This window comes from Kitasatospora sp. NPDC127035 (genome assembly GCF_042726075.1).
Lineage (GTDB): Bacteria > Actinomycetota > Actinomycetes > Streptomycetales > Streptomycetaceae > Kitasatospora.
This window is the reverse complement of record NZ_JBHXDN010000024.1, coordinates 1-56,697: the sequence shown is the minus strand read 5'-3', so window position 1 is coordinate 56,697 and position 56,697 is coordinate 1. Positions and strand designations below refer to the sequence as shown.

General features: G+C 73.2%; 47 protein-coding genes and 3 tRNA genes. 22 read left to right on the top strand and 28 right to left on the bottom strand.

Features of this window, described 5'->3' with window-relative positions; all coding sequences use genetic code 11:
• Window positions 1-109: 109 nt before the first annotated feature.
• Window positions 110-835: a GNAT family protein gene (locus ACFWIC_RS18600; protein WP_329879004.1), complete on the bottom strand. Its 726-nt coding sequence runs from the start codon at window positions 833-835 to the stop codon at window positions 110-112.
• Between the two features lie 860 nt (window positions 836-1,695).
• Here ACFWIC_RS18600 and ACFWIC_RS18595 point away from each other — a divergent pair.
• From ACFWIC_RS18595 to ACFWIC_RS18575, 5 genes are all read left to right on the top strand, one after another.
• Window positions 1,696-2,640, top strand: a complete 945-nt coding sequence (locus ACFWIC_RS18595; RefSeq protein WP_329879003.1) for a PAC2 family protein — start codon at window positions 1,696-1,698, stop codon at window positions 2,638-2,640.
• A 250-nt stretch (window positions 2,641-2,890) separates the two neighbouring features.
• Entirely contained in the window at window positions 2,891-3,982 is a 1,092-nt protein-coding gene (locus ACFWIC_RS18590) for an SGNH/GDSL hydrolase family protein (protein ID WP_329951526.1), read from the top strand.
• A gap of 203 nt (window positions 3,983-4,185) precedes the next feature.
• Window positions 4,186-5,496 carry a deoxyguanosinetriphosphate triphosphohydrolase gene (locus ACFWIC_RS18585; RefSeq protein ID WP_380360536.1) on the top strand — a complete coding sequence of 437 codons (1,311 nt, stop codon included), beginning with the start codon at window positions 4,186-4,188 and terminating at the stop codon, window positions 5,494-5,496.
• 75 nt (window positions 5,497-5,571) lie between these two features.
• A complete protein-coding gene (dnaG, locus tag ACFWIC_RS18580; RefSeq protein ID WP_329951527.1) occupies window positions 5,572-7,479 on the top strand; it encodes a DNA primase in 1,908 nt (635 codons plus the stop codon).
• Window positions 7,480-7,640: 161 nt separating this feature from the next.
• Window positions 7,641-8,840: an RNA polymerase sigma factor gene (locus ACFWIC_RS18575; protein WP_380519433.1), complete on the top strand. Its 1,200-nt coding sequence runs from the start codon at window positions 7,641-7,643 to the stop codon at window positions 8,838-8,840.
• 79 nt (window positions 8,841-8,919) lie between these two features.
• On the opposite strand, the gene ACFWIC_RS18570 is transcribed toward ACFWIC_RS18575, so the two are convergent.
• The 4 genes from ACFWIC_RS18570 to ACFWIC_RS18555 form a co-directional block, all read right to left on the bottom strand.
• Window positions 8,920-10,155: a DUF2690 domain-containing protein gene (locus tag ACFWIC_RS18570; RefSeq protein ID WP_380519431.1), complete on the bottom strand. Its 1,236-nt coding sequence runs from the start codon at window positions 10,153-10,155 to the stop codon at window positions 8,920-8,922.
• Window positions 10,156-10,679: 524 nt separating this feature from the next.
• Complete coding sequence (locus ACFWIC_RS18565; RefSeq protein WP_380519429.1) at window positions 10,680-12,083, bottom strand: glutamate decarboxylase; 1,404 nt, start codon at window positions 12,081-12,083, stop codon at window positions 10,680-10,682.
• 107 nt (window positions 12,084-12,190) lie between these two features.
• Window positions 12,191-13,624, bottom strand: coding sequence for an FGGY family carbohydrate kinase (locus ACFWIC_RS18560; protein ID WP_380360530.1), 1,434 nt, complete (start codon window positions 13,622-13,624; stop codon window positions 12,191-12,193).
• A gap of 156 nt (window positions 13,625-13,780) precedes the next feature.
• A complete protein-coding gene (locus ACFWIC_RS18555) occupies window positions 13,781-14,074 on the bottom strand; it encodes a hypothetical protein (protein ID WP_380360528.1) in 294 nt (97 codons plus the stop codon).
• A gap of 248 nt (window positions 14,075-14,322) precedes the next feature.
• Here ACFWIC_RS18555 and ACFWIC_RS18550 point away from each other — a divergent pair.
• A tRNA-Asn gene (locus tag ACFWIC_RS18550) sits at window positions 14,323-14,395 on the top strand.
• 56 nt (window positions 14,396-14,451) lie between these two features.
• Window positions 14,452-14,524 (top strand) — tRNA-Asn (locus tag ACFWIC_RS18545).
• Between the two features lie 119 nt (window positions 14,525-14,643).
• On the opposite strand, the gene ACFWIC_RS18540 is transcribed toward ACFWIC_RS18545, so the two are convergent.
• The gene (locus tag ACFWIC_RS18540; protein WP_380519427.1) at window positions 14,644-15,390 is read right to left on the bottom strand and encodes a trypsin-like serine peptidase; all 747 of its coding nucleotides are present in this window, start codon (window positions 15,388-15,390) and stop codon (window positions 14,644-14,646) included.
• 333 nt (window positions 15,391-15,723) lie between these two features.
• Between ACFWIC_RS18540 and ACFWIC_RS18535 the strand changes: the two genes are divergently transcribed.
• Window positions 15,724-15,797, top strand: a tRNA-Ile gene (locus ACFWIC_RS18535).
• 342 nt (window positions 15,798-16,139) lie between these two features.
• On the opposite strand, the gene ACFWIC_RS18530 is transcribed toward ACFWIC_RS18535, so the two are convergent.
• Entirely contained in the window at window positions 16,140-18,101 is a 1,962-nt protein-coding gene (locus ACFWIC_RS18530) for a hypothetical protein (protein ID WP_380519425.1), read from the bottom strand.
• A 320-nt stretch (window positions 18,102-18,421) separates the two neighbouring features.
• Between ACFWIC_RS18530 and ACFWIC_RS18525 the strand changes: the two genes are divergently transcribed.
• On the top strand, window positions 18,422-19,345 hold the full coding sequence (locus ACFWIC_RS18525) for a pyridoxal-phosphate dependent enzyme (RefSeq protein WP_329951533.1): 924 nt from the start codon (window positions 18,422-18,424) through the stop codon (window positions 19,343-19,345).
• 12 nt (window positions 19,346-19,357) lie between these two features.
• On the opposite strand, the gene ACFWIC_RS18520 is transcribed toward ACFWIC_RS18525, so the two are convergent.
• Together ACFWIC_RS18520 and ACFWIC_RS18515 are read right to left on the bottom strand one after the other, a co-directional pair.
• Window positions 19,358-20,908: an LCP family protein gene (locus tag ACFWIC_RS18520; protein WP_355402904.1), complete on the bottom strand. Its 1,551-nt coding sequence runs from the start codon at window positions 20,906-20,908 to the stop codon at window positions 19,358-19,360.
• A gap of 159 nt (window positions 20,909-21,067) precedes the next feature.
• Window positions 21,068-21,532: a MarR family transcriptional regulator gene (locus tag ACFWIC_RS18515; RefSeq protein ID WP_329951535.1), complete on the bottom strand. Its 465-nt coding sequence runs from the start codon at window positions 21,530-21,532 to the stop codon at window positions 21,068-21,070.
• 90 nt (window positions 21,533-21,622) lie between these two features.
• Between ACFWIC_RS18515 and ACFWIC_RS18510 the strand changes: the two genes are divergently transcribed.
• Both ACFWIC_RS18510 and ACFWIC_RS18505 read left to right on the top strand, forming a co-directional pair.
• Window positions 21,623-22,651, top strand: coding sequence for an NADP-dependent oxidoreductase (locus ACFWIC_RS18510; RefSeq protein WP_380519422.1), 1,029 nt, complete (start codon window positions 21,623-21,625; stop codon window positions 22,649-22,651).
• 393 nt (window positions 22,652-23,044) lie between these two features.
• Window positions 23,045-23,539: a DUF3145 domain-containing protein gene (locus ACFWIC_RS18505; RefSeq protein ID WP_329878989.1), complete on the top strand. Its 495-nt coding sequence runs from the start codon at window positions 23,045-23,047 to the stop codon at window positions 23,537-23,539.
• 98 nt (window positions 23,540-23,637) lie between these two features.
• Here ACFWIC_RS18505 and fabF read toward each other — a convergent pair whose 3' ends face one another.
• From fabF to ACFWIC_RS18480, 5 genes are all read right to left on the bottom strand, one after another.
• The gene (gene fabF, locus ACFWIC_RS18500) at window positions 23,638-24,900 is read right to left on the bottom strand and encodes a beta-ketoacyl-ACP synthase II (protein ID WP_329878988.1); all 1,263 of its coding nucleotides are present in this window, start codon (window positions 24,898-24,900) and stop codon (window positions 23,638-23,640) included.
• Between the two features lie 147 nt (window positions 24,901-25,047).
• Window positions 25,048-25,290, bottom strand: coding sequence for an acyl carrier protein (locus ACFWIC_RS18495; RefSeq protein WP_030310143.1), 243 nt, complete (start codon window positions 25,288-25,290; stop codon window positions 25,048-25,050).
• Window positions 25,291-25,369: 79 nt separating this feature from the next.
• Complete coding sequence (locus ACFWIC_RS18490) at window positions 25,370-26,404, bottom strand: beta-ketoacyl-ACP synthase III (protein ID WP_329878987.1); 1,035 nt, start codon at window positions 26,402-26,404, stop codon at window positions 25,370-25,372.
• Window positions 26,401-27,372, bottom strand: coding sequence for an ACP S-malonyltransferase (locus ACFWIC_RS18485; protein ID WP_329878986.1), 972 nt, complete (start codon window positions 27,370-27,372; stop codon window positions 26,401-26,403). Before ACFWIC_RS18485 ends, ACFWIC_RS18490 begins: the two co-directional genes overlap by 4 nt.
• Before the next feature lie 90 nt (window positions 27,373-27,462).
• Window positions 27,463-28,659, bottom strand: a complete 1,197-nt coding sequence (locus ACFWIC_RS18480; RefSeq protein ID WP_329879032.1) for a helix-turn-helix domain-containing protein — start codon at window positions 28,657-28,659, stop codon at window positions 27,463-27,465.
• A gap of 264 nt (window positions 28,660-28,923) precedes the next feature.
• Here ACFWIC_RS18480 and ACFWIC_RS18475 point away from each other — a divergent pair, with 264 nt between their 5' ends.
• A complete protein-coding gene (locus ACFWIC_RS18475) occupies window positions 28,924-29,700 on the top strand; it encodes a pirin family protein (RefSeq protein WP_380519419.1) in 777 nt (258 codons plus the stop codon).
• A gap of 60 nt (window positions 29,701-29,760) precedes the next feature.
• Here ACFWIC_RS18475 and ACFWIC_RS18470 read toward each other — a convergent pair whose 3' ends face one another.
• Window positions 29,761-30,588 carry a serine hydrolase domain-containing protein gene (locus tag ACFWIC_RS18470; protein WP_380360776.1) on the bottom strand — a complete coding sequence of 276 codons (828 nt, stop codon included), beginning with the start codon at window positions 30,586-30,588 and terminating at the stop codon, window positions 29,761-29,763.
• 108 nt (window positions 30,589-30,696) lie between these two features.
• Between ACFWIC_RS18470 and ACFWIC_RS18465 the strand changes: the two genes are divergently transcribed.
• The gene (locus tag ACFWIC_RS18465; RefSeq protein ID WP_380360778.1) at window positions 30,697-31,158 is read left to right on the top strand and encodes a MerR family transcriptional regulator; all 462 of its coding nucleotides are present in this window, start codon (window positions 30,697-30,699) and stop codon (window positions 31,156-31,158) included.
• Between the two features lie 93 nt (window positions 31,159-31,251).
• On the opposite strand, the gene ACFWIC_RS18460 is transcribed toward ACFWIC_RS18465, so the two are convergent.
• Window positions 31,252-31,827, bottom strand: coding sequence for a TIGR03086 family metal-binding protein (locus ACFWIC_RS18460; RefSeq protein WP_380360780.1), 576 nt, complete (start codon window positions 31,825-31,827; stop codon window positions 31,252-31,254).
• A gap of 99 nt (window positions 31,828-31,926) precedes the next feature.
• Between ACFWIC_RS18460 and ACFWIC_RS18455 the strand changes: the two genes are divergently transcribed.
• Window positions 31,927-32,904, top strand: coding sequence for a helix-turn-helix transcriptional regulator (locus ACFWIC_RS18455; RefSeq protein WP_380519417.1), 978 nt, complete (start codon window positions 31,927-31,929; stop codon window positions 32,902-32,904).
• A gap of 50 nt (window positions 32,905-32,954) precedes the next feature.
• Here the strand turns inward: ACFWIC_RS18455 and ACFWIC_RS18450 are convergent, their stop codons facing one another.
• The 9 genes from ACFWIC_RS18450 to ACFWIC_RS18410 form a co-directional block, all read right to left on the bottom strand.
• Window positions 32,955-34,166 carry an alpha/beta hydrolase gene (locus ACFWIC_RS18450; RefSeq protein ID WP_380519415.1) on the bottom strand — a complete coding sequence of 404 codons (1,212 nt, stop codon included), beginning with the start codon at window positions 34,164-34,166 and terminating at the stop codon, window positions 32,955-32,957.
• A 172-nt stretch (window positions 34,167-34,338) separates the two neighbouring features.
• On the bottom strand, window positions 34,339-34,746 hold the full coding sequence (locus ACFWIC_RS18445) for an MmcQ/YjbR family DNA-binding protein (RefSeq protein WP_329878979.1): 408 nt from the start codon (window positions 34,744-34,746) through the stop codon (window positions 34,339-34,341).
• Window positions 34,747-34,843: 97 nt separating this feature from the next.
• Window positions 34,844-37,207, bottom strand: a complete 2,364-nt coding sequence (locus tag ACFWIC_RS18440) for a Dyp-type peroxidase (protein ID WP_380519413.1) — start codon at window positions 37,205-37,207, stop codon at window positions 34,844-34,846.
• A gap of 39 nt (window positions 37,208-37,246) precedes the next feature.
• Window positions 37,247-39,184, bottom strand: a complete 1,938-nt coding sequence (locus tag ACFWIC_RS18435) for a galactose oxidase-like domain-containing protein (protein WP_380519411.1) — start codon at window positions 39,182-39,184, stop codon at window positions 37,247-37,249.
• A 335-nt stretch (window positions 39,185-39,519) separates the two neighbouring features.
• On the bottom strand, window positions 39,520-40,755 hold the full coding sequence (locus tag ACFWIC_RS18430; RefSeq protein ID WP_380519409.1) for an acyltransferase: 1,236 nt from the start codon (window positions 40,753-40,755) through the stop codon (window positions 39,520-39,522).
• A gap of 159 nt (window positions 40,756-40,914) precedes the next feature.
• Window positions 40,915-42,108 carry an alpha/beta hydrolase gene (locus ACFWIC_RS18425; RefSeq protein ID WP_380519407.1) on the bottom strand — a complete coding sequence of 398 codons (1,194 nt, stop codon included), beginning with the start codon at window positions 42,106-42,108 and terminating at the stop codon, window positions 40,915-40,917.
• A 146-nt stretch (window positions 42,109-42,254) separates the two neighbouring features.
• A complete protein-coding gene (locus ACFWIC_RS18420) occupies window positions 42,255-42,929 on the bottom strand; it encodes a response regulator transcription factor (RefSeq protein WP_329878974.1) in 675 nt (224 codons plus the stop codon).
• 32 nt (window positions 42,930-42,961) lie between these two features.
• Complete coding sequence (locus ACFWIC_RS18415; RefSeq protein ID WP_329951545.1) at window positions 42,962-44,290, bottom strand: sensor histidine kinase; 1,329 nt, start codon at window positions 44,288-44,290, stop codon at window positions 42,962-42,964.
• A 140-nt stretch (window positions 44,291-44,430) separates the two neighbouring features.
• The gene (locus ACFWIC_RS18410; protein WP_329878972.1) at window positions 44,431-45,132 is read right to left on the bottom strand and encodes a TetR family transcriptional regulator; all 702 of its coding nucleotides are present in this window, start codon (window positions 45,130-45,132) and stop codon (window positions 44,431-44,433) included.
• A 217-nt stretch (window positions 45,133-45,349) separates the two neighbouring features.
• Between ACFWIC_RS18410 and ACFWIC_RS18405 the strand changes: the two genes are divergently transcribed.
• The 3 genes from ACFWIC_RS18405 to ACFWIC_RS18395 all read left to right on the top strand — a co-directional run bounded on the left by ACFWIC_RS18405 (window position 45,350) and on the right by ACFWIC_RS18395 (window position 47,759).
• The gene (locus ACFWIC_RS18405; RefSeq protein WP_329951546.1) at window positions 45,350-46,951 is read left to right on the top strand and encodes an MFS transporter; all 1,602 of its coding nucleotides are present in this window, start codon (window positions 45,350-45,352) and stop codon (window positions 46,949-46,951) included.
• Between the two features lie 119 nt (window positions 46,952-47,070).
• The gene (locus ACFWIC_RS18400; RefSeq protein WP_329878970.1) at window positions 47,071-47,319 is read left to right on the top strand and encodes a hypothetical protein; all 249 of its coding nucleotides are present in this window, start codon (window positions 47,071-47,073) and stop codon (window positions 47,317-47,319) included.
• Window positions 47,301-47,759 (top strand): DNA-binding protein, encoded by a 459-nt coding sequence (locus ACFWIC_RS18395; RefSeq protein WP_329951547.1) that lies wholly within the window; start codon window positions 47,301-47,303, stop codon window positions 47,757-47,759. The genes ACFWIC_RS18400 and ACFWIC_RS18395 overlap by 19 nt, the downstream gene beginning before the upstream one ends.
• A 68-nt stretch (window positions 47,760-47,827) precedes the next feature.
• Here ACFWIC_RS18395 and ACFWIC_RS18390 read toward each other — a convergent pair whose 3' ends face one another.
• The 3 genes from ACFWIC_RS18390 to aceE all read right to left on the bottom strand — a co-directional run bounded on the left by ACFWIC_RS18390 (window position 47,828) and on the right by aceE (window position 52,012).
• Window positions 47,828-48,583, bottom strand: coding sequence for a hypothetical protein (locus tag ACFWIC_RS18390; RefSeq protein WP_380519404.1), 756 nt, complete (start codon window positions 48,581-48,583; stop codon window positions 47,828-47,830).
• An 82-nt stretch (window positions 48,584-48,665) separates the two neighbouring features.
• A complete protein-coding gene (locus ACFWIC_RS18385; protein WP_329878967.1) occupies window positions 48,666-49,106 on the bottom strand; it encodes a nitroreductase family deazaflavin-dependent oxidoreductase in 441 nt (146 codons plus the stop codon).
• Window positions 49,107-49,261: 155 nt separating this feature from the next.
• Window positions 49,262-52,012, bottom strand: coding sequence for a pyruvate dehydrogenase (acetyl-transferring), homodimeric type (aceE, locus tag ACFWIC_RS18380; RefSeq protein WP_329878966.1), 2,751 nt, complete (start codon window positions 52,010-52,012; stop codon window positions 49,262-49,264).
• 516 nt (window positions 52,013-52,528) lie between these two features.
• Here aceE and ACFWIC_RS18375 point away from each other — a divergent pair.
• From ACFWIC_RS18375 to ACFWIC_RS18355, 5 genes are all read left to right on the top strand, one after another.
• Window positions 52,529-52,966: a DUF3052 domain-containing protein gene (locus tag ACFWIC_RS18375; protein WP_329878965.1), complete on the top strand. Its 438-nt coding sequence runs from the start codon at window positions 52,529-52,531 to the stop codon at window positions 52,964-52,966.
• A 231-nt stretch (window positions 52,967-53,197) separates the two neighbouring features.
• Window positions 53,198-53,656, top strand: coding sequence for a peroxiredoxin (locus ACFWIC_RS18370; RefSeq protein ID WP_355402872.1), 459 nt, complete (start codon window positions 53,198-53,200; stop codon window positions 53,654-53,656).
• A 325-nt stretch (window positions 53,657-53,981) separates the two neighbouring features.
• Window positions 53,982-54,557 (top strand): TerD family protein, encoded by a 576-nt coding sequence (locus ACFWIC_RS18365; protein WP_329878963.1) that lies wholly within the window; start codon window positions 53,982-53,984, stop codon window positions 54,555-54,557.
• A 299-nt stretch (window positions 54,558-54,856) separates the two neighbouring features.
• Window positions 54,857-55,432 (top strand): TerD family protein, encoded by a 576-nt coding sequence (locus tag ACFWIC_RS18360; RefSeq protein ID WP_329878962.1) that lies wholly within the window; start codon window positions 54,857-54,859, stop codon window positions 55,430-55,432.
• A gap of 88 nt (window positions 55,433-55,520) precedes the next feature.
• Entirely contained in the window at window positions 55,521-56,642 is a 1,122-nt protein-coding gene (locus tag ACFWIC_RS18355; protein ID WP_329878961.1) for a DUF475 domain-containing protein, read from the top strand.
• Window positions 56,643-56,697 lie beyond the last annotated feature (55 nt).

Below are 56,697 nucleotides of genomic sequence, written 5' to 3'. Positions count from 1 at the left end.
CCCCGTCCCCGGGGGGCGCCCCCGCCGCCGGCGCCGGGGCCCCCCCGCCGGGGGGGGGGGGGGGGCCCGCCCCCCCCCCCCCCGCCCCCCCCCCCCCCCCACGACCGCGTCAGGCCGTGATCAGGTGCCCGCTGCCGCCGTGTCTAAGGCACTCCTGGTTGATCGCCGGATCCGGGGCGCTCGGCGAGGTGGCGGCGGCGATCCGCAACTCGATGATGTCGCGGACGGCGGGCCACTCGTCGTCCAGGATCGAGTAGAACGCGGTGGACCTGACCACTCCGTCGAGCCCGCGCGAGTGCGCCCGCCGGACGCCCTCCGAGGTGGCGCCGAGCCGCTCGATGGCGGCCCGCGACCGCTGGTTGCGGGCGTCGGCACGGAGCGAGATCCGCTGGACGCCCCACACCTCGAAGGCGTGCCGGAGCATCAGCAGCTTGGCCTCGGTGTTGATGCCGGTGCCCTGGGCGCGCGGGGAGAGCCAGGTGTTGCCGATCTCGGCGGCGTCGGGCACGGCGGTGGCCGGGTCGCCGAACGGCACGCCCGGCGCCGGGGGCCAGACCAGCGGGCCCTGCCAGTAGTCGAGTTCCAGGAAGCGGGTGGAACCGACGACCCGGCCGTCGGCCTGGCTCACGGTCGCGAACGGCAGCGACCGGCCCGCGGCCTGGTCGGCGAGGGCCCGCGAGATGTACTCGCGGGCCGCTTCCAGGCCGTGCGGGACGGGCGTGAAGGCGTAGGTCGTACGGTCCTCGGCGCCGGCCTGGGCGATGGCCTCGGCGTGGTGCGCGGCGAGGGGCTCCAGCCGCACGGTGCGGCCGGTGAGGATGAGAGGTACGGGCACGGAACCTTCGGTCCTTCATCGGTCGGAGGATGCCGGCCCGTGCCTGGGTGCGCGCGGGCCGAGCAGTGGACTTTTCGCCCCGCCCCGGAGGTCCGCCCGCCGGCACCCGCGCACGCCGGAGGTACCGGTCGGGCGGGTTGGGGGGCGGCGGCCCGGAGACGGGCAGCGCGGTGCCGGAACGGACACGGGTCCACGGACCGGTCCGGCGGGATGAGCGAGGGGACAGTGTGCGTCCGCGAGATGGCCGATGAGGATACGGGAGCGCGAAGGGAAACAGGCGGCCAGGTGAAGGCAAGATGCGTCGTAGGTGGCTGGCCGAGCACCGGGCCGGGACGTGATCGACGGCGTTACGGACGACGTGACGACGACGCGACGATGCGAGGCAGCGAGAGGACGATACCCGCCAGAAGGCGGTGCGTCACTTCGCAGCACACGAATGGCCGCCGGGTGCGGCGGCGGGCTGCCTCGACGGGCCGTTCAGCCGCCCCTGACCAGGGCTTTTCCCATCGGGTGCGATCATGGTCGAGTCGGCCCTCCGGGGGCGCGCCGAGCGCTCGCGGGCGGCGCGGGACGGTGGCGGGCGCGGGCGGGCGGTGGCCGGAAAGGCGCGGGAGTCCACAGTGGGACCGGCGGAAGGCCGCGGAGGCGTTCCGGGGCCGTCGTGGGCGGCCGGGGCGGCCCGGTCGTCCGGTCGGTGCGGCGGGAGGATTCCGGGCAGCGGAACGGGGGGAGTCCCGCAGCCGGGGAGGCGAATCCCGGCAGCGGGAATTCCGGCGGAGCGCCGCACGCTGCACGAGGAGAACCGGCACGAGTCCGACGAGTAGCTAGAGACCGAGTAGAGAGCGGGGTGTGGGTACGCGGTGCGTGATCCCCAGGCGCTGTACGAGCTGGATCAGCAGGGCGTGGCCGCCGTGGCCGCGGCGAGGGCCGCGCTGGCCGACACCGGCGCGGGTCTGGTGCTGCTCCACCACTTCGAGGGCTTCATGGACGCCGGAGAGGCCGGCGGCCAGGTGGTCACCCACCTGCTGGAGGCCGGGGAGCCCCAGGTGGTGGCCCGCTTCGACCACGACCGTCTGGTGGACTACCGCGCCCGCCGCCCCGCGATGCTCTTCGACCGCGAGCACTGGTCCTCCTACGAGCCGCCGGAGATCCTGCTCCAGTTGGTCCACGACGCGGCCGGCTCGCCGTTCCTGCTGCTCACCGGGCCCGAGCCGGACGTCGAGTGGGAGCGTTTCATCGCGGCCGTCCGCGAGTTGGTCGAGCGGTTCGACGTCCGGCTGTCGCTCGACTTCCACGGCATCCCGATGGGGGTGCCGCACACCCGCCCGGTCGGTCTGACCCCGCACGGCAACCGCCTCGACCTCGCCGCCGGTTACCCGCAGTGGTTCGAGCAGGCCCAGGTGCCCGGCAGCGCGCAGGCCCTGCTGGAGTTCCGGCTCGCCGAGGCCGGGCACGACGTGCTCGGCTTCGCCGTGCACGTGCCGCACTACGTGGCGCGCACGGCGTACCCGGCGGCCGCGGTGCTCATCCTGGAGGCGGTGCAGTCCGCCACCGGGCTGGTGCTGCCCGGCACGCAGCTGCGCGAGCAGGTCGACGGCGTGTACGCCGACATCGAGGACCAGCTGTCGCAGGGGGACGGCGACCTGCGCTCGGCGATCCGCGGCATGGAGGGCCAGTACGACGCGGTGGCGGGCGCCGAGGGCCGGGAGAGCCTGCTGGCCGAGCCGGTGGACCTGCCGTCGGCGGACGAGCTGGGCCGGCGGTTCGAGCAGTTCCTGGCGGAGCACGAGCGCGGCCCGGAGTAGCGGAAGCCTCCGGAGCAGTGCGAGCCCCCGGGCCGGCGGACGCCGCCCGGGGGTGACGAATGCCCTCCGGGGGTGAGGAACACCCTCCGGAGAGACGGGCGCCGCCCCGAAGGACGGGCACGGTAGGGAGGCGCCGGAATCCGCCGGTTCCGGCGGGATCGATCCGGCGTCTCCGTCCGTTGGGATGGCGGTGCCCGGGGGACGGGCCGTCGTAGGAAGAACGCCAACGGCTCCTACCCGGGGGGATCCCGTGCCTCTGTCCGTACGCCCGAAGGGCGCGCCCACCGGCGCCCGGTCGGGCTCGTCGTCGACCACTGCGTCCGCCACGCCGCAGACCGACCCGTCACGCGCCGTACCGAGGGCCCTGACAGGTGCCCTGACCGTCGGACTCGCCGCCGTCCTGCTCACCGCCTGCTCCGGCACCGGAGGTACGGACACCGCCGTCGGCGCCGCCGTACCGGGGGGTCCGCAGGCGAACCGGGCGGCGTCGGCCACGCCGACCCCCACCCCGACACCGACCGGTCCGTACGTGGCGCTCGGCGACTCGTACACCGCGGGGCTCAAGATCAGCCCGCAGGCGGGGGAGCCGAAGGGCTGCGCCCGCTCGACGGTCAACTACCCCAGCCTGGTGGCCAAGGCGCTCGGCCTGGCGGGCGGTCAGTTCCGCGACGCCAGCTGCAGCGGGGCCCGCACCGGCGACCTGACCGGCTCCCAGGAGACGGGCAGCGGCACCAATCCGCCGCAGCTGGACGCGATCGAACCGGCCACCCGGCTGGTCACCGTGGGGATCGGCGGCAACGACGCCGGGTTCATGGAGGTCGTCACCCAGTGCGCCAAGGAGAACCTGGTCGACGCGGTCAAGGAACTGGTCGGCTCCGGCCGGGCGCCGGCACCGTGCCGCGAGCATTACGCCGCGTCGGACGGTGCCGACCAGGTGCAGCGCAAGGTGGACGCGGCCGGTGAACGGCTGGGCGAGACGCTGAAGGAGGTCAAGCGCCGCGCTCCGCAGGCGAAGGTCTACGTGGTCGGCTACCCCTCGCTGCTGCCGGCCGACCCGGCCGTCTGCGTGCCGGTGCTCGGCAAGACCGTCGCCGGGGGTGATCTGGGCTTCCTGGTGGAGAAGGAGCAGCAGCTCAACGCCATGCTCAAGCGGCGAGCGGAGGCGGCGGGCGCGGTCTTCGTGGACCTCGCCGCGCCCTCGTCCGGCCACGACATGTGCGCGGGTGAGGCCGCCCGCTGGGTCGAGCCGCCGTTCCCGGCGCCCGGTCTGGCGGGGATCCATCCCAACGCCAAGGGACAGGAGGGCGCCGCGGCGGCCGTCCTCAGGGCGGTCCGCGGCTGAACCGGCACCGGGCATCGGCTGTCGGCTCGTGAAGGCGCCGGCTCGTGAAGGCCCCGGGCCGTGGGGGCCAGTGGCTGCGGCAGGGGCGGCGGGAGGGCCCGGGGGGCCCTTCCGCGGGCGGCCGAGCGTTCACGCCCCGGCCCGCGTCCCGTCGCGCGCGGCACACTTCCGGTGTCGGGGGCTCGGCGTACCGTGAAGGGCATATGGACGACACCACGCACCGCCTCGCCACCACCCCGAACCCGTACGACCACGCCGCCGAGGCCCGCTGGGTGCCCGAACCGGACAAACGCCCGGGCCGGACGGCGTTCCAGCGTGACCGCGCCCGCGTGCTCCACTCCGCCGCCCTGCGCCGGCTGGCCGGCACCACCCAGGTGGTCGCCCCGATGCGCAGCGACTTCCCCCGCACCCGGCTGACCCACTCGCTGGAATGCGCCCAGGTCGGAAGGGAGTTGGGCGCGGCGCTGGGCTGTGACCCGGATCTCGTCGAGACCGCCTGCCTGGCCCACGACATCGGCCACCCGCCGTTCGGCCACACCGGTGAGGAGGCGCTCGACCAGGCCGCCGAGGCCTGCGGCGGCTTCGAGGGCAACGCGCAGTCGCTGCGCATCCTGACCCGGTTGGAGCCCAAGCGGTTCGCCCCGCAGGACGAGGAACCCGCCCGGCTGGCCCCCTGGCCGGGCCGCAGCGTCGGGCTCAACCTGTCCCGCGCCGCCCTGGACGCCGCCACCAAGTACCCGTGGACGCACGGCGCGCACCCCACCGACCCGGCCTCGCCCAAGTACGGCGTCTACGCCGACGACCTGCCGGTCTTCCGATGGCTGCGGGCCGGGTCCCCGGCCGGTCGCAGGTGCTTCGAGGCCACCGTCATGGACTGGTCCGACGACGTCGCCTACTCCACCCACGACGTGGAGGACGGCCTCCAGGCCGGTCACATCGACCCGGCCGCGCTGCTCGCCCCGAGCGAGCGCGCCGAACTGTTCAAGGTCGCCGAGCGCTACGCCACGGACGCCGAGCCGGAGGAGCTGTCGGACGCCCTGGACCGGCTGCTCGCGCAGGAGTGGTGGCCCCAGGCGTACGACGGCACCGCCCGGGCCCGGGCCGGGCTGAAGGACCTCACCAGCCAGCTGATCGGCCGCTTCTGCTTCGCCGCCGAGCAGGCGACCCGCGCCCGTTACGGCCCCGGCCGGCTCACCCGGTACGAGGCCGAGCTGGTGGTGCCGCGCGAGGTTCGCCTGGAGTGCGCGGTGCTGAAGGCGGTCGCCGTCCGGTTCGTGATGCAGCGCGACGAGCAGGCCCAGCTCCGGGCCCGTCAGCGGATCGTGATCGCCGAGCTGGCGTACGTCCTCAACGAGCGCGCGCCGGAGGGGCTGGACCCGGTCTTCGCCGCGCTCTACCACGAGGCCGAGGACGACCGGGGGGCCCTGCGCGCGGTGATCGACCAGATCGCCACCCTCACCGACGCCTCGGCGCTGGCCCTCCACGGCAAGCTGGTCGGGGCGGCCTGGACCTGAGCCCCCCGGGGCCCGCCACCGGACCGGATGGGGAGCGGCCCCGGGAAACCCCGGCCACCCCAGTAGACTTCCGGGGTGGCCGGGCGGATCAGGGACGAAGACGTACAGGCGGTGCGGAGCGCACTGCCGATCGATGCGGTGGTCGGCGACTACGTACAGCTGACCAACGGTGGCGGCGGCGAGTACAAGGGCGTCTGCCCCTTCCACGACGAGAAGTCCGCCTCGTTCTACGTCAACCCCGCCAAGGGCGTGTTCCACTGCTTCGGTTGCCAGGAGAACGGCGACACCATCGCCTTCCTGATGAAGATCGAGCACTTCACCTTCGCCGAGGCCGTGGAGCGGATGGCCGCTCAGGCGAACATCACGCTCCGCTACGAGGAGGGCGGCTACAGCCCCCGTCACCAGCAGGGCGAGCGCACCCGGCTGGTCGAGGCGCACAAGGTGGCCGCCGCCTACTACCAGGAGCAGCTGGTCTCCCCGGAGGCCGAGATCGGCCGCCGTTTCCTCTCCGAGCGGGGCTTCGACGAGGAGGCCGCGAAGACCTTCGGTGTCGGTTACGCCCCCGTCGGCTGGGAGCACCTGGTCCGCTACCTGCGCGGCAAGGGCTTCAGTGACAAGGAGATCCTGCTCGGCGGTCTGGCCTCGCAGGGCCAGCGCGGCGGTCTGATCGACCGCTTCCGGGGCCGGCTGGTCTGGCCGATCCGCGACATCGCGGGCGAGGTGATCGGCTTCGGCGCCCGCCGGCTCCGCGAGGACGACAACGGGCCGAAGTACCTCAACACCCCCGAGACGCCGATCTACAAGAAGTCGCACGTCCTGTACGGCCTCGACCTGGCGAAGAAGGAGATCGCCAAGTCGGGCCGGGCCGTGGTGGTCGAGGGGTACACCGACGTGATGGCCTGCCACCTGGCCGGGGTCACCACCGCGGTCGCCACCTGCGGGACGGCGTTCGCCGAGGACCACATCAAGATCATCCGCCGGCTGCTGATGGACACCTCCCAGTACCGCGGCGAGACCGTCTTCACCTTCGACGGCGACGCGGCCGGCCAGAAGGCCGCGCTGCGCGCCTTCGAGGACGACCAGAAGTTCGCCGCCAAGACCTCCATCGCGGTCAGCCCCGGCGGCATGGACCCGTGCGACCTGCGCCTGGCCAAGGGCGACGAGGCGGTCCGCGAGCTGATCGACAACCCCGTGCCGCTCTTCGAGTTCGCGTTGTCCTCGGCCGTCGCCCGGCACCGGGTGGACACGCCCGAAGGTCGGTCGGCGGCCCTGGAGGAGGCGGCGCCGATCGTCGCCAAGATCAAGGACCGTTCGATCCAGCACGAGTACGCCGTCCGGCTGGCCGGCATGCTCGGCATCCTGGACGAACCCTTCGTCGTCCGCCGGGTCTCCCAGCTGGCCCGCTGGGACCGCGAACGCCAGCAGAACCCGCGCGGCGCCGGCCAGCAGCGCCGCCCCGACCCGTCGCAGCCGGTCCGCCCGGCGCGCCCCGTCTTCACGGTCAACCCGCGCGACCCGGCCCAGTTCGTCGAGCGCGAGCTGCTCAAGCTGGCGCTGCAGCACCCGGACCTGGTCGCCCCGGCCTTCGACAACTACGCCGAGGACGAGTTCCCCACCCCGCCGTACACCGCCGTGCGCCGCGCGATCGGGCAGGCCGGCGGCGCCGCGTACGGGGCGACACTGGCCGACTTCACCAGCACCGTGCGCGAGGCCTGCCCGGACGACCAGGTGCGCTCGCTGGTCACCGAGCTGACCGTGGAGCCGGTGCGCTCGCGCCGCAAGGTGGACGCCATCTACGCGGGGGAGTTCCTCGTCAAGCTGCGGCTGCTGGCCGTGGACCGGCGGGTGAACGAGGTCCGGGGCCACCTCCAGCGGCTCGGCAACCGGGCCGCCGCCGAGGAACTGCACGCCGTGCAGAGCGAGCTGTGGCAGCTCCAGCAGTACGGGCAGCAGCTGCGCAGCAGGGGTTCGGCCGCGCTGTAGCGCCGTCGGGGCCCCGGCGGCCGACGCGCGCCGCTCCTGGCGGACCGCGCTCAGAAAGTCCGCGCACGAGTCTCGGCCACGGAGCGTGGCGTGCCGCACACTGGAAGGCGTCCCACCTCCGTACAGCGCGGGTCCGCCAGAGTCGCGCCCGCCCCGAGGGGATGCCCGTGGACCGAGGCCTTGCCGCGACCGCTCAGCCGACCGACGAACCGCTCGCCCCCCAGGACGGGGCCTCCGACGGTCCCGGCCGTCCCGACGACGTCGAGGACCCTGACGGCGTCGAAGGACCCGACGGCGCCGGGGGGCTCGACGGCCCCGACGGTTCCGCGGACCACGGGCGGGCCGGGGCACCGCCCCCGGGCGGTGCCCGGATCCCCGCCCAGGGCCTCCCGGCGGGCCACCCCGAAGCCGAGGACGCGCCCGAGCGCCGGGCCGCCCCCGAGGGGAGCGGCCCGGCCGCGGACCTGCTCCGCCAGTACCTGCGCGAGATCGGCCGGATCCGGTTGCTCACCGCGGCCGAGGAGGTCGAACTCGCCCGCCGGATCGAGGCCGGCCTCTTCGCCGAGGAACGGCTGAACCGGGAGCCGCCGCCCGCCGACCCGCTGGCCCGTGACCTGGACACCCTGGTGGTGACCGGCCGGATCGCCAAGCGCAGGCTGACCGAGGCCAACCTGCGACTGGTGGTCTCCGTCGCCAAACGCTACGTCGGCCGCGGCCTGACCCTGCTGGACCTGATCCAGGAGGGCAACCTCGGCCTGATCCGGGCGGTGGAGAAGTTCGACTACGCCCGCGGCTACAAGTTCTCCACCTACGCGACCTGGTGGATCCGCCAGGCGATGAGCCGTGCGCTGGCCGACCAGGCGCGGACGATCCGGGTACCGGTCCACGTCGTGGAGCTGATCAACCGGGTGATCCGGGTGCAGCGCTCGCTGCTGCAGGAACGCGGCATCGAGCCGGGCCCGGCCGACATCGCCGCCGTCCTGGACCTCACCGAGGAGCGGGTCCGGGAGCTGCTCCGGCTCGCCCAGGAGCCGATCTCGCTGCACACCCCGGTCGGGGAGGAGGACGACGTCGCGCTCGGCGACCTGATCGAGGACGCCGACGCCGCCTCACCCGCGGAGTCGGCCACCTTCCTGCTGCTGCGCCAGCACCTGGAGGCGGTGCTCGCCACCCTCGGCGAGCGCGAGCGCCAGGTGGTGCAGCTCCGCTACGGGCTGGACGACGGCAGGCCGCGCACGCTGGAGGAGATCGGCACCCTGTTCGGCGTGACCAGGGAACGGATCCGGCAGATCGAGTCCAAGACCCTGGTCAAGCTCCGCGACCACGCCTTCGCCGCCCAGCTCCGGGGCTACCTCGACTAGCCCGGTCCCGCTCCTCGGGGCCGGCTCCCCGGATCCTGCCGGGCCGGCGGGGCCGTCCGACAGGATCCGGGCGAGTGCCCTACGGCGTGGCCGCCGGGGACGGGGCCGCGGAGGCGGGCTCGGCGGCCGGGGGCTCGGTGGCCGTCGCGGCCGGTGCGGAGGCCATCGCCGGGGGCGGGGACGCCGGGCCGATCGGGATCGGCGTGGACGCGACCAGCCGGGCCAGGTCGGAGACGCCGTTCGTGCAGGAGACGCCCGCCGACTGGTGGCCGCAGACCTGGAGGGTGACGGCCGGATCCGCCGCGTTCACCATCGCCGAGTAGTTGTCGTACCCCCAGTGGATCAGGGCCGTCTCCGTCTCGCCGGCGCTGGTGGTGACGACCGCCTGGTTGCCCGGCTGGCCCTCGGTGATCGCCGCCCAGGCGGCCTGGCACTTCTGGCTGTACCGGAGGTAGGCGACCACCTTGCCGATGTTGGTGGTCTGCACGGTCCGTGCGTCGGCGCCGCAGCCGGTGGCCTTGGGGTCCTTGTGCGAGCAGCCGACGGCCTGACAGGCGGCCACCGTCGGGGCCGTCTTGGCGGGGGTGGACGAGGACACGGCCGGCTCGGCGACGGCGGTCGGCTCACTGCCGTCGCCCGAGGAGTACCGCATGCCGGCGAGCACGAGCAGCACCACCGCCGCCGCCACGGCGGCGACGAGCGCGACCTGCCGCCCCGGCGTCCGGCGGGCGCGGGGCGCCCCCGGCCCTGCCTCCGAGGGCGCCGGGTCCTCCGGGTCCTCCGCGTCCTCGGGCGATCCGGCGGTCTCCGTCGCCTCCGTCGCCTCCGTCGCCTCCGTCGCCTCCGTCGCCTCCGTGGTCTCCGGGTCCGTCGTGGTTCCGGCGGTGGGCTCCGACGCGTCCGCCGCCGGTTCGACGGCCCGGTCCGCGTCCTCGGCCGTGTCCTCGACCGCGTCCTTTGACGCCGGGCGCGCAGCGGCTCCGGGAGCCGTCAGGCCCGACGCCGGTTCAGGCTCCGCTCCGGTGCGCCCATCGCTGGGCTCCCCGGCGAGCTCCGCTGCCGCCGTCGCCTCCCAGAGCGCCCGGAGTGCCGGCCCGTTGCACTCCACCGCCCCGATCAGTGCTTCGAGCGCCTGCTCGGTGACGATCCGTTTGCCGTTCAGCCAGCGCTCCCAGGAGGCCCGGCTGTAGTGGGTCCGGGCGGCCAGTTCGGACAGGGAGAGCCCTGTCACGTCCTTGACGGCGCGGAGCTCCTCCGTCAGGCGTCTGGCGGGAGCGGACAGTTCGTCCGGCAGCTTCTTCCAGGCGGAACCCATGAGGTCTTCCAAACATCCGAGGCCGGGGGCGGCGGGATCGGCGGGGCCTGGACGGCCACCGGCCCGGGCTGTGGGCGGGCGTGTCCGTCTCCCCCGACGTCAGCGGCGTCTCCAACCTCAGCGGCCCGGCGTCCCAAACCCCAGGTCCTGGAGCTGAGACGGACGGAAGTGTCTCACAACCCCGGCTGACGCTCGAACATTCATGTGTCCGTGGGGCATTGTTCTCGGGTCGGTCCGATTCACCGTCCGGGCGCTTCGTCCGGACATGTCCGTCACAAGCCGGACGATCGGCGATCCCTGACCCCCATCGGAACGAGGCAGCCTCACGGGGGGAGGCTGCCCCGGGCCGCAGGGACGCGCGGCGGGGAGGATGCTTCAGTGCAGCCCTCCCCGCCGCGACACTCACCCCCCGCGCGGGGTCGAGCGCTTGCCCGAGCGCACCGTCCCGTCGTCCGTCTACCGCGTCTGTCGCGCCTGACGTCCGTCGTTCGCCTGCCGCCTGCGTCGCCGCCGGCGCGGGGCCGTCAGTGGTGGAAGCCCGACCGGACCGGCACTCCCATCTCCTTCAGCGGGACCGGCTGGCTGCGCAGCTCCGGCAGCAGCCGTTCGAGGTCGCCGAGCAGCAGGTCCGCGAGGTCGCGGGAGAACCCGTTGCGGCAGACCACCCGCAGGACCGAGAGGTCCTCCCGGTTCGCCGGGAAGGTGTAGGCGGGCACCTGCCAGCCGCGCTCCCTCAGCCGCCGCGACACGTCGAAGACGTCGAACGGCACGTCACCGGTGGTGGTGAAGGCGAAGACCGGCAGCTCGTCGCCCCGGGTCAGCAGCCGGAAGCCGCCGAGCGCCTCGATCCGCCCGGACAGGTAGGTGGCCACCTCCCGGCAGGCTCCCTGCACGGACCGGAAGCCGCCCCGGCCGAGCCGCAGGAAGGTGTAGTACTGCGCGATCACCTCGGCACCGGGCCGGGAGAAGTTCAGCGCGAAGGTCGGCATCTCGCCGCCCAGGTAGTTGACCCGGAACACCAGCTCCTCGGGGAGCGCCTCGTGGTCGCGCCAGAGCGCCCAGCCGACTCCGGGGTAGACCAGCCCGAACTTGTGGCCGGAGGTGTTGATCGAGGCGACCCGGGGCAGCCGGAAGTCCCACGTCAGGTCCTCGTCCAGGAACGGGGCGACCATGGCGCCGGAGGCGCCGTCCACGTGGACCGGGACGTCCAGGCCGGTGCGCCGCTGGAGGTCGTCGAGGGCGGCGCAGATCTCGGCCACCGGTTCGTAGGAGCCGTCGAAGGTCGAGCCGAGCACGCCGACCACGCCGACGGTGTCCTCGTCGCAGAGCGCCACCGCCTGCTCGGCGCCGAGGTGGAAGCGGTCGCCCTCCATGGGGGCGGTGCGGGCCTCGACCTCCCAGAAGGTGCAGAACTTCTCCCAGCAGACCTGGACGTTGACGCCCATCACGAGGTTGGGCCGGGCACCGGCCGCGTAGCGCTCGGCGTTGCGGCGCATCCAGCGGCGCTTGAGGGCGAGGCCGGCCAGCATGCAGGCCTCGCTGGAGCCGGTGGTGGAGCAGCCGACGGCGGTGTCCGGGTCGGGCGCGTGCCAGAGGTCGGCGAGGATCGCCACGCAGCGCCGCTCCAGTTCGGCGGTCTGCGGGTACTCGTCCTTGTCGATCATGTTCTTGTCGAGGCACTCGGTCATCAGCCGGGTGGCCTGGACCTCCATCGAGGTGGTGACGAAGGTCGCCAGGTTGAGCCGGGCGTTGCCGTCCAGCATCAGCTCGTCGTGGATCAGCTGGTACGCCGTGTCGGCGGGGACGGGGCCGTCGGAGAGCCGGTGCAGCGGCGGTGCCAGTTCCATCCCGCCGAGCGGGTCGGCGGCGCCGACGAACGGGTTGACGGTCAGCCGGCGGTCGTCTCCGGCCCCCTTGTGCAGTGCCATGGGATCTGCCGCCCTTCCGTCCGGTGGCCGCGTCCCCTCCCAACCTGCCATCGGTTCGGGGCCGGCGCATCCGCGCGCCGCGGTCCACCACCCGGGGGTGGGACGTCTCAGCCGGCCGTCTCCGGGTGGATCTGATCGCGGGCGGCCCGGTACTGCTGGCGCACGCCCGAGCCGATCGGCAGGTCCTGCTCGGCGTCGGGGGTGACGGTGACGGCCTCCGGGAGCTCCCAGCGCGGCGGCTCGGGGGTGCCTGCGAGCGCCCAGGCGGCCTGCCTGGCGGCGCCGCGGGCCGCGTGCGCGCCGGGCGGCGGGACGACGACGGGGACGCCGAACAGCTGCGGCGCGATCTGCCGGACGGCGGGCAGCCGGCCGGTCGCTCCGAGCAGGAAGACCCGCTTCACCTCGATGCCCTGCGCGCGCAGCACGTCCAGGGCGTCCGCGCTGTTGCAGAGCATGCCCTCGACGGCGGCCCGGGCCAGGTGCCGGGGGGCCATCGACTCGGCCCGCATCCCGGTCAGGGTGCCGGCCGCGTGCGGCAGCGCGGGCGTCCGCTCGCCGTCCAGGTAGGGGAGCAGCACCAGGCCGTACGCGCCGGGGGAGGACTGCAGGGCCAGGTCGCTGAGGCCCTCCAGGTCGCAGCCGAGCAGGGCGGCGGTGGAGCGGAGCACCTGGGCGGCGTTCAGGGTGGCGACCATCGGCAGGTGGCGGCCGGTGGCGTCGGCGAACGAGGAGACCAGGCCGGTGGCGTCGACCACGGCCCGCTCGTGCACGGCGAAGATCGTGCCGGCGCTGCCGAGCGAGACCACCGCGTCGCCGGGGCCGAGGCCGAGCCCGAGCGCGGCGGCCATGTTGTCGCCGGTGCCGGCCGAGATCAGCAGGCCCTCGGGAGTGTGTCCGGCGGGTTCGGCCGGGTCGAGCACGTGCGGCAGCCGCAGCTCGTGGCCGAGCGCGAGCTTCACGAGGTCCTGCCGGTACTCGCCGCTGATCGGGGACCAGTAGCCGGTGCCGGAGGCGTCACCGCGGTCGGTGGTGCGCCGCTTGGGGTGGCCGAGCAGTTGCCAGACCAGCCAGTCGTGGGGCAGGAGCACCTCGGCGATCCGCCGGGCGTTGGCCGGTTCGAACTCGGCCAGCCAGCGCAGCTTGGCGACGGTGTAGCTGGGGGCGGGGACGGCGCCGATCGCGGCGGTCCAGGCGGCCGGGCCGCCGAGCGCGTCCAGCAGGGCGGCGGCGGCGCCGCTGGAGCGCGGGTCGTTCCAGAGGATGGCGGGCCGGACCAGCACCCCGCCGGCGTCCAGGCCGATCATCCCGTGCTGCTGCGCGCTGACGCCGATCGCCCGGACGCCCTCCAGGAGGCCGCCGGCGGCGGCGTCGCCCAGCGAGTGCAGCCAGATCTGCGGGTCGGCCTCGCCGGGCCGGGCGTCCGGGTCGTCCGGTACGGGGTGGGGTGCCTTGCCGGACCGCAGTACCGCGCCGGTCCCGGAGTCGCACGCGACGATCCGGGTGCGACCCGTCGAGCTGTCTATCCCCGCGACGATGGCCATATCGAGATCATGCCTCAGCGGCCGTCCGGACGCGGCCCGACCGGGGAAGTGTTGCCCGTTCGGTACCGCGTCCGGGAGGCGGCGTACGGCGGGCCGTCACCGTCGTGTCACCCACCCGTCACGGGTGGGGTCCACGGGCCCCGCGGACCGCCGGTCTCACGGCCGGGAGGTGCCCCAGCTGTCGTCCTCGGCCTTGGGCCGGCTGAGGTACGGCACCCGGTCGGTGACGGCGTTCGGGAGCCGGTCGCCGACCTTGTCCGCGACGGCCCCGGCGGCCTTTCCGGCGACCGCGCCGGCCTGCTGCTTCGCCTTGTCGGCCGCGCCCTGGACCTTGGGGTTCTGGGCGACCTGCCGGGTGATCCTGGCGATCTGCTCGTAGCGTCGGCGCCCGGCCCGCGTGCCCAGGACATAGCCCGTCGCGAGTCCGACGCCGAACGACAGCTTCCACATGATCGGATTCCACCCTCTCCTGGCGGCCATTGCCGCATTGCCCTACCCGTCCGTCGGGACGGTGAACCGTCGGTGACCCCAGCATCTCCCGCGCGGTGTGCCGGGCGCGCGTCGGGCGCGCCGGGCGGGGTCGCCGGCGGGGCTGCCGGGGAAAGCGATTGGCGGACCACCCCCCCGAGTGCGCTAATGTATGTCCCGCAGCGAGCGCCGAGGAGCCCGGGAGACCGGGGGCCGGAGCGGAAGCTTGATCCCCCATAGCTCAATTGGCAGAGCAGCCGACTGTTAATCGGCAGGTTATTGGTTCGAGTCCAATTGGGGGAGCTCGGGTGTCGGCCCTCCTGGGTCGTCGTCCCGTTCGTGGTGCGCAAGGACCGCGATCCCGCATAGCTCAATTGGCAGAGCAGCCGACTGTTAATCGGCAGGTTATTGGTTCGAGTCCAATTGCGGGAGCTTCACCGGCTCCGCCCGGTGACTGCTCAGAGCGAAGGCCCCTCGGTAGACCGGGGGGCCTTCGTGTTGTCCGACACGTTCCCGGGCGTTCCCGGGCGTTCCCGCCGGGGTGGGCGGTGTCACTCGGTGGCCTGCCGGTACAGCTCGGTGACCCGGTCGTCGAAGGTCACGCTGTACGAGGTGCCCGGCGTCTCGCCGCCCTCCTGGTAGCCGCCGATCACGCCGATCACCCGGCCGGTCGTGGTGACCCACGGGCTGCCGCTGGTGCCGTCGGTGTAGCCGCCGCAGTCGAACCGCTCCTGGGTGGGACTCTGCGAGCTGGTCAGGCCCGAACAGGTGATCGGCTCGTCCTGCTCGTTGGGGTAGCCGGTGACCGACACCGCCAGCCCGAAGCCCTGGCCGGTGCCGAGCGGGTTGCCGCCGACCGCGTCCTCCACCTCCCGGCCGCCGACCGCCCGCACGGTGACGAACGCCACGTCGTACTCGGGATCGTCGTCGTACGCCCAGCGCGGATCGACGGTGACCGACTCCACCGGCCAACTCCCGTACGGCGAGTACCCGTTGCGATAGCCGGGGGTGAACACCAGGCCGTCCAGCAGGCCGATCCGGCGGCTCTGCACGCAGTGCGCGGCGGTCACCAGCAGATTGCGCCCGGGGCTCTGCACCACGCTCGCCGTGCACGCGCGGGGCCCCTGCGGGGTGTGGATCGAGAGGGTGCCGACCCGGTCCCCGGCCGGGTTCGGCGGCGCCACGTCGGCCGTCCGCTCCTGCCCGCTCCCGCCGCAGGCGATGGCTGCGGCGAGCAGCAGGGCGGCCGTCGCGGCCGTTCTGGCCGCGCGCGCGGGCCGTACCGGGCGGGAGTCCATCGGGGGCTCCGTCTCGTCCTCGGGGCGGGCATCGAGGTTCGTGCGTTCCGCCGTTCGTGAGGAAGATCTATCAGGCCGGGCCGGGCTGCGCCACCGTCGCCGTCCCACGCCCCGTCATCCGTCCGCCGGCACCTTCGGTCGGGGGCCGGTCGTCCGGGCGGTTCCCGCCGTTCGGGGGGCCTGTCGGCCCGTCCGCTTCGCCGTCGAACTGCGCGCACCCATGTGCGCCCCCGGCGCGCACCACGGGTGATCGACCGGCTATGCTGCCCGGGACGGCCTTTCGGGGCCGTCTGCTGCTGCCGCGACCGGGTGACCCGTCGCGTGCTGCGAACCGGGGCGGTAGCTCAGCCGGTTAGAGCAGGGGACTCATAATCCCTTGGTCGTGGGTTCGAGTCCCACCCGCCCCACCTTCGCCGTTTCGCCCGGAGTGCCGGGTTTGACCAGGTGCGGTCATCTGCACGAACTCTAGTGACCGGCGGCACCGCCGACCGCACCGACAGGCCGGGAATCACTCGAACAGGTCCGCGCCGGGGGCGCGTTGACGCCCGGCCGCCGCACCTCCGGCCCCGCTCCGACGCTGCCCGCTCCGCGCTCCGATGCTCCGCCGTCCGGCTGCCTGCGCCCGCCTGTCCGCGGCCCCGCGGCCCGGTTCCGGCCCTCCGTGCCCCTGTCCGGGCGTCACGACGCCGTGGGGCCGCCACCGGTGTCCGGTGACGGCCCCACGGCCTTCGGTGCGGTGTCCGCGCGGCTCAGCCGAGCTTGACCGGCTGGACGGTCAGGGCGCCGTGCCCGTCACGCTTGAGGACGGACAACGCCAGGGCCGGGTGCTTGCCGCCGGCCGACAGCGCCTTGAGGTCGGCGACCAGCGGCGAGGTGTCGTCGACGTAGAACCGCAGGGGAGCGGCGGACGCCTCGGTGAACTTCACGATCTCCTCGGCACTGCGGCGGGTGAGCGACCAGGCCCACGGCTCCCAGGCACGGCCCTGGTTCCGGTTCATCACACTGAGCCAGATGTTGTCCTCGGCCGAGCCCCAGTCCTCGATCGGCTCGTTCCAGGCGCGGGTACCGGCGAGCGAGACCGCGACCCGGCCGTCCTGGGGGTGGTGGGCGGCGATCACGGCGATCCGTTCGGCGATCCCGGGGCGGGAGCCCTCGCCGCGCAGCAGCGCCCGTCCGGGGCTGCCCTGCCAGCCCTGCGGGCCGACCTCGGGGTTGGCGTTGCTGAGGACGGTGAAGCCCAGGCAGCCCGTGGCCGTCAGCACGGCCAGCCCGCGGCGGAACCGGGCCGAGGGGGCCCGGTGCGCACCCGGCGCCGCCGGGTCGCTCCGGCCGGCGATCACCCGGCGGCCGAGCATCGGCAGCAGGGCGGCGCCGAAGCAGATCACCCCGATCACCAGCAGCTGGTGGATCATCTTCTCGTAGAAGTAGGAGGTCGAGCCGACCGTGATCAGCTGGTACTCCATCACGCCGAAGCAGAGCGCCGAGACCGAGGCGAGGGTGATCAGGGCGACCCGGCGGGGCTTGTTGGCGAGCGAACGCCGGGTCAGCAGCGCCGCGAAGGCGGCCACGACGACGGGCAGGAGCAGGTGCCGGCCGACCGGGCCGATGCCGCCCGGCAGGGTGAGCACGTCCGCCGAACCGGCCGACTTGGCGTTGACGAACGGGGGGAACAGCACGAGGGCGCCGGCCGCCAGGGAGGTGGCCAGCACGGTGGGCCAGTGGCGGCGCCAGCCGCGCCAGTGCACGACGGCCCAGGCGAGCACCGTGGTGGCGGCCACCGGCAGCAGCAGGTAGTGGCCGAAGGAGACGCCGACCGCCAGGGCGCCGAGCGCCACGACCTGTTCCCGGGTCCGGCTGAGCGGCCGGATCGCCAGGGCGACCAGCAGGGCGAGCAGCCCGAGGGCGAAGATCTCGCTCAGGAAGCCGCGGCCGTGCATCCGGGGCAGCTCGGCGACGACCAGGTAGACGGCCATCGGTACGGCGAGGGCCAGGCCCCGCCAGCCGCGCAGCGCCGGGCCTGCGGCCCGCTGCACGGCCCAGAGGAGGGCGGCGGTGAGACCGGCGGTGACGACGGCGAACAGGGCGACGAAGAGCGAGATCTGGGCGAGCCCCGAGCCCCGGGCGGTGCCGCCGTGGAGGAAGCTGGTGAGCACCGCCATCGTCAGGTGGCTGCCCTGCGGGTAGGTGCCGAGGCCCAGTGTCACGGTCTCGGCGGCCTCGGTCTGGTGCAGGGAGGTGAGTCCGCCCAGGCGGAGGATGGTGTCGTAGAGCGCGGCGTGCCGGGCGAGGTCCTCCGCCGTGATGATGGTGGCCAGGCGGTCGATGGCGTCCCGGCGGAGGATCGGGTACAGCAGGAACGCGCCCGAGGCGGCGACGGTGAGCAGCAGCGGGAAGTCCCGGGTGGGGACCAGTCGGCGGAGCAGGGCGCGGAGCGGGGCGCGCCGGCGGGCCGGCCGGGGGCCCTGCACGAGCACGACGGCGGCCAGGGGGATCGCGGTGGCCTCGGCCAGGGCCACCGGGTGGAGGCCCCAGGGCCAGTAACTGGTCAGCAGGCTGAGCGCGCAGGCCCAGCCGATCAGCAGGCCGCCGGAGATCATCAGCCGGTCGAGGGCGGTGGTCTGCGAGCGGATCAGCGACGCGGCGGCGAACCAGACGAGCGCGAAGGTCAGCAGGTCGGCCGAGACCAGGTGGAACAGCGGAGGAAGGAGCACCAGCGCCGCGACGAGGCGAAGCTGGGGGGCACCCGGAAGTACGGGAAGCTGCCTCCGCCCGGCAGCTTCCTGTCCCGTCTTTTCCGGGATGTCCGCGGATCTGACGGGTGTCGCGATCGACATGCTTCCCCCACAATTATGCTGATAACTTGAGAATATCGAGCGGTCAGTATGAATATCCCGACCGCTACTAGTGTGAATCATGGGTGGGTGTGCGCAGCACACGGGGGGTGCCCGGGGGACGGGCTGTTTTCCGCCTTTGACCTCCCCTTGATATGGGCCTGCCAGGCGGGGCCGGGAGGGCCTCGTATCCTGACCGGATGCTCGCACCCGCACAGCTGCCGACACCCCTCGTGAATTGCCCCGACGAGGCGCTGGCGCGGGTCGGCGTGGAGCTGCGGCTCAAGCGGGACGACCTGGCGCATCCGCTGGTGCCGGGGAACAAGTGGCGGAAGCTGACGCCGAACCTGGAGGCCGCGGCCGAGCGGGGCGAGACCCGGCTGCTGACCTTCGGCGGCGCCTACTCGACGCACCTGCGGGCGACCGCGGTGGCCGCCGGCGCGCTCGGACTGGAGAGCGTCGGACTGGTCCGGGGCGAGGAGCTGGCGCGCGCGCCGCGGAACTGGTCGCTGCGGGCCGCGGAGGCGGCCGGGATGGAGCTGGTGTTCCTGCCCCGGGCCGAGTACCGGGAGGCGGCCGGGCGCTGCGGGACGGACCCGGTGGTGGCGGCCGGCCTGCAACGGCGCTTCGGGCCGTGCCTGGTGCTGCCCGAGGGCGGGTCGAACGCCCTGGCGGCCCGCGGTGCGGCGGCGGTCGCGGCGGAGCTGACGGACCTCGGTGAGCGGGACGTGGTCTGCTGCCCGGTCGGGACCGGCGGCACGCTGGCCGGGATCGCGGCCGGGCTGCCCCCGGGCGCTCGGGCGCTGGGCGTGGCCGTGCTGCGCGGCGGGGCCGGCTACCTGGAGGACGAGGTGACCCGGCTCCACCGGGAGGCGTACGGGCGGGAGTTCGCCGGCTGGCGGATCGACCACGACCACCACGGGGGCGGGTACGGGCGGGTGCCGGCCGCGCTGGAGGAGTTCGCGGCCGGCTTCGAGCGGCGGCACGGCGTCGCCCTGGAGCGGCGCTACGTGGCCAAGCTGCTGTCCGCCCTGTACGGCCTGGCGGCGGCCGGCGCCTTCCCGCCCGGGACCAGGCTGACCGCCGTGGTCACCGGGCTGCCCGACCCGGTGGAGGGACCCTAGAGCTCGTCCGGCTCAGCCGAAGGTCAGGTCGAAGCAGGGGTCGATGTCGGCGGTGCGGCTGTTCTCGGCTATGCCGGTGGGGACGCCGGTCGGCAGCGGGGCGGAGGGGGTCGCCGCCGCGCCGCCGGGGACGCCCGGGACTCCGGGAACGCCCGGGGCGGTGCCGGCCGGGCCGGCGGCCGGGCGGTAGTCGCGGCCGAGGATCACGGTGATCCCCTCGGAGCCGGGCTCCTCGACCAGCCGGGCCTGCGGGAAGAGCTGGGCGACCTGCTCGGCGGCGGCCTTGAACGGCGGGTCGTAGGAGATCTCGGTGTGCAGCCGGCCGCCCTGGGTGGCGCCGAGGGCGACGTTCCGGAACCCCTTGCCGAGGATCGTCTCGGAGCCCCTGCCGGCCAGCCCGGAGGTGCCGACGCCGTTGATCACGGTGATCGGCACGGCCGCCTGCTCGGGCGTCAGGGGTGTGGGGGCGACGGTCGGCGCGGCGGCCGAGGGGGACGACGCGTCGGACGGCACGGCGGTCGAGGTGTCGGCGACCTGGCCGGTGCTCTGCCCGTCCAGGGTGCGGCCCTCCCGCAGCAGCTGCCAGAGGGTGTCCACGTCGGGGTGGACGAGGTCGATCCGGCCCGGCTTCGCGGTGGAGAACCGCCAGGGGGCGGTGACGAAGGTGATGTCGGCGAGCTTGATCTGCTGCAGGGACTGGGCGAAGTCCACCAGCTTCATCGCGGTGCCCAGGCCCTCGTCCACGGTGAGCGAGCGGGTGGCCGCGTCGGCCAGCGGGAGCAGGGTGGGGAGGGAGAAGCCGAGGCCCTGGATCTTGCGGATCATCGAGGAGAGGAAGGCCTGCTGGCGCTTCATCCGCCCGATGTCGGAGTTGTCGCCGAAGCCGTAGCGGGCCCGCAGGTAGTCCACGGCCGGCTGGCCGGAGATCTTCTGCATGCCCTTCCTGAGCTTGATGTCGTGCGAGTTGACGTCGTTGGGGATGCAGACGTCGACGCCGTTGATCGCCTCGGTCATCGCGGCGACGCCCTTGAAGTCGACCACGATGGTGTGGTCGATCCGCAGGCCGGTCATGGCCTCGACGGTGTTCTGCGTGCAGGCCGGGTTCCCCTTGGGGGACGCGCCGACGGTGAACGACTCGTTGAACATCTGGTTGGTCCGCGCGGTCGTCCAGCTGCCGTCGGGCTTCCGGCAGGACGGGATGGTCACCAGGGCGTCGCGGGGTATGGAGACCCCGACGGCGTGCTTCCGGTCGGCGTAGATGTGCAGCAGGATCGTGGTGTCGGAGTGGCCGACGCCCTCGTCGCCGCCCCCGAGGTCGGCGTTGCCGTCGTTGCGGGTGTCCGAGCCGAGGAGCAGGACGTTGACCGGGACGGAGGCGCCCGGGGTGGCGGGGACGGGGGCGGGCGGGCGCTCGGTGGCGACGCCGCCCGGGTCGAACGTGGTGATGTTGGTGTCGAGCCGGTGGTAGAACCAGGCGCCTGCGCCCGCCACGGACAGCACCAGCACGGCCGCGAGTCCTATCGCCGTCCGTATGATGCGCCGTCGGCGCGTGCTGCTGCTCATCCGCCCCGTCCCCCTGTTGTCCGTTCTCGGTTCCCACCCGCACGGTCCGCCGGACGGGCCGTGTCTGGTCTTCGAGAGTTAGACGTTTCGGGGGAGTGTTCGGTTACCTCCGATCGGCCGCCAATTCAGCCGGACCGGTCACCTGGCCTGTGATGCTCCTCACGCACCGGGGCCGGCGGCGCCCGTGAGCATGCGGCTGAGCAGGTCGCGCAGCTGGGTCCGCTCCTCGGGTTCGAGCGCCGCCAGCGGCTCGCGGGCGAAGTTGAGCGACTCGCGGAGCTCCTCGGATGCGGTGGCGCCGGTGTCGGTGGCGGCGACCAGCTTGACCCGGCGGTCCTGCAGGTCGGCCTGCCTGGTCACGAAGCCGCGCGACTCCAACCGGTCGACGATGCCGGTGATGTTGGACGGCTCGCAGCTGAGCGTCTGGGCGATCTGGCGCATCGGCATCGGCCCGCGCCGCAGCAGCGCGAGGACCTTGGCCTGTGCTCCGGTGAGGGAGCGGGCGGCGGCGGCCTCCTCGTACTCGCGGTGGAAGAGCGCGACCAGATTGGCCATCAGGTCGACGACCTCACGGGTGATCTCGTCGGGCTGCGGCGTGGCGACCCGGGTCGGCTTGGTATCCATGCCCGTAGTCTACCTGAAAAGTTGACAACATGAACCTTTCATGCCCATTGTTACTTCACTGACTCAACCTTTCATGTAGGGAGTATTTCGATGGCCGCCGAGCAGGAAGCGCCCGCCACCGCCCGCGAATGGCACCTCGCCGCCCGCCCCCAGGGCTGGCCGGTCCCGACCGACTTCGCACTGGTCGAGGCACCCGTCCGGCGCCCGGGCCCGGGCGAGATCCTGGTCCGCAACACCTTCCTGTCGGTCGACCCCTACATGCGGGGCCGGATGAACGACGTCAAGTCCTACGTCCCGCCGTTCCGGCTGGGCGAGGCGATGGACGGTGGCGCCGTCGGCTACGTGGTCGCCTCCGAGGCGGAGGGCTTCGCCCCGGGCGACGCCGTGCTGCACGGACTCGGCTGGCGCGAGTACGCGACCCTGCCCGCGCAGCGCGCGGTCAAGGTGGACCCGGCCGCAGCGCCGCTCTCCGCCTACCTCGGCACCCTCGGCATGACCGGCCTCACCGCGTACGCGGGCCTGCTGGCGGTCGGCGGCCTCAAGGAGGGCGACCGGGTCTTCGTCTCCGGCGCGGCCGGCGCCGTCGGCTCGATGGTCGGCCAGATCGCCCGGCTCAAGGGCGCCTCGCTCGTGGTCGGCTCGGCCGGCTCGGCGGAGAAGGTCACCAAGCTGGTCGACGAGTACGGCTTCGACGCCGCCTTCAACTACAAGGACGCCCCGGTCCGCGAGCAGCTCGCGCTGGCGGCCCCGGACGGCATCGACCTCTACTTCGACAACGTCGGCGGTGACCACCTGGAGGCCGCGATCGGCGCGCTCGGCGCACACGGCCGGGCCGTCCTCTGCGGCGCCATCGCCCAGTACAACGAGACCACCGCCCCGGCCGCCCCGCGCAACCTGGCGCTGGTGATCGGCAAGCGGCTGCGCCTGGAGGGCATGCTGGTGGGCGACCACGCGGCACTGCAGCCGCAGTTCGTCGCCGAGGTCGCCGGCTGGCTGAAGGACGGGAGCCTGCGCCACGAGGAGACCGTGGTCGACGGCTTCGAGCACACCGCCGAGGCGTTCCTGGACCTGCTGCGCGGCGCCAACACCGGCAAGATGGTGGTCCGGCTGGACGCCTGACGCCGCGTCCGCCGCGGCCCGGGGCTGCACCCCGCCGCCTCCGCACCGCCCCGCCGCCCGCCGGAACCCCGGCCGGGCGCGCGGGGCGGTTTGCGTACCCGGCGGAGGGGATCCGGCCGCACTACCGCATTCCGGCCCGATCCGAAAGTGCGTCATCCATGGTGCGGGGCGGCGCGGTACGGTGTTCCCGCCTGGCGATGGGGCCGTTCGGGGGAGAGATCCGGCCGAGGGGTGGACCTCGTTGAGGATTCGACTAGCATTGAGCGAAAGCCTGTCCGTTTTGCTCAATTTAGTGGCTTAATGTCGGCTAACGTGGGTAACTGTGGATCAACCGCAGGCACGAACGCGAGGCAGCTGGGGAAGGCGACCCTCGTCCACAGCCTGGAGGTCCCGGTGACGACACGTGGAGTCCTGTACGTCCACTCCGCGCCCCGCGCGCTGTGCCCGCACGTCGAGTGGGCCGTCGCGGGGGTGCTCGGTGTGCGGGTGAACCTGGACTGGATCCGCCAGCCGGCCTCGCCCGGACACTGGCGCGCCGAGCTCTCCTGGCAGGGGGAGCCCGGTACGGCCTCGAAGCTCGCCTCCGCACTGCGCGGCTGGCAGCTGATGCGGTACGAGGTCACCAGCGAGCCCTGCGCCACGGCGGAGGGCGAGCGGTACAGCAGCACGCCCTCGCTCGGCATCTTCCATGCCGTCACGGGCATCCACGGGGACATCCTGATCCCCGAGGACCGGCTCCGCGCCGTCCTGCTGCGCGCCCGCAGCGAGGGGGCGGACCTGGAGTCCGAGATCGCGATGCTGCTCGGCAAACCCTGGGACGACGAGCTGGAACCCTTCCGGTACGCCGGCGAGGGGGCCCCGGTGCGCTGGCTGCACCAGGTGGTCTGAGCCGCCGTCGCCGAACCGGCGTCCGAGGACGCCGACCGGTCGTGCCGAAGGGGCCGGCACCCACCAGGTGGGTGCCGGCCCCTTCGACGTGCCGGGCGTCAGCGGGTGCGGAAGGCCAGCACCACGTTGTGGCCGCCGAAGCCGAACGAGTTGTTCAGCGCGGCGATCCGGCCCTCGGGCAGCTTGCGGGGCTCGTCGCGGACGATGTCCGCGTCCACGTCGTCGTCCAGCTCGTCGACGTTGATGGTCGGCGGGGCGAGCCGGTGGTGCAGGGCCAGCACGGTGGCGACGGTCTCGATGCCGCCGGCGCCGCCCAGCAGGTGACCGGTCATCGACTTGGTGGCCGAGACGGCGATGTGGTTCAGGTCCTCGCCCAGCTCCTTGCGGAGCGCCTTCAGCTCGGCGGTGTCACCCTGCGGGGTCGAGGTGGCGTGCGCGTTGACGTGCACGATCTCGGCCTTGTCCAGGTCGTTGCGCTCGAACAGGTCGGCCAGCGCGCGGGCCACCCCGGCGCCGGTCGGCTCGGGCTGCGCGATGTGGTGGGCGTCCGAGGACAGGCCCTGGCCGACCGCCTCGCAGTAGATCCGGGCACCGCGGGCCTCGGCGTGCTCGACCGACTCCAGCACGACCACGCCGGCGCCCTCGCCCAGCACGAAGCCGTCCCGGCCCTTGTCGTACGGGCGCGAGGCGCGCTGGGGGTCGTCGTTGCTCTTGGACATCGCCATCATGTTGGCGAACGCGGCGATCGGCAGCGGGTGGATCGCCGCCTCGGTGCCGCCGGCCACCACGACGTCGGCGCGGCCGGTGCGGATCATCTCGATCGCGTAGCCGATCGCCTCGGCGCCGGAGGCGCAGGCGGAGACGGGGGTGTGCACACCCGCGCGGGCGCCGACCTCCAGGCCGACGTTGGCCGCCGGGGAGTTGGGCATCAGCATCGGGACGGTGTGCGGGGAGACCTTGCGGGAGCCCTTCTCCTTCAGCACGTCGTACTGGTCGAGGAGGGTGGTCACGCCGCCGATGCCGGAGGCGATGACCGCGCCCAGGCGCTCGGGGGCGAGCTTGGACGACTCGTCGGTGGCCGGGGTCTCGTAGCCGGCGTCGGCCCAGGCCTCGCGGGCGGCGATCAGGGCGAACTGCGCCGATCGGTCCAGCTTGCGGGCCAGCGGGCGGGGGAGGATCTCACCGGGCTCGACGGCGGTGCGCGCCGCGATCCGGACGGGCAGGTCGGCGGCCCACTCCTCGGTCAGGGCAGCCACTCCGGAGCGCCCGGCGACCAGGTTCTCCCACGTGGTGGCGGCGTCGCCGCCCAGCGGCGTGAAGGCGCCGATACCCGTGACGACCACGGTACGGTTTTCAGTCACTGGATCTTCTTCTCTCACATCGTGCGGGGGGCGGTCGGCGGCGGCCGAAGGTGAGCCCGGCCGGGCGCCCCGGTGGGGCGTCCCGGCCGGCGGGTCGGCCGACTCGGAGGGAGCCGGCCGATGTCAGGCGTCGAACGAGTCGACCGCTCAGGCGTTGGTGAGGATGTAGTTCACCGCGTCGCCGACGGTCTTCAGGTTCTTGACCTCGTCGTCCGGGATCTTGACGTCGAAGCGCTCTTCGGCGGCCACGACGACCTCGACCATGGACAGCGAGTCGACGTCCAGGTCATCGGTGAAGGACTTGTCGAGCTCGACGTCCTCGGTCGGGATGCCGGCGATCTCGTTGACGATCTCGGCGAGACCTTCCAGGACCTCGTCCTTGGTAGCCATACTGGCTGCTCCTCTTCGGTGTTGAATGCGGCCGCCCGGCGGACGGACGCAGGTTTGCGGATGGTTCGGGCGAAAACGCCTAGGGGAGCGTAACGACTGCCGCGGCGTAGACGAGACCCGCCCCGAACCCGATGATCAGTGCGAGGTCGCCGCTACGGGCCTCGCCGCTCTCCAGCATGCGTTCCATCGCCAGGGGGATGGAGGCCGCGGAGGTGTTGCCGGTCTCCGCGATGTCGCGGGCGACCGGCACGGACTCCGGGAGCTTCAGGGTCTTGATCATGGTGTCGGTGATACGCATGTTGGCCTGGTGCGGGATGAAGGCGCCGAGCTGGTCGGCGGTGATCCCGGCGGCGTCCAGCGCCTGCTGGGCCACCTTGGCCATCTCCCAGACCGCCCAGCGGAAGACCGACTGACCCTCCATCCGGAGGGCCGGCCACTTGGTCTCCTCGCCCGCGCCGTTGACGGCCCCCTCCTTGGCGAAGGCGGTGTCCCAGGCCTGGGTCTGCGAGATGACGTCCTTCTGCGAGCCGTCGGAGCCCCAGATGACCTTGCCGATGCCGGGCGTGTCGGACGGGCCGACGACCGCGGCGCCGGCGCCGTCACCGAAGATGAAGGCGGTCGAGCGGTCCGACTGGTCGGTCAGGTCGCTGAGCCGCTCCACGCCGATCACCAGCACGTACTCGGCGCTGCCGCCGCGGACCATGCCGTCCGCCAGGCCGAGACCGTAGCCGAAGCCGGCGCAGGCCGCCGAGATGTCGAAGGCCGGGGCGGTGCCGCACCCGAGCCGCTCGGCGATCTCGGTCGCGACGGCCGGGGTCTGCTTGAGGTGCGAGACGGTCGCGACGACCACGGCGCCGATCCGGTCGGGGGAGATCCCGGCCTGGGCGATGGCCTTGCCGGCGGCCTGCACCGACATCTCGGCGACGCTCTCCTCCGGGCCGGCCCAACGGCGCTCGGCGATCCCGCTGCGGGTGCGGATCCACTCGTCGGAGGAGTCGATCCAGGTCAGCACCTCGGCGTTGGGAATCACCCGGACCGGGCGGTAGCCGCCGACCCCGTGGATGCGCGAGTACTGCGCACCGGTGGTCGGACGGATCTGGGGGGTGTTGCTCATGCCTGCTGCTCCTGCTCCTGACCGCTGTGCTCCCGGCCCGGGCCGGCGTGCTCGGCGATGAGCGCGTGGGCCTTCTCCAGGTCGGCGGGGGTCTTGAGGGCAAGCGACGCCACACCCTTGAGGTTGCGCTTGACCAGTCCGGTGAGGGTGCCCGCCGGGGCGAGCTCGATGACGGCGGTCGCGCCCAGCTGCTGCAGGGTCTCCATGCAGAGGTCCCAGCGGACCGGGTTGGAGACCTGCGACACCAGGCGGCGCAGCAGCTCGTCGCCGGCCGCGACGACCTCGCCGTCCTGGTTGGACACGTACGTGATCCCCGGGTCGGCGACCGGCAGGGTCGGCGCCAGCTTGGCCAGCCGCTCGACACCCGGCGCCATGTGCGTGGTGTGGAACGCGCCCGCCACCTTGAGGGCGACCAGTCGCGCTCCGGCCGGCGGGTCCGCCCGGAGGGCGTCCAGCTGGGGCAGCGTGCCGGCCGCGACGATCTGGCCGCCGCCGTTGTTGTTGGCCGCGGTCAGGCCGTGTTCGGCCAGCTTGGCCGCGACGACCTCCGGGTCACCGCCCAGCAGGGCGGCCATCCCGGTCTCGACGGCCGCGGCGGCCTCGGCCATGGCGAGGCTGCGTTCGCGTACGAAGGTCAGTGCGTCGTGGGGGGTCAGCGCACCGGCGAAGGCGGCGGCGGTGATCTCACCGACGCTGTGGCCGGCCACCGCGCCGACCTGTGCGGTGGCGGTGTCCCCGTCCGGGAACAGCACGCCTGCGGTCACCAGGCCGGCGGCCACCAGCAGTGGCTGGGCGACGGCGGTGTCCTTGATCTCCTCGGCGGACGCCTCGGTCCCGGCGTGCACCAGGTCGAGCCCGGCGACCTCCGACCAGCCGCGGAGGCGGTCGGCGACACCGTCGAGCTCCAGCCAGGGGCTGAGGAAACCGGGGGTCTGGGCACCCTGTCCAGGGGCGACGATTACGAGCACGGTTCAACCCTCTCTCGCCGAGCGCCCGGGGGCGGGTAGGCGACGGTAACGAAGAAAAGCATCCCGGATTGTAAGGTCCCTACATCGGGCTCAGCCGGACTCTCCCGAGGCCGTGAGCCGCCCCAGCGCCAGTGCGATACGCAGGGTGAAGGCCGAACGAACGTCTGATGGAGCGTAGCCCGTGACGTCGGTCACACGTCGAAGCCGGTAGCGCACCGTGTTCGGGTGGACGAAGAGCATCCGGGCGGCGCCCTCCAGCGAGGACGCCTGCTCCAGGTAGACACTCAAGGTCTCCAGGAGTGCCGACCCGGCTTCGTCGAGCGGTGTGTAGATCTCCTCCACCAGCTGCTGGCGGGCCGCCTGGTCGCCGGCCAGCGCCCGCTCCGGCAGCAGGTCGTCGGCCAGGACCGGGCGCGGTGCGTCCGGCCAGGCCGGGCAGGCCCGCAGGCCGGCCGCGGCGGCGTGGGCCGAGCGGGTCGCCGACAGCAGGTCCGGCACGGTCGGGCCGACCACCACCGGGCCCGCGGCGAACTGGCCGATCAGCGCCCGGGCCGCGTGCACCGGCTCCTTGTCGCCACCGACCACCACCACCAGGCGCTTGCCCAGCACCCCGGTCAGCACGTGCAGCTTGGCGTAGCGCGCGGCCCGGCGGATCGCCTCGACCACGAGTTCGCTGTCACCGTCCGGAGCCGAGCCCATCACCACCCGGACCTGGCTCGGCTGGCCCCAGCCGAGCGCGGCGGCGCGCGAGAGCACACCCTCGTCGGCGTCCCCGGAGAGCAGCGAGTTGACCACCAGCGCCTCCAGCCGGGCGTCCCAGGCACCCCGGGCCTCGGCGGCCTGGGCGTACACCTGGGCGGTCGCGAAGGCGATCTCCCGGGCGTAGACCAGCACCGACTCGCGCATGTCCGCCTCGTCGCCGGGGGAGGCGACCTCCTCGATGGCCTCCTCCATCACCTCGATCGTGGTGCGGATCAGCTCGACCGTCTGGCGCAGGGTGATCGCCCTGGTCAGCTCGCGCGGCGCGGTGCCGAAGACGTCGGTGGAGATCGCCTGCGGGGCCTCCGGCTTGCGGTACCACTCGGTGAAGGCGGCGATGCCGGCCTGGGCGACCAGGCCGATCCAGGAGCGGTGCTCCGGCGGCATCCGCCGGTACCAGCCGAGCTGGTCGTCCATCCGCGCGATGGCGGCGGAGGCGAGCTTGCCCGAGGACTTCTCCAGCCGCTTGAGGGTCGCGACGCGGCGCTCCGCACGTTCGGCGGCGAGCCGGCGCTCCTGCGCGGTCAGGCGCGGGGCCGCCCGGCCGGGCCGGTCCCTCCCGGCGCCGGTCGTCGGGGCCTTCCCGCTCTTGTCGGGCTTGGCGGTCGGATCGCTCTTGGAGTTCGCGGAGGCGGCTGGCACAAGGACAAGACTGCCTCACCGGAGTGACTGCTTGTGCACGCCCCCCGGCGGAGCGGCACGGTGGCAACCGTCACAGTCGCGGGCCGACCGGCGCCGGCACCCCGTCCGGAGCGCCCGGGAACGCGCCCCGGACCACGCTACGGTGGGGCCGTGACCGACGCTCCCGCCCGTCCGCGCGCCGATCTGCGCCGGACCGCCGAACGCTACGTCTCCACCCCCGCCGAGGGCGTCGAGACCAGGCACGCCTTCTCGTTCTCCGGGCACTACGACCCGAGGAACACCCACTTCGGCGCGCTGCTCGCCTGCAACGAGGAACTTCTCTCCCCCGGCGCCGGGTACGACGAGCACAAGCACCGGGACACCGAGATCCTCACCTGGGTGCTGGAGGGTGCGCTGGCCCACCGGGACTCCGAGGGGCACGGCGGCGTGGTCCGCCCCGGCATGGTCCAGCGCCTGAGCGCGGGCTCCGGGGTCACCCACACCGAGCGGAACGTCGGCGGCGCCGGGGGCCCGGTCCGCTTCGTGCAGATGTGGCTGCAGCCGGACACCTTCGACGCGCCCCCGGCGTACGGGCTGCGCCGGGTGGAACCGGACACCGGCGGGTTGACGCTGCTCGCCTCCGGGCTGGCGCGGGACGCCGGGACGGACGCGCTGCGGCTGCGGCGCGGCGACGCCGCGCTCTGGCTGGTGACGGCAGGGCCGTGGCAGCCGCTGCCCGAGCTCCCGGCCGCCGCCTGGCGGTACGCCCACCTGACGACCGGTTCGCTCGGCTACCGCACGGTGCCCGGGCCGCAGGGCGGCGGCCGCTCGATGGTGCCGGGCGACAGCGTGCGGATCACCGGGGACGCCTTCGCCGCGCCGACGGCCGGCGAGAGCGGCGCCGAACTGCTCCTCTGGGAGATGCACTCGCCGGTCTCGTACGGCTGAGGGGGCGGGCGCGGGCGGGCACGGGCGGAGCCGCCCGGCCCGTCCGGGGCCGTCCGAGTCCTAGAGCTCGGCGAGCACCGCGTCGCTGAGCACCGGCCAGACCTCGGCGGCCCACGGCCCGAAGTCCCGGTCGGTGAGCGCGAGGCAGGAGACGCCGGCCTCCGGGTCGACCCAGAGGAAGGTGCCGGACTGCCCGAAGTGGCCGAAAGTGGCCGGGGAGTTGGCGGTGCCGGTCCAGTGCGGGGCCTTGCCGTCGCGGATCTCGAAGCCCAGGCCCCAGTCGTTCGGACGCCGGTGCCCGAAGCCGGGCAGCACGCCGCTGGTCCCCGGGAAGGCGACCTCACGGGTGGCGGCGGCCAGCGTGGACGGGTCCAGCAGCTTGGGCGACTGGAGCTCGGCGGCGAACAGGGCCAGGTCGGCGGCGGTGGAGAGCCCGCCGGCGCCGGCCGGCGCCCGGTGGGCGGTGTTGATCAGCGTCGAGCGCATGCCGAGCGGCTCGAAGAGGGCCTCCGCGGCGTACCGGCCGAAGTCGATGCCGGCGGCCTGCTGGAGGGCCTGCGCCAGGACGTCGAAGCCGGCGTTGGAGTAGAGCCGGCGGTTGCCGGGCTCGGCCATCACCTTGTGCTCGTCGAAGGCCAGGCCCGAGGTGTGGGCCAGCAGGTGACGCACGGTCGAGCCCTCCGGCCCGGCCGGGTCGTCCAGCTCGAAGACGCCCTCCTCGACGGCGACCAGCACGGCGTACGAGGTGAGCAGCTTGGTCACCGACGCCAGCGGGAACAGGTGGTCCTGCGGCCCGTACGTGCCCAGTACCGCGCCGTCCCCGCCCCGCACCACGGCCGCCGCCGCGTTCGGCACCGGCCAGTCCTCGATCTTCCGCAAGCTCTCCATGGGCCCGACTCTAACGGGGAGGCCCGGGCCGCCGGGATGGCAGGCTTGGCCGGAGTGCAGTCCAGGCCGTCGGCGCCGACGGCACCGTCCGCCACCGGGGGTTCCACCATGGCCGTGCCCGCACCGATCGACCTCGATCCGCGCACCTGCTCCGACGTCTTCCGCACGCCGGTCGGGGAGCCGGACCGGACGCCCCGGCACACCATCGGCGAGGTGGCGGCGGCCAGCGGGCTGACCGCCCACACCCTGCGCTGGTACGAGCGGATCGGCCTGCTGGACCCGGTGGACCGGTCCGCCTCCGGGCAGCGCCGCTACCACGACGCCGACCTGCACCGGCTGGCCTTCCTGGGCCGGCTGCGGCTGACCGGCATGACGGTGGCCGACATGCTGCGGTACGTGGAGCTGGCCCGCGAGGGCGACCGGACCCTGGAGGACCGGCGCGACCTGCTGCTCGCCCACCGGGAGGAGGTGCGGCAGCAGGTCGCGGACCTGCACGCGACCCTGGCCGTGCTCGACCACAAGATCGACCTGTACGCCGGGCGGATCGCCGGGAGCGGCCCCGCTCGGTAGCCCGGGCCCGGCGGGCCGGCGTTCGGCCGGGCCCGTCGGCCCGGGGTACGCCGGTTCAGCTGCGCCGGGGCGGGTGGCGGCGCGGGTGGCGGCTCAGACCTCGCGGCCGAGGAAGGCCGCGAGGCGGGTGTAGGGATCGGCGTCGGCCGGGGCGGGGAGGTCCGGGCCGAACGGGGCGCCCTCGCGCGGGCCGGTCGGCAGTACGGCCTCGGCGATCTCCAGGGCGGTCTCGGCCAGCCGCTCGTCCAGCGGGACGGTGCTGCCGAGCGCCCGGGAGATGTCCCAGCTGTGGGTGACGGTCTCCAGGATGTAGCCGCCCACCGCGGCCCGGCCCGGGACCTCGCCCCACGGCGCGGCGGTCGGGCGGTCCAGCCGGGCGTCCTCGGCCCACGCGGCGGTCGCCCGGGTCCGGGCCCGGTCGAGGGCGGCCGGCCAGGCGTCGTCGGCCAGGTCGCCGGTCATCGCCGCGACGTCCTCGGACCGCCCGCCCTCACCGAGGTAGGCGAACCGGTGGATACCGCCGACCACGTGGCCGAGCAGGGTCCGCAGGTCGTACTCGGTGCACGGGGTGGGCCGGTCGAGCGTCTCCGGGCCGGCTTCGGCGATCAGCTTCTCCAACTGACCGAGGGCGAGCAGGTACAGCGGGCGCGGGTCCTGGGTGGTGTCCATGCGGGATCAACTCCATCGGTACGGAGGGTTCTTCGTCTCGAAGGCAATCTCCCGGTAAAACCTGACATCCGGCGTCAGGATTTCTGCGATCCTCGTGCCATGAAGGCCGACCGCCTGCTCTCGATCCTGCTGCTGCTCCAGACCCGCGGCCGGGTGCCCGCCACCGAACTGGCCGAACGGCTGGAGGTGTCGGTCCGCACCATCTACCGCGACGTCGAGGCGCTCTCCACGGCCGGCGTCCCCGTCTACACCGAGCGTGGCCGGCACGGCGGCGTCAGCCTGCTGCCCGGCTACCGCACCGACGTCAGCGGACTGACCGCCGACGAGGCGCGTGCCCTGTTCGTGCTGTCCGCCCAGGGTGCGCACAGCGATCTCGGGCTGGACGGCGCGCTCGGTTCGGCCCTGCGCAAGGTGATGGCCGCACTGCCCGCCCCGCACCGCCCGGGCGCCGAGCGGATCAGCGAACGCATCCTGGTCGACCCGGCGCGCTGGCTGCAGGCCGGCGCCCCGCCCGGGCCCGATCTCGGCGAGCTGCAGTACGCCGTCTTCGCCGACCGCCGGTTGCGGCTGCGCTACCGGCACAGCGGCACCCCCGGGCCGGTGGAGTACACCGTCGACCCGTACGGCCTGGTCAGCAAGGCCGCGGTCTGGTACCTGGTGGCCGATCTGCAGGGCGAGCCGCGGCTGTTCCGGGCCGACCGGGTGCTGTACGCCGAGACCTCCGAGGAGCCGGCGCGCCGCCGTCCGGGGCTGGGCCTGGGCGCCGTCTGGGGCGTGCTGCGGGAGCAGGTGGAGCGGCTGCCCAAGGAGGTGAAGGTCGCGGTGCGGGTGCGGCGCGCGCGGCTGGACATGTTCGTCCGGATCCACGGCGGGCGGCTGGCCGCCCCGCCGCCCGAGTCCGGCGGCGGGGCGCCGGAGGACTGGGTCGAGCTCGGGCTGGGCTTCCAGTCGCTGCCGGCCGTCCGTGCGCTGCTCGCCTTCGGCGCGGACGCCGAGGTGCTCTCCCCGCCGGCCGCCCGCCGGGAGATGGCGAGGGCGGCCGCGGAAGCGGTCCGGCTCTACGTGGACGCGCGCTGACGGACCCGTGGCCGCGATCGTCCCGCCGGCCGCGATCACCCCGACCGCCGTCAGGCGCCGGCCGTCGGGCGGACCACGTTCTGGTAGTCGCCGAGCGCGACGGCCGCGAAGTTGTGCAGGCTGTCGGTGTCGGGGGTGAAGTAGCCGTTGTGACCGGCGGAGCGGGCCGAGGACACGTGCTCGGAGCCGAAGTCCGCCGAGGTCGGGTCGGCGCCGTGGCCGAGCCCGCCGAACTCCAGGTACGGCACGTTGCCGATCCAGTCGCTCTCGTTGCGGGTGGCCCAGACGTGCACTCCGGCGCCCAGCTCCGAGGTGCTCTCCACACCCATGCCGGGGGAGCCGAACACCACGACGTCGGTGATCCCGGAGGTGTCGGAGGGTGAGGCGGCGGCCCGGGGGATGTCGGGCGCGGCGGTGCCGCAGACCACCGATCCGTAGGAGTGGCAGAACAGCGCGGGCGGGGCCTGCGGCCGGGTCGTCTCCCGGAGCCCGGCGAGCAGTCGCCGCAGTCGCGGCGCCCCGACGTCGGCGAGCCGGGAGGTGACGGCGTCCGGGCCGAGGCCGGACGGCGTGACGTAACCGGTCCACGCGACCACCGCGGTCCGGGCGCCCGGGGACTGCCGGTGCTCCTCCGCGTACAGCGCGCGGGCCATCCCGGCGGGGGAGCGGAGCGGCTCGACCGCCTGGTCGAAGTGGCCGAGGTCGGCGTCCGAGCCGGGGACGATCACCGAGACCCGGTCGGCCGAGGCGAGGTCGCCCCAGACCTCGGTCAGCAGGCCGCGGCCGCGCGGGTCGAAGGCGAGGATCTGCCGCTCGGGGGCGAGCAGGCTCTCGACGTCGTTGGCGCGGGAGACCGCCAGCGCGTGCAGGTCGGAGTCGAGGTCCGGGTCGGCGGCGCGGGCCCGGGCACGGTCGCGCTCGGCGGCCAGTGCCACCCGGTTGGCCCGGTAGCGCAGGGCGAGCGGGGCGCCGTCGAAGTTGCCGACCACCAGCGGGTACGCCGAGACCAGCCGGTTCAGCTCGGCCTGGCCGAGCCCGGCGAAGAACTCGGCCGCGGTGGCCGCAGTGGTGGTGGCCGGGTCGGGGAGGTCGTGCCCGTAGGAGTGGTCCTCGACCCAGGCGAGACTGCCGGCCGGTGGTGTGGAGATGGCCAACTGTTCGGTGGCGGCAGCGGCTTGCGCTGCCGCCGCGCCCGCGTCGGCGAGTACCGCGCAGCCCGCGAAGGCACCGATCAGGACATGCTTCCACCGCCGACGGCGCATCGCCTCAACTCCCTGAGAGTCCCGTCACCGATCCGCGGGCGGGGCCCGAAGGGTGGTACGACTGCCAACTTCCAGCGCAAGCCTAGGGGCCCGGGAGAGGAGTGGGTGCACCTTAAACTGTGGGATGGATCACATGAACCGGAGATGACCGGACGGGCGTCACTCGTTCAGGCTATGCGTCGCCTCCGCCCGTCGACTTCGGCCTCCCCTTCGCCCGCGCCGGCTCCGCCGGCCCGGACTCCGGCCCGGCGCCGAACTCCCGGACCAGCCGCTTGGGCGCGGCGCGCCGCCAGGCCTCGGTCAGCAGGTCCCGCAGCTCGTCCCGGTCGACCAGGTCCAGCCGGACGCTCACCCAGCCGTGCCGCCCGACGTACGGGGCGCTGGAGAAGACCTCCGGCTCGGCGGCGAGCAGCTCGGCCTGGTCCTCCCGGGAGGCCTTGACGGTGACGGAGTCGCCGTCCGGGGAGCCCATCGCGAAGATCTTCGAGTCCACCCGGAGGGTCTCGGTCTCCCACGTGGGCTGCTGCGTCGCCTGCGGCAGGGCGAGGGCCATCGCCCGGAACTCGTCGAAGGTCACCATGGCCGCAGAGTAGGGCAGGGGTGCGACAGTCCGCCCCCCGGCGCCGGGTGGGCGCCGGGGGGCGGACGGGACGGCCGCCCGGGAGGGGCGGCCCGGGTCAGCTCAGCGAGTTCCAGCCGGAGCAGGAACGGTCGCCGCCGACCAGGCGGTCCGGGTGGCCGCTGCCGTCGGCCACCGAGATCCGGCGGTAGGTGTCGCCGTGGAACACCCAGTACTCGCTCTTGCCGCCGACCCGCTGCTGGTCGGGCACCGGGAGGAAGCAGTCCACCTTGCCGACGCCGTTCAGCGAGCCCCACTGGGAGAGTTCGCGGTCGGTGCGCTCCAGCACGTCGGTGTGCGCGGCGCCGTCGGCCACCGAGATCAGCCGGTACTGCTGGCGCCCGCCGGTGGTGTGGAACACCCAGTACCAGCTCTTCCCGCTGACCCGCTGCTGGTCGGGCACCGGGAGGAAGCAGTCGACCTGGCCGACGCCCTTCAGCGAGCCCCAGGAGGTGAGGTCGCGGTCCGGCCGCTCCAGCGTGCCGGCGTGGGTGCTGCCGCAGGTGAGCGAGACGGCCCGGTACTGCTGGCGTCCGCCGCTGCTGTGGAACACCCAGTACCAGCTCTTGCCGCCGGGGTTCTGCAGGTCGGGCATCGGCAGCACGCAGTCGAGCCGGGCGATGCCCTGGAGACAGGAGTGGCCGCTCAGCCGTCCGTCGCCCTTGACCACCCGGTCGGCGCCGGTGCCGTCGGAGACCGAGATCTTCCGGTACCGGTCGCCGTGGCAGACCCAGAACTCGCTCTGCCCGCCGCGCCGCCACCGGTCCGGGACGGCGACGATCTCGTCGCACGGGTACGCCCGGCCGGACTGCGGGGAGGTCTGGCCGCCCTGCTGGCCCTGCTGGTACTGGGTCTGGGTGCCGCCCTGGTTCTGGCCCTGCTGGCCCTGCTGGCCCTGCTGGCCCTGGGTGCTGCCCTGGCCGGTGAGCCGCCCGTCGCAGAGCGCCTTCAGGGTGCTGATCGACGGCGCGAAGGCGTAGACCGAGCCCTGGGTCTGGACGAACTGCTGGAAGCTCAGGGGCGTGTGCCTGACCGCGCCGTCCGAGCCGCGGCTCTCGAAGTCGACCTGGTCGGCCTGCTGGGTCACCGGGTCCTTGCCGGGCTCCGGGTTGCGGCCGGGCGGGAAGTCCGGCTGGTCCATCCAGTCGGCCTGGATGAACTCGAACTGCCGGGCGATGTCGGCCTGGTAGCAGACGAAGAGCAGGCCGCGCGGGTCGTCCGGACCGCCCGGGCCCTCGGAGGCCGGGTCGAACGGGTACCCGTACGGCGCGCCGCGCCGGATGATCCGCCGGCCGTCCAGGTCCCGGGCGTCGAGCGGCGGCACGCTCGGGTCGGGCGCCTGCAGGCCGGCCCGCGGGCTGGTCTTGCGCAGGTGGGAGAAGAGCGGGGTGGCCAGGCCCTCCAGGTCGTCCCGGAAGTCGAAGTCGTTGTCGGACGAGGCCGCCGGGTCGTTCGGGACGTCCCGGTCCTGGTGCTTGCAGACCGGCGCGCCGGAGCGCCAGCGGCCGACCAGCCGGGCGGCCAGCCACTCGGCGGTGGCGGACTCCGGGACGGCCTTGGCCTGCTTGAGCTCTTTCAGCTTGACCGAGACCTGGGCCCACCAGCCGGGCACGTCCTGGGACAGCCGGCGGACCACCTGGAAGGAGCCGTTGCGGGCCCACTCGGGGAACTCGGTGGCGCTGCCGGGGGCCGGCTGCTCGCCGACCACGAACTCGCCGGCCGGGACGATCCGGGTGCCCGGGTGTCCCTGGACCTCCTCGGGCCGGTTCGGGTCGGGCTGGTCGAAGAAGCGGACGCCGGGCTCGCTGATGCCGTCCTTGAAACCGAAGTGCTCCTTGCCGCGGCGGCTGCCCTTCAGGGTCTGGGCGTTCTGCTGGAACACGATCACGATCCGGTCGGTGGCGGCGGCCTCGCGCTGCGCCTCGACGGTGGTCCTCAGGTCCTCCTCGGTGTCCGAGGCGATCGTCAGCACCGCGTGCACCGGCTGGCTCTTCCCGTTCCCGAACAGCCAGTTCTCCGGGGAGTTGTCGCCGGTGTCGCCGAGCGCGCCGGCCCGCTTGGCCGATCCCTCCTTGAACGCCTCCAGGCCGGTGCCGGGCGGCGCTCCCTGCGGGAACGGGTCGGTCGCGGAGAGCTGACGCATGCCCTCGTAGGTCAGGCTGAGGCCCAGCCAGGTGGCCCGGAGCGTCCGGGGGTCGTCGCCGCCCGAGGACTTGCGGGCCTCGCTGAAGGCCGCGTTGAAGCCGGCGACCTGGCGGGTGGTGGCGATCTGCGGGGCGAGCCGGCGCAGCCAGTCGCGGGCCCGGGCGGCGTCCTCGAACTTGAGGAACAGCAGGGTGACGTTGTCCTTCTTGAAGCCGGCGACGATGTCGCCCTGGATCTCGTCGCTCTCGCGGAGTCTCAGATCCGTTGCCGTGGTCATGGGGGTTGTTCTCCTCGTCGCGCGTGGGAGGTCGTCGGGTCAGGCCGAGGAGCTGAGCTGCACCCACTTGGCGACGGAGGGCACGCCCTGGTCGTTGAGCAGGAAGAGCATGTACCAGCCGGGCGGCGCCGCCTTGGCGTCCGGCGGGGCCTGGAGCTCCAGACGGTTGCCGGCCCGGCTGGTGACCCGCAGTTCGAGGTGGCGCTGGCTGGTGTTGACCGAGTGGGTCGCGGTGGTGGGCGAGAGCAGCACGGCCTTGGAGACGAGTCCGGGCGTGGTGGTGGTGACGAGGAAGTTCTTGTCGTAGCCGACCGCCGTGGTCGGGGCCCGGTCGATCGACGGACGGTTGCCCTGGTGGAGGTAGGCGGGCTCGTAGATCTCGATGCTGCCGTTCATGTTGTCCGTGATGTCCGGGTCGTTGGCGAGCTGCTGGAGCTCGTCGCCGGTCACCATGATGCGGCCGTCCGGGAGCACCACGGCGTTGGAGTGGTAGCCGCGCGGCAGCCGCTGGACCGGGCCGAGCTTCCAGTTGCCCTGGGCGTCGCGCAGCTCCGTCTGCCGGTACTTGAGGTCGGCGTTCGGGTTGTACGGGCCGTTGCCGTAGTCGCGGATGTCGTAGGCGCCGTTGACCGTCAGCAGCGTGCCGTTGGGGAGCAGCAGGGTGTCGTCCTGGGTGCGGCCGAAGGCGCGGGACTTCTCGGCGGTCCAGTTGCCGTTGGAGAAGCGCAGGGTGCTCGGGTTGTCCCGGTCGCCGCCGAGGAACAGCGTGGCCTCCGGGCCGTTGGGGCCGCCGGGGAGGGGGACGGCCGAGCCGTAGCCGCGCTTGCGGCCGTCCGGGCGGGCGAGGAGGTCGCGGCGGGTCTCGTTGACCGGGTCGAAGACCCACTGCTCGTCCGGGTGGCGGCCGAAGGCGTAGACGTTGCCGTCGCGCAGCGAGAACAGGTGCGGGTAGTCCAGGCTGAACGGGGCGTCGGCCTTGAAGCGGTCGACCGGGGTGTTCCTCGGGGTGTCGGTCTTGAGGGAGGGCACCGGGTAGGACTTGGCCGGGAACCGCTCGACCACCGGTGTCGGGGTGCCCCAGCCCAGCTCGGACTGGCCGGACATGATCAGCTGCCGGCCGTCCGCGCCGGTGACCACCGACGGGTACCAGCGGCCGACCGACATGTCGGGGTTGCGGGTCCAGGTCTCGGTCCAGGGGTCGAAGATCAGCGACAGCTTGGCGCCGGTGCCGCCGTTCCCGCCGAGGTTGCCGCCGAAGACGCCGAGCATGCCGTTGGGGAGGAAGGAGTGGCCGGCGCAGAAGAACGGCGCCGGGCGCAGCTCGCCGAGGCCGTCCGGCATGTCGATCACCGGCGGGGTGACCTTGGTGAACGAATCGGCGCCGGAGCCCTTGGCCGGGTCCCAGAGGTAGGCGCGCCCGGCGTTCTCCTTGCCGATGGTCTGGGTGGGGGCGGGTTCCTTCTCCGGGTTGGTCTCGATCCGTTCGAAGGAGAACAGCAGCACCTTGCCGGTCGGCAGCATGGCGATGTGGGCGGCGAAGTCGGGGGACGGGAAGTACGCCTTGAACGCGCCGAAGACGGCCGGGTCGAAGGCGGCGTTGAGGGTTGCCTGGGAGTCCGTCAGGGCCTTGAGCCGGTTGGTGCGGGTGGTCTGCGGGTACTCGCCGACGCCGCGCATGGCCGCCCGCGCACCGGCGTGCTCCTCGGCGTGCTCCTGGCCGAGCGCGGCGACCTCGTCGTCCCGCAGTTCGGCCTGCACGCGGGGGTCGGTGATGCGCGGGGCGGTACCGGCCGGGGCGTCGGCGCCGGCCGGGTCGTGGTGGCCGGAGCCGTGGGTGCCGACCAGGGCGGCGGCCGGGCCGGCGGCGGTCAGGACGGTGCCGGTGGTCAGCGCGCAGACCACGGCGGTGGCGACGACGGCGGAGTGCCGCCGGCGGGTCCGCGGCCGGCCGGTGGGCCGCGGCAGGGACAGGGACATGGAACTCCTCGAAAACGTGGGAGGTAAGGAGTGAGGGGGACATCGGGGCATCGGGGGCGAACGGCGCGGGGGGACGGCCGTGGCGGTCGCGGGCGCACGAATGGTCGCCGACCGTCACAGAACATCACAGTGCGTGGTGGTTCGCATGCGGATGCACTGCGTTCGGCGTGTGCGTGTCGCAAGTGGGTGACGGCGCGTCGGCTGCGGGCGGAGCGGGCCGGTGCGGGGCGGCACCGGACGGCGTGGAACGACCGGTCCGGCGCGGTGGCGGGCACACGAGCGGGGCGTGGACCGCACCGGCCCACGCCCCGCCCTCGCTCCGACCGCCGGGGCGTTCAGACCACGCCCAGCGCGTACGCGGCGAAGAACGCCGCCCCTGCTCCGGCCACCGCCTTGACGGGCCGGGAGAAGGCCGTCCACGGTCCGTCGAACCGCCGGGTGAACCACCCGATCCCGATCAACGCGGCCCCGAACAGCGGCAGCAGCGCCAGCCTGACGGCCACCCAGCCGAGCGAGTCCGGCGCCACGGTCAGCCCCGGCACCTCGCCCAGGACGGCCGCGCCGGGCACCGCGACGGCCAGCATGGCGCTCTGGTGCCAGCAGAAGATCGTCATCGCCGACAGGTTGACCGCCACCACCGGCAGCCAGAGCAGCGGACGCCGGGTCAGCAGCCGGCCGAGCCGCTCGCGCAGCAGCACCGCGGCGCCGCACTGCACCGAGGCCAGCGCCAGCACCAGCAGGGACGGCGGGTGGGAGTTGGTCCGCTCGGCGCCCGGCACCCCGACCATGCTGGCCGGGTAGTGCCAGAACAGCAGCAGCGCGGCGAACAGCGCGCCGCCGCCGAGCAGCAGCAGGCGGCCGGCCGGACGGCTCAGCCGGCCGCGCGCCCAGAGCACGCCGAGCTGGTAGCCGAAGAGCCAGCCCGGCAGGATGTTCAGCAGCCCGACCCAGGACGGCACCGCCTCGGCCCACGGCCCGTACCGGAGCACGTCGACCACGGCGACGGCGGCCAGGAGGACGCCCGCCGACCAGCCGCCCAGCCGCCGGGCGGCGGCCACGCAGAGCGGGGTGAGCGCGGTCAGGCCCAGGTAGACGCCGATGTACCAGAGGGGCTGCACCACCAGCGTCGACCCGGTCCGGACGGTGTCGGCGGGGACGCCGAGGTGCCGCAGCACCGGGATCAGCAGCGCCCAGACGGCCGTCACCCCGAGCACCGGGCGGAGCAGCCGGACGGCCCGGCCGCGCAGCCAGCGGGCGTTGCCCACGCCCTTGGCGCGGGCCCGCTCCAGCGAGTGCACCGCGGAGTGGCCGCCGACCAGGAAGAACACGCCGAGCATCTGGAGCATCCAGCTGGCCGGTGCGAAGAACCCGAGCGCGGGGGAGGAGAGCGGGCTGGCGTTGTGCAGCGCGCCGTCGGAGGAGAGGGTGAAGCCGCCGAGCAGCCAGTGGCCGACCGGTACGGCGAGCAGGGCGAGGGCGCGCAGGCCGTCGAGGGCCCGGTCGCGGGTCTCGGGGGTGCGGGTGTCCACCTGGTGGGCGGCCCGGCGCAGGGCGGTGAGCGGGCTGGGCATGACGGGGTCTCCGTTCGCGGGTGTGGCGAAGGGGCGGGGTGGCGGCGGGGCGGCCCGGGTGCGGGCGGCGGCCGTGCGGTTGCACGTGCGGGCGGCGGCCGGGGTCGGCGGCCGGTGCGGCCGGCCGGGTGCGGTCGGCCCGGGTGCGGTCGGCCCGGGTCAGCGGCCGAGTGCGACGGCGGTGAAGGCGGCCAGCGAGGCGGTGCCCGGCGCGAAGTAGCCGGTGTGGCCGTGTGCGCCGGTGGCCGGCAGCGGGCGGGCGCCGAATTCCGGCCCGGTCGGATCGGCGCCGTGACCGAGACCGAGGAACCGGACGTAGGGCACGTGGCCGATCCAGTCCGAGTCGTTCCGCTCGACCGCCCAGAGCGGCACCCGCGGGTCGAGGTCGGCGGCCGAGTCGACCCCCAGGCCCGGCGAGGCGAGGACCACCACCCCCGAGGCCTGTTCCGGGCCCGGCCGGGCCAGCCCGCAGACCACCGAGCCGTAGCTGTGGCAGAACACCGTGGCCGGCGCGTCCGGGCGGGTGGTGACGGCGAGTCCGTCGAGCAGCCGGCCCAGCCGCCCGGCGCCGGCCTCGGCCAGCGTCTCGGTGGCGGCGTCCGGGCCCACCCCGACCGGAGTGGTGTAGCCGGCCCAGGCGATCACGGCCGTACCCCCGCCGGTCGCCCCGTGCAGCGCGCGGGCCATGCCGGCCGGGGTTCCGTACGGGTCACCGGCGCGGTCGAAGGTGCGCAGGTCGATGTCGGAGCCGGGGACGACGACCGCCGTCCGGCGGGCGGTGGCCAGGTCGCCGTACACCTCGGCGATCTGGCCCCGGCCGCGCGGGTCGAAGGCGAGGAACCGGCGGCCGCCGTCCCGCACCCCGTCGAGCAGCGTGCGGTACCGCGCGGCGCGCTCCCGGGCGGCGGTGTGGTCCTGCGGGGTGAGCGACGGGTCGGTGGCGCGGGCCAGTTCACGCCCGAGTTCCTCGGCGAGCGCCGCCTCGTTGGCCCGGTAGCGGAGCCGGACCGGCGCGCCGTCCAGGTTGCCGACCACCAGCGGGTGGCGGACGGCCAGCGACTCCCGGGCCGCGGCCGGCAGCCGGTCGAAGAAGGCGGCCACCTCGGCCGGGGCGGCGGTGGCCGGGTCGGGCAGCCGGAGCCCGAGCGTGGTGTCCGCGACCCAGGCGGCGGTGCCGGGCGGGGGGCCGGTCACGGCCTGCTGGCCGTCGGCGGCGGCCCAGCCGCCCGCGCCGAGGACGGCGGCCAGTGCCAGCCCGGCGGCGGCGACCGTCCGCCGGATCCGCCGGGGCCTCCGCTCGGCGCGCTGCCGGGTACGCCCCTGGCCGGGCTGCTGGCTTGGCTGCTGCCGCATGTCCGTTCTCTCCCTCGTCCGTTCGACGTCGACGGGGAGGACGGTAGGAATGCGACGGCCCTGCGGACGTCACTCCGCAGGGCCAACTCCCGGGTGCTACCCGGGTATCACTGAGGTTTTCCCCACCACGGGGGCGGGGGCGGACCCTACTGGCCGGGCGTCACCAGGCCGGACTCGTAGGCGAGGACGACCGCCTGGGCGCGGTCGCGCAGGTCGAGCTTGGCCAGGATGCGGCCGATGTGGGTCTTGACGGTCTGTTCGGCGAGCACCAGCCGGGCGGCGATCTCCTGGTTGGAGAGGCCGCGGGCGATCAGCTCCAGTACCTCGGTCTCACGCGGGGTCAGTCCGTTGAGCCGCAGCTTCGGGTCGCGGCGCTTGGCCGGCCTGGTCCGGGCGAAGTCCTCGATCAGCCGCCGGGTCACCGAGGGGGCGAGCAGTGCCTCGCCGGCCGCGACCACCCGGACGGCCGCGATCAGGTCGGCCGGGGGCGCGTCCTTCAGCAGGAAGCCGCTCGCCCCGGCCCGCAGCGCCTCGTAGACGTAGTCGTCGACGTCGAAGGTGGTGAGCATCAGGACCTTCGGGCGGTGCGCGCCGGGCACGGCCGGGGCGAGCAGCCGGCGGGCCGCCTCCAGCCCGTCCATCACGGGCATCCGGACGTCCATCAGCACCACGTCGGGATGGGTCCGGCCGGTCACCTCCAGGGCCTGCGCGCCGTCCGCCGCGTCGCCCACCACGTCGATGTCGCTCTGGGCGTTGAGCAGGGCGGCGAAACCCGCCCGCACCATCGCCTGGTCGTCGACGATGATCACGCGGATGGTCATGCGGTGCTCTTCCGGTCGTCGTGCAGCCGGTCCTACGGCTGGGCCGGCGCAGTGCCGGCGGACCGAGTATCCGTCAGGCCGTCGAGCGGCAGGACGGCGGCCACCTTGAAGCCGCCGTCCGGCAGCGGCCCGGTGTCCAGCCGGCCGTCCAGCAGCCGGACCCGCTCGCGCATCCCGACCAGTCCCTGGCCGGTGCCCTCGACCGAGGCCTCCAGCGACTCCGCCCGCTCGGGCGGGGCCGCGTTCACCACCGTGACCAGCAGGGACGCGTCCGTGGCGGTCAGCGAGACCCAGGCGCCGGCGCCCGGGGCGTGCCGGACCACGTTGGCCAGTGCCTCCTGGACGATCCGGTAGACGGAGAGGTCGACGGCGGGCGGCAGCGCGTCGGCCAGTTCCGGGTCGACCGTCAGCTCGGCCGCCACCCCCGCCCGGCGGACCGTCTCGACCAGCTGGACGAGCTGACCGACACCCGGCTGCGGCGCCCTCTCGGCGCCCGAATCCTCGCTGCGCAGCACGCCGAGCAGCCGTCGCATCTCCGCCAGCGACTCGCGCGCGGTGCCGGCGATCGCGGTGAACTCCTCGGCGGCGTCGGCCGGTACGCCGGGTATCCGGTACGGCGCGCTGGCCGCCTGCACGGCGATCACCGACATGTGGTGGGCGACCACGTCGTGCAGCTCCCGGGCGATCCGGGCGCGCTCCTCCAGCAGGGTCCGCCGTTCGCGTTCGGCCTCGCTGATGTGCTCCTGCACGACGAGCAGCCGCCGGGCCTCGGCCCGGTCCCGGACCGACCAGCCGAGCAGCAGGACGGCGCCGCTGAGCGCGACCAGGAGCACGGTGGTGCCGTCGCCGCCGCGCGGCAGGCCGAGGGTGAGGGTGAGGCCGGTGAGCAGCACGGTGGCGACCCAGACCGAGACCAGGGTGGCCCGGCTCTCCCGCAGGGCGAGCGCGATCAGCAGGAAGAGGTAGGCCAGGATCATCGGCGCCGTCCACGGCCAGGTGCCGCCGGTGTGGTCGTGGCGCGCGGTGACGGCGGCGGTGGCGACGAGGGCGCCCGCGCTGATCCACCAGGCGGGCAGCGGCCGGGCGACCGCCAGCACCAGCGGGGCGGTCTGGGCGACGGTGAGTGCGGCGGCGACGGGCAGGACCAGGTCGTAGGAGCCGGTCAGGACGGTGATGCCGGTGGGGATCAGCGAGGTCTGGAGGAGGAGGGCGACCACGTACGGCAGCCGTCGCACCCAGGCGCGCGGGGAGTCCCCGAGCAGGGGGGTGTGCCCGCCGGTGGGCGTGCTGAGGTTGTGCCGGAGCGTTCCGAGCAGGCGGAGGGCGTGGGCCCGGGCGGAGGCCTTGCTGAGCGTCTTCATCGCGGGCCAGCCTAGGAGTCGCGCCACCCGCCCGTCGTCGGACCGTGGGCAGACCTTTCGGGCCCTGCCGGGGCCGGGAGTAGTACCCCGGTATGACCAGGTGCGACCCCGGTGCGACCCGGTGCGGCCGGGGCCGGTCCTCAGTGCCGCCAGTCGCCGGCCAGGGCGGGGCCGAGCTGGTCGAAGTGGCGGCCGATCAGGGCGATCATGCCCTCCGGGCCGTCCACCTCCTGGTCGGCGGTCCAGGACAGGTGGGCGGCGCGCAGCACGCTGCCGAAGACGGCGGCCATCACGGCGGGCCGCAGGTCCTCGGCGGGGTCGAGGTTCTCGCGCTCGGCGATCACCCGGGTGACCACCCGTTCCTGGTCGGTGACCCGGCGCAGGTGCGCGGCGAGCAGGGTGGGGGTGTCCTCGATCATCCGGATCAGCTCCAGCGCGCTGGTCACCGAACCGGGTCCGGTGCGGTCCGGGGAGCCGAGCTCGCGCCAGGACTCGACGATCGCGGCGCGCAGTGCCTGCAGCGGGTTCTCGTCGGCGGGGCGGTTCCGGAGCCGGTCGATGAAGTAGTCCTCGGCGTCGGCGAGGACGGCGAGGGCGACCTCGTCCTTGTTGGCGAAGTACCGGAAGAAGGTGCGCTGCGAGACGTCGACGGCGGCGGCGATCTCGTCGACGGTGGTCCGGGCGAAGCCCTGGCTGAGGAAGAGCTGGTGGGCCGCCTCGATCAGCGCGTCCCGGGTGCGGCGTTTCTTGCGCTCGCGCAGTCCCGGGCCGGGCTCCGGCTCCGGGTCGCCGGGAGCCCGGCCGGCCGGGGCGGTGGCGGGGAGTGCGGGCTGAGCGGCCATGGCGGGGTGTCCTCCGGACGGTGACGCGGCTGGGGTGTAAAGCCCAACTCTATCGGTCTGACAAATGTCAGCCGGAGCCAGAAGTCAGTGTTTGCCGAATGTCAGTCGCTGACATAATCTGCCGGAGTGGCGTCCGTCGGGCCGGGCACTCGTGGGGACGGGTTGGGCCGGGGCGCCACGCCCACGTCCGCCCCCAGCCAGCCCACGGAGGGCCCAGATGAGCCAGTCCGCCGTCAAGAGCACGAAGGCCGACGCGCGGCCGCCCGTGCCGTCCGCCGGGAAGGGCCTCCAGGGGCACCCCTGGCTGACCCTGCTCACCGTCGCCGTCGGCGTGATGATGGTCGCCCTGGACGGCACCATCGTGGCGATCGCCAACCCGGTGATCCAGGCCGACCTCAAGGCCGCCCCCTCCGAGATCCAGTGGGTCACCAGCGGTTACCTGCTCGCCCTCGCGGTCTTCCTGATCACCGCCGGCAAGATCGGTGACCGGTTCGGCCACAAGAACACCTTCCTGGTCGGCGCGGTCGGCTTCGCCGCCACCTCGGCGGCGATCGGATTCGCCGGGAACATCCAGACGGTGATCGCGTTCCGCGTCCTCCAGGGCCTGTTCGGCGCGCTGCTCCAGCCCGCCGCGCTCGGCCTGCTGCGCGGGGCCTTCCCGGCCGAGAAGCTCAACATGGCCATCGGCATCTGGGGCGGGGTGATCGGCGCCTCCACCGCGGCCGGCCCGATCGTCGGCGGCCTGCTGGTCGAGCACGTCAACTGGGAGTCGGTGTTCTTCATCAACATCCCGGTCGGCCTGATCGCGCTGGCCCTCGGCCTGTGGATCCTCAAGGACGTCCGCGCCGAGAACGCCGCCAAGTCCTTCGACGTCCCCGGCATCGTGCTGCTCTCGGTGGCGATGTTCGCGCTGGTCTTCGGCATCATCAAGGCCCCCGAGTGGGGCTGGGGCGACCTCTCCACCGTGCTCTTCCTGGGTGGCGCCGTCGTGCTGATGACGCTGTTCGCGCTCTGGCAGCGGGTGGCCCGGGAGCCGCTGATCCCGCTCAGCCTGTTCCGCTCGCTGCCGCTGTCGGCCGGCACCCTGCTGATGGTGCTGATGGCCTTCGCGTTCTTCGGCGCGATCTTCTTCGTCACCTTCTACCTGCAGAACGTGCACGGCATGTCGCCCGTCGAGGCCGGCGTCCACCTGCTGCCGATGACCGGCATGATGATCATCGGTTCGCCGGTGGCCGGCGTGGCGATCGGCAAGCTCGGACCGCGCATCCCGATCGTGGCCGGCATGCTGATCACCACCACCGCGATGATCGGCATGTCCACCCTGGACGCGGGCTCCGGCAACGGTGCGATGGCGCTCTGGTTCGTCCTGATGGGCCTGGGCATCAGTCCGGTCATGGTGGGCGCCACCGAGGTCATCGTCGGCAACGCCCCGATGGAGCTCTCCGGCGTGGCCGGCGGTCTCCAGCAGTCCGCGATGCAGGTCGGCGGAAGTCTCGGCACCGCGGTGCTGGGCGCGCTGATGGCCGCCAAGGTCACCGACGTGCTGCCGGGCAACTGGGCGAAGGCGGGGCTGCCCCCGGTCGACCCCGCCCAGTCCGAGGGCCTCAACCAGGCCGCCCAGCTCGGCATCGCCCCGCCCGCTCCGGCCGGCACCCCCCAGCAGGCGGTCGACGCGATGGCCGGCGCCGTCCACGACTCGTTCGTCAGCGGCATGTCGCTCGCCTTCGCGGTCGCGGCCGTGGTCGCCTTCGCCGCCGCGCTCCTGGGCCTCCTGACCCGCCGCGGCTCCACCGACGCCGGCCCCGCCGTGCACATCTGACCCACCCCCGCACGCCCGAGCGACCCCGGACTCCGTCGAGCCCGGGGTCGCTTACGTGTACTACATGCGGTCACATGAACACTTTGAGTTATTGACACGCGCGGTGTTACCCTTCGCCCATGGTTGCTGAACTGACTCCGGAAACGCCCCTCGCCGTCAGACGGTCGATCTCGCTCCCGGCCGATCTCGCCGCCGAGGTGGAACAGCGCACGGACAGGAACGGGTTCTCCGCAGTGGTGGCGGAGGCTCTTGAACACTGGGTGGCGATGGCCAAGTTGCGTGAGGTCGTGGAGGACAACGAGGCCCACGGCCACATCACCGACGCCGACCGGCAATGGGCGGAGGAAGCATGGGCCGCCAGCGCCTGACCAGGGCCAAGGCCTCCCCGCGCCGTTGCGGGACGGTAGTGCTCGACGCCCAGGCGCTTTCGCTGGACGCCGAGCGCGACAGTCGCGTGGCCGCGCTGATCGGCGCGGCCGAGCGGGACTCGGCCCCGGTGGTCGTCAGTGCCGTCACGCCACTGGAGGTTCGCCGAACCGGGCGCGTGGGTGACCGGCTGAGGTTCCTCCTGGCCCGGTACACGATCGCCCCGGTGTCGGAGCGGGTGATCGAGGCGGCCGGTGAACTGCTCGACACCTCCGGGCTGGACGGGCACGAGTGCCTGGTCGACGCGCTCGTGGTGGCCACCGCCGCGCTGTCCGAGCCTCCGGTGCGGCTGGTCACCTCGGACGCCTCGCACATCCCCAAGCTGTGCCAGGCGGCCGGCCAGGTGGACGGACTCGACGAGCCGCGTGTGATCACCGTCTGACGTCGTCCTTCGACGAGCGGCCCCGGACTCCGTCGAGTCCGGGGCCGCTCGGGTGTCCGGGGCGGGGGTCAGGAGGGCGGTTCGGCCTCGGCCCGGCGCCAGGCCTCCTCGGCCTTCGCCCAGACCTCCTCCTGGGCGCGCCAGTACTCCTCCTCGGCCTGGCCCTCGGGCACCTGCGCGATGCCGGGGGCGAGTGACGGCGGGGTGGGCGCCAGGTGATGGCCGCCGCCCCCGGGGGCCGGTGCGGGCGGGGGGAGGACGGCCGCGGGCGGGGGAACCCCGGGGGAGGACTCGACGGTGAACGCCTCCTCCGGACCGGAGGCCCCGGTGCCGGGCTCCGTGGCCGGGGCCTCCGGAGGCGGCGGGGGTGCCGGAGGGGCGGTCGGTGCCGCGGGGACCCGCGGCACCTGCGGGGCCGGAGCGGTTGGCGAGGTGTTCGGGAGGGCGGCGGGCGGCGTCGCGGTCGCTGCGGCGGCCGGCGCGCCGGCGAGGCCCGCGCTCAGCGGGCGGGTGGGCGCGGCGGTCGAGGCGGACTTGCCGGCCCCGTCGGACCCGGGCGGCTCCGGCGCTTGTTCCACCGGGCCCACCGGGAGCACCGGGCCCGCCGGATCCTGCGGCAGGGGCACGGACCCGGGGCCGGGCGCGGGCGCCGGCGAAGGCACGGGCACGGGCAGCAGACCGGTCGGCGGCCGGTCCGGGGCGGGCAGGGCCACCGACGGCCGCCCGAGTTCGTCCGGGGTCGGTAAGAGCTGCCAGACCAGGCCCCCCGCCGTCAGCCCGACCAGGACCGCGAGGGTGAAGGCCCCCGTCCTCGGTGTGCGCACGGAACCGGCCCCCTCCCCTTGCCTCCCGCGGTCCCACCTTAAGCGGGACTCTCGGGAAGGTTAAGAGGGAGCCGGGCCGGACTCAGGCGGCGGGGCGGAGCTCCACCAGGGGGACGGTACGGCTGGTGCGGGCCCGGAAGTCGGCGAAGAGCGGTTCGACGGAGATCTGCCGGGCCCAGAGGTCCTCGTGATCGTCCGGATCGACCGGGACGGCGTGCGCCGCGAAGCGGTCGGCGCCGAGTTCGACCGTGACCTCGGGGGCGGCCGCGAGGTTGCGGTACCAGAGCGGGTCGGCGGGGGCGCCGCCGTTCAGGGCGAAGACGACCACCCGCCCGCCGTCGCGCAGGTAGACCAGCGGGGTGGTGCGCGGCTCACCGCTCTGCCGGCCGCGCGTGGTGAGCAGCAGCAGGTTCTTGCCGGCGAAGTCGCCGCCGACCGTACCCGCCGAAGTGCGGAACTCGTCGATCACCTGGCGGTTGTAGTCGTTGCCGCCGGCGGCGGGCTCGGGGTGGACGGCGTTCATCGGAGACCCTCCTGGACTGGTCCGGTTCGTCGTGACGAGCCTAGGAGCTGACACCGGTGTGAGGTTCAAGCGGATGTGACCGGCATCACGCGGAAAGCGCGAAGGGCCGGCCCTCCCCGGGCGGGGAGGGCCGGCCCTCAGGACCGGTCAGGCACTCAGGCCTCGCCGCCGGCGGCGCCCGGGTCCGCCGCCGCCACGTCCAGCAGCTGGTAGCGGTCGATCGCGTCCTTCAGCGCGCTGCGGTCGACCTTGCCCTGCTTGGCGAGCTCGGTGAGCACGCTCAGCACGACCGACTGCGCGTCGATGTGGAAGAAGCGACGGGCCGCGCCACGGGTGTCGGCGAAGCCGAAGCCGTCGGCGCCCAGCGACTGGTACTGGCCCGGAACCCAGCGGGCGATCTGGTCCGGCACCGCGCGCATCCAGTCGGACACGGCGACGAACGGGCCCTCGGCGCCCTGGAGCTTCTGGGTCACGTACGGGACGCGCTGCTGCTCCTCGGGGTGCAGCAGGTTGAACTCCTCGGCCTCCACCGCGTCGCGGCGCAGCTCGTTCCAGGAGGTCGCGGACCAGACGTCGGCCTTGACGTTCCACTCCTCGGCGAGGATGCGCTGGGCCTCCAGGGCCCACGGCACGGCCACGCCGGAGGCGAGGATCTGGGCCGGGATCTGGCCGGCGGTGCCGGGCGCGTACCGGTGCAGACCCTTGAGGATGCCGTCGACGTCGACGTTCTCCGGCTCGGCCGGCATCTTGATCGGCTCGTTGTAGACGGTCATGTAGTAGAACACGTCCTCGCCGTTCGGGTGTTCGGCGCTGGAGCCGTACATCCGACGAAGACCGTCCTGGACGATGTGCGCGATCTCGAAGCCGTACGCCGGGTCGTACGCGACGACGCCGGGGTTGGTCGAGGCCAGCAGGTGCGAGTGACCGTCGGCGTGCTGCAGACCCTCACCGGTCAGGGTGGTGCGGCCGGCGGTGGCGCCGATCACGAAGCCGCGGGCCAGCTGGTCGGCCATCTGCCAGAACTGGTCGCCGGTGCGCTGGAACCCGAACATCGAGTAGAAGACGTACACCGGGATCAGCGGCTCGCCGTGGGTGGCGTAGGCCGAACCCGCGGCGATCAGCGAGGCGGTGCAGCCGGCCTCGGAGATGCCGTCGTGCAGCATCTGCCCGGTCGGCGACTCCTTGTACGCGAGCAGCAGGTCGCGGTCGACCGACTCGTAGGTCTGGCCCAGCGGGTTGTAGATCTTCGCCGACGGGAACAGCGAGTCCATGCCGAAGGTGCGGTACTCGTCGGGCGCGATCGGCACGAAGCGGTTGCCGATGCCCTTGTCCCGCATGAGGTCCTTGAGCACCCGGACGAACGCCATGGTGGTGGCGATGGTCTGGTTGCCCGAGCCCTTCTTGACCGCCTTGTACGCGTCGTCGCCCGGCAGCTCCAGCTTGCGCGGCCGCACCTTGCGGGTCGGCACGTAGCCGCCCAGCTCCTGGCGGCGGTCGTGCATGTACTGGATCTCTTCGGAGTCGCGGCCCGGGTGGTAGTAGGGCGGGTAGCCCTCTTCGAGCTGCTTGTCGGTGATCGGCAGGTGCAGCCGGTCGCGGAAGCGCTTCAGGTCCTCGACCGTCAGCTTCTTCATCTGGTGGGTGGCGTTGCGGCCCTCGAAGTTGGGGCCCAGCGTCCAGCCCTTGACGGTCTGGGCGAGGATGACCGTCGGCTGGCCCTTGTGCTCGCGGGCCGCCTTGAACGCCGCGTAGATCTTGCGGTGGTCGTGGCCGCCACGGCCCAGGTGCTGGATCTGCTGGTCGGTCATCGACTCGACCATCTTGCGCAGCCGCAGGTCGCCGCCGAAGAAGCTGTCGCGGATGTACGCGCCGGACTCGGTCGCGTAGGTCTGGAACTGGCCGTCCACCGTGGTGTTCAGCTTGTTGACCAGGACGCCGTCGCGGTCCTGCGCGAGCAGCGGGTCCCAGCTGCGGTCCCAGACGAGCTTGATCACGTTCCAGCCGGCACCGCGGAACTGCGACTCCAGCTCCTGGATGATCTTGCCGTTGCCGCGGACCGGGCCGTCGAGGCGCTGCAGGTTGCAGTTGACCACGAAGGTCAGGTTGTCCAGGCCCTCGCGGGCGGCCAGGGACAGCTGACCGAGCGACTCGGGCTCGTCCATCTCGCCGTCGCCGAGGAAGGCGTAGACCTGCGAGTCGGAGGTGTCCTTGATCCCGCGGTGCTCCAGGTAGCGGTTCATCCGGGCCTGGTAGATCGCGCCGAGCGGGCCGAGGCCCATCGAGACGGTCGGGAACTCCCAGAAGTCCGGCATCAGCCGCGGGTGCGGGTAGCTGGAGAGGCCGTACGGGGCCTTCGACTTCTCCTGGCGGAAGGCGTCGAGCTGCTGCTCGGTGAGCCGGTCCAGCAGGAACGCCCGGGCGTAGATGCCGGGGGAGGCGTGGCCCTGGAAGAAGATCTGGTCGCCCGACTCGCCCTCGGCGTCCTTGCCGCGGAAGAAGTAGTTGAAGCCGACGTCGTAGAGCGACGCGGAGGAGGCGAAGGTGGCGATGTGGCCACCGACGCCGATGCCCGGGCGCTGCGCCCGGGAGACCATCACCGCGGCGTTCCAGCGGGTCGCGTTGAGGATCTTGCGCTCGATCTCCTCGTTACCGGGGAAGAACGGCTCGTCCTTGGTGGCGATGGTGTTGACGTAGTCCGTGCTGCGCATCTCGGGCACGGCGACACGCTTCTCGCGGGCGCGCTCGATCAGCCGCAGCATCAGGTAGCGCGCACGCTCGCGCCCCCGCTCGTCGATGGCCGCATCGAGCGACTCCAGCCATTCCGCGGTCTCCTCGGGATCGAAGTCCGGGACCTGACTCGGAAGGCCGCCAATGATGATCGGGTTGCGATCGGATCCGGAAGCCACGCTGTTCCTTCACTGTCGGTCGAAACTGAGGTGTGTCGCGCCGCCTCCATCGTGCTACCGCGCTCGGAGATCCGTCATCTCTACCGATCGGTAACCGCTCTCCCTGACAGAAGGAGCGGTCTGGAGGTGTGCGGTTCGGACAGCATCGTCCGGGCCGCGCGCCTCCGGGTGTTACGAAAAGAGGTGGTCCGACCTGGTTGCCCGTCCGTCCGATGGCGGACGGCCGGGGTGAGGGCCAACAGGAGACTCTACGCCCGCGCACGCGCGGACCCGAATGCCGTTCGCATCTCGGGCGTGCGTACGGCCTGTGGACCGGGACCACCCGAAGCATCCTTGTCCTACGCAGAGAAGGGCAAATCGGTGTGATTCGCGACACATCGCACGGCGTGTCCCCGTGTGACACGTCAACCTTTGGAGGGGATCGGGGGTCGGGTACTTGCGCGAACCGCCGCTCCCGTGTGGACTACGGCCACAGCCTCGGCATGGATGCCGAGCCGAATACTGGAGGTTATTCCCGTGAGCGCGACCGCGGACCCCGCGGACAAGTCCAACCCGGCAGCTCGTCTTGGCTTCGATGAGGGCCAGATCATCCAGGAGCTGGGGTTCGACGAAGACACTGACCAGGATCTCCGAGAGGGCATCGAGGAGATCACCGGTACGGATCTCGTCGACGAGGACTACGACGACGTCGCCGACGCTGTCCTGCTGTGGCACCGCGACGACGACGGGGACCTCACCGACTCCCTCGTCGACGCCCTGGAATACCTGGCCGAGGGCGGCCTGATCTGGCTGTTGACCCCGAAGACCGGTCGGGACGGCCACATCGAGGCCTCGGACATCGCCGACGCGGCCAAGACCGCAGGCCTTTCCCAGACCAGCTCGATCGCGGTCGCCAAGGACTGGGCGGCGACCCGCCTGGCAACCAAGTCCACGGCCAGGCCGGGCAAGCGCTGAGCACCCCCTGACGGGCCTGACCGGGCCCCGCCGGAGCATCCTCCGGCGGGGCCCGGTCCTTTTGGCGTTCCGACCGGAGGCCCTGACCAGCAGGTTGTTCGCCCAGGGCGAAAGCGGTGGCCCCGGACGGCGCGGCCGTCACCCGTCCGGCCGAACCGGTACCGACGAATGCGAGGATGGCGCTCGTCGCGCCCGCGGGGCGCGGCCCCTTCGCGTCAGAAAGGTCCCACCATGGCCATCGAGATCGGCACCGAGGCTCCGGACTTCGAGCTGAAGAACCAGCACGGCGAGCTGGTCCGGCTCTCCGACTTCCGGGGCGAGAAGAACGTCGTCCTGGTGTTCTACCCGTTCGCCTTCACCGGCGTCTGCACCGGCGAGGTCTGCGCGATCCAGAAGGAGCTGCCGCGCCTGCAGAACGACGAGGTGCAGGTCCTCGGCCTCTCCAACGACTCGCCGTTCAGCCAGCGGATCTTCGCCGACCAGGAGGGCCTGGACTTCCCGCTGCTCTCCGACTTCTGGCCGCACGGCGAGGTCTCGCGCGCCTACGGCGTCTTCGACGAGGAGAAGGGCTGCGCCGTCCGGGGCACCTTCGTGATCGACAAGGCCGGCGTCGTCCGCTGGAGCGTCGTGAACGGCCTGCCGGACGCCCGTGACGAGCAGGAGTACCTGAAGGTCCTCGGCGCGCTCTGAGCCCCTCGGGCGGGGCCGGACGGGGCCACGGTGCGGGTGCGGTGCAGGTGCGGCGCGGTTCGGGGGTGCGGTTCGGGCGGGGCCGGCGCGGTTCCGGTCCGGTTCGGGGCGCGGTTGCGGTCCGCTTCGGGTGCGCTTCGCGTGCGATGCGGACAGGACTCGGATGCGGTTCGGTGGCCATGTCGGACCCGTTCGCTCACGCGGACGGGAACCCGGCACTACGATCGGTCCGTTGGCTGGTCAGAGGCCCGGCGGTGAATCGCCCCGGAGCCTTGAACCGCACCACGGGGGCACCAGGGCGTGCCTCCCGACTCTTGGAGGACAAGTGGGTGTCAGCCTGAGCAAGGGCGGCAATGTCTCGCTCACCAAGGAGGCCCCGGGCCTGACCGCCGTGATCGTCGGCCTTGGCTGGGACGTCCGCACCACCACGGGCACGGATTTCGACCTGGACGCCAGTGCGCTGCTCTGCAACGACCAGGGCAGGGTCGGCCTGGACGGCAACTTCGTCTTCTTCAACAACCTGAAGAGCCCCGACGGCTCCGTCGAGCACACCGGTGACAACCTCACCGGTGAGGGCGAGGGCGACGACGAGCAGATCAAGGTCAACCTGGCCACCGTGCCGGCCGACGTGGAGAAGATCGTCTTCCCGGTCTCGATCTACGACGCCGAGAACCGTACGCAGAACTTCGGCCAGGTCCGCAACGCCTTCATCCGCGTGGTGAACCAGGCGGACAACAAGGAGCTGGCCCGGTACGACCTCTCCGAGGACGCCTCCACCGAGACGGCGATGGTCTTCGGCGAGCTCTACCGCAACGGCGTCGAGTGGAAGTTCCGCGCCATCGGCCAGGGCTACGCCTCCGGCCTGCGCGGGATCGCCCAGGACTTCGGCGTCAACGTCTGAGCCGGGGCGGGGCCGGTGACGGCCCCGACGGGACAGCGCAGGCCGGGGCGGCCGCGGGTGCGAGGGCACCGGCGGCCGCCCCGGCCGTTCGCGTTCGGGGCGCCGTTCCGTGTCCGGAGCCGCGCGCGTTCCGTGTCCGGAGCCGTGCGGACTGCTTCGTGCGCCCCGGCTTCGAACCGGTCCGCCGCACTGGAAGGATGGGAGTTCAGGAAAGTTCAGCCGGCCGGAAGGGGCCGGCCGGGGTCGCGGGGGAATAGACCTGAGATGCGCCCCGGGAGGCAAGGGAGGAACGACAAGTCATGAGTGTCACGCTCGCCAAGGGTGGGAATGTCTCGCTCACGAAGGCCGCGCCGAATCTGACACAGGTGCAGATCGGTCTCGGCTGGGACGCCCGGTCCACGACCGGCGCGCCGTTCGACCTCGACGCGAGCGCGCTGCTCTGCTCGGGCGGTCGGGTGGTCGGTGACGAGTACTTCGTCTTCTACAACAACCTGAAGAGCCCCGAGGGCTCGGTCGAACACACCGGTGACAACCTCACCGGTGACGGCGACGGCGACGACGAGGTCGTGCTGGTCAATCTGGACCTCGTGCCGCCGCAGATCGACAAGGTGGTCTTCCCGGTCTCGATCTACGACGCCGACTCGCGCCTGCAGAACTTCGGCCAGGTGCGCAACGCCTACATCCGGGTGGTCAACTCCCTGGACGGGCAGGAGATCGCCCGCTACGACCTCTCCGAGGACGCGTCCAGCGAGACCGCGATGATCTTCGGTGAGCTGTACCGGTACGCCGGCGAGTGGAAGTTCCGCGCGGTGGGTCAGGGCTACGCCTCGGGCCTGCGGGGCATTGCCCTCGATTTCGGCGTAAACGTACAGTAAAGGCCGCGATCGTCGCGTTCGACGCATTCGCCGTGTCGGACGTACCCGACGTCCTTGACGCCATGAACCCGAAAGGTAACCAAGTCCCGTGTTCCTCCGCACATTCGGCTGGTCATTCGCGATCACCATCGCAGGCCTGATCGCCGCCGGCCTGCTCTGGGGAGCCGAGGGATTCGGCATCGTGCTGATCCTCTCCATCCTGGAGATCTCCCTCTCGTTCGACAACGCGGTGGTCAACGCCACGGTGTTGAAGCGGATGAACCCGTACTGGCAGAAGATCTTCCTCACCATCGGCGTGCTGATCGCCGTCTTCGGTATGCGGCTGATCTTCCCGCTGCTGGTCGTCGGTCTCACCGCGCACCTCAACCCGGCGACGGTCATCGACCTCGCGCTGCACAGTGACAAGACCTACGAGGGCCACACCTACGCCCAGTACCTGGAAATGGCCAACCCGGCCATCGCGGCCTTCGGTGGCGTCTTCCTGCTGATGATCTTCCTCGACTTCATCTTCGAGGAGAAGGACTACAACTGGCTGGCCTGGATCGAGCGTCCGCTGGAGAAGGTCGGCAAGCTGGAGGCCTTCTCCACCGTCGTCGCCCTGGTCACCCTGCTGCTGGCGTCCAACTTCTTCGCCGGGGAGCACGCCGAGACGGTGCTGCTCGCCGGGGTGCTCGGCCTGGTCACCTACCTCTCCGTCAACGGGCTCTCCTCGGTCTTCGAGTCGGGCCTGGAGGAGGAGGTCGAGAAGGAGGAGGCCGCCGAGAAGGGCGGCAAGTCCATCGTCCAGGTGGGCGGCAGGGCCGCGTTCTTCCTCTTCATGTACCTGGAGGTGCTCGACGCGTCGTTCTCCTTCGACGGCGTGGTCGGTGCGTTCGCCATCTCCAGCGACATCTTCCAGATCACCCTGGGCCTCGGTATCGGCGCGATGTACATCCGCTCGCTGACCGTCTTCCTGGTCCGCAAGGGCACCCTGGACGACTACGTCTACCTGGAGCACGGCGCGCACTACGCGATCGGCGCGCTGGCCGTGATCCTGATGGTCGGCATCGAGTACCACATCCCGGAGATCGTCACCGGCCTGATCGGTGTCGCCTTCATCGGCCTCGCCCTGGGGTCGTCCATCCTGCGCAACCGCCGCGAGTCCGCCGGAGGCGGGAGCGACGGGGGCGGGAGTGACGGAGAACGGGAACTCGTGAGTACGGGCAAGTAGCCCGCGAAACGCCGGAACGGCCGCCCCCCTGGAGTGGGGGGCGGCCGTTCCGGCG

Bases quoted from the DNA above. Each gene is read 5' to 3' on its own strand.
- ACFWIC_RS18585 (WP_380360536.1), top strand. From the start codon at position 4,186: ATGGACGACACCACGCACCGCCTCGCCACCACCCCGAACCCGTACGAC.
- ACFWIC_RS18575 (WP_380519433.1), top strand. From the start codon at position 7,641: ATGCCCGTGGACCGAGGCCTTGCCGCGACCGCTCAGCCGACCGACGAA.
- ACFWIC_RS18570 (WP_380519431.1), bottom strand. From the start codon at position 10,155: ATGGGTTCCGCCTGGAAGAAGCTGCCGGACGAACTGTCCGCTCCCGCC.
- ACFWIC_RS18565 (WP_380519429.1), bottom strand. From the start codon at position 12,083: ATGGCACTGCACAAGGGGGCCGGAGACGACCGCCGGCTGACCGTCAAC.
- ACFWIC_RS18560 (WP_380360530.1), bottom strand. From the start codon at position 13,624: ATGGCCATCGTCGCGGGGATAGACAGCTCGACGGGTCGCACCCGGATC.
- ACFWIC_RS18555 (WP_380360528.1), bottom strand. From the start codon at position 14,074: ATGTGGAAGCTGTCGTTCGGCGTCGGACTCGCGACGGGCTATGTCCTG.
- ACFWIC_RS18540 (WP_380519427.1), bottom strand. From the start codon at position 15,390: ATGGACTCCCGCCCGGTACGGCCCGCGCGCGCGGCCAGAACGGCCGCG.
- ACFWIC_RS18525 (WP_329951533.1), top strand. From the start codon at position 18,422: ATGCTCGCACCCGCACAGCTGCCGACACCCCTCGTGAATTGCCCCGAC.
- ACFWIC_RS18520 (WP_355402904.1), bottom strand. From the start codon at position 20,908: ATGAGCAGCAGCACGCGCCGACGGCGCATCATACGGACGGCGATAGGA.
- ACFWIC_RS18515 (WP_329951535.1), bottom strand. From the start codon at position 21,532: ATGGATACCAAGCCGACCCGGGTCGCCACGCCGCAGCCCGACGAGATC.
- ACFWIC_RS18510 (WP_380519422.1), top strand. From the start codon at position 21,623: ATGGCCGCCGAGCAGGAAGCGCCCGCCACCGCCCGCGAATGGCACCTC.
- ACFWIC_RS18495 (WP_030310143.1), bottom strand. From the start codon at position 25,290: ATGGCTACCAAGGACGAGGTCCTGGAAGGTCTCGCCGAGATCGTCAAC.
- ACFWIC_RS18490 (WP_329878987.1), bottom strand. From the start codon at position 26,404: ATGAGCAACACCCCCCAGATCCGTCCGACCACCGGTGCGCAGTACTCG.
- ACFWIC_RS18470 (WP_380360776.1), bottom strand. From the start codon at position 30,588: ATGGAGAGCTTGCGGAAGATCGAGGACTGGCCGGTGCCGAACGCGGCG.
- ACFWIC_RS18465 (WP_380360778.1), top strand. From the start codon at position 30,697: ATGGCCGTGCCCGCACCGATCGACCTCGATCCGCGCACCTGCTCCGAC.
- ACFWIC_RS18460 (WP_380360780.1), bottom strand. From the start codon at position 31,827: ATGGACACCACCCAGGACCCGCGCCCGCTGTACCTGCTCGCCCTCGGT.
- ACFWIC_RS18455 (WP_380519417.1), top strand. From the start codon at position 31,927: ATGAAGGCCGACCGCCTGCTCTCGATCCTGCTGCTGCTCCAGACCCGC.
- ACFWIC_RS18450 (WP_380519415.1), bottom strand. From the start codon at position 34,166: ATGCGCCGTCGGCGGTGGAAGCATGTCCTGATCGGTGCCTTCGCGGGC.
- ACFWIC_RS18445 (WP_329878979.1), bottom strand. From the start codon at position 34,746: ATGGTGACCTTCGACGAGTTCCGGGCGATGGCCCTCGCCCTGCCGCAG.
- ACFWIC_RS18440 (WP_380519413.1), bottom strand. From the start codon at position 37,207: ATGACCACGGCAACGGATCTGAGACTCCGCGAGAGCGACGAGATCCAG.
- ACFWIC_RS18435 (WP_380519411.1), bottom strand. From the start codon at position 39,184: ATGTCCCTGTCCCTGCCGCGGCCCACCGGCCGGCCGCGGACCCGCCGG.
- ACFWIC_RS18430 (WP_380519409.1), bottom strand. From the start codon at position 40,755: ATGCCCAGCCCGCTCACCGCCCTGCGCCGGGCCGCCCACCAGGTGGAC.
- ACFWIC_RS18425 (WP_380519407.1), bottom strand. From the start codon at position 42,108: ATGCGGCAGCAGCCAAGCCAGCAGCCCGGCCAGGGGCGTACCCGGCAG.
- ACFWIC_RS18420 (WP_329878974.1), bottom strand. From the start codon at position 42,929: ATGACCATCCGCGTGATCATCGTCGACGACCAGGCGATGGTGCGGGCG.
- ACFWIC_RS18415 (WP_329951545.1), bottom strand. From the start codon at position 44,290: ATGAAGACGCTCAGCAAGGCCTCCGCCCGGGCCCACGCCCTCCGCCTG.
- ACFWIC_RS18410 (WP_329878972.1), bottom strand. From the start codon at position 45,132: ATGGCCGCTCAGCCCGCACTCCCCGCCACCGCCCCGGCCGGCCGGGCT.
- ACFWIC_RS18405 (WP_329951546.1), top strand. From the start codon at position 45,350: ATGAGCCAGTCCGCCGTCAAGAGCACGAAGGCCGACGCGCGGCCGCCC.
- ACFWIC_RS18400 (WP_329878970.1), top strand. From the start codon at position 47,071: ATGGTTGCTGAACTGACTCCGGAAACGCCCCTCGCCGTCAGACGGTCG.
- ACFWIC_RS18395 (WP_329951547.1), top strand. From the start codon at position 47,301: ATGGGCCGCCAGCGCCTGACCAGGGCCAAGGCCTCCCCGCGCCGTTGC.
- ACFWIC_RS18385 (WP_329878967.1), bottom strand. From the start codon at position 49,106: ATGAACGCCGTCCACCCCGAGCCCGCCGCCGGCGGCAACGACTACAAC.
- ACFWIC_RS18370 (WP_355402872.1), top strand. From the start codon at position 53,198: ATGGCCATCGAGATCGGCACCGAGGCTCCGGACTTCGAGCTGAAGAAC.
- ACFWIC_RS18360 (WP_329878962.1), top strand. From the start codon at position 54,857: ATGAGTGTCACGCTCGCCAAGGGTGGGAATGTCTCGCTCACGAAGGCC.